Here is a 56,892-nt window from a genome sequence, read left to right on the forward strand (position 1 = left end):
AACCGCTGACCTGAGGAGGCAGCATGACTGCCAGGCTGGTTTCCGTGAACGTCGGTATGCCGAAAGACGTGTCGTGGAACGGTAAGACGGTCCGCACCGGAATCTGGAAGGCCCCGGTCGACGGACCCGTGATGGTGCGCAGGCTCAACGTCGACGGAGACGGCCAGGGCGATCTCGCCGGTCACGGCGGCGAGCAACGGGCGGTGATGGTCTACCAGACCGAGTCGTACGACTACTGGCGCGACTACCTTGGCCGCGACGACCTGGTGCCCGGCAACTTCGGAGAGAACTTCACCGTCACCGGCATGGCCGATCATGACGTCTGCATCGGCGACCGATACCGGATCGGCGATGCCGAGTTCGAGGTCACCCAACCCCGCGTGACCTGCTTCCGTGTGGGCATGCGTCTCGGCGTGCCGGAGATGCCGAATCTTCTTGTCTCTCAACATCGACCAGGGTTCTACTTCAGGGTCATCGCCGAGGGCACCGTGCAATCGGGCGACGATATCGTGCTGACACGCCGGGGCCCACATGAGCTCAGCGTCGCCGACGTCGACGCACTTTTGTACTTGTCGGGCCGCGACACGGCCCTGCTAAGCAAGGCCGTCGACGTGCCCGCCCTCAGCCCGGGCTGGCGGCAATCTTTTCACGACATGCTCGCCGAGGATGAGAAGTCCAGCGCCCCAACACAAGCCGGATGGCCGGGATTTCGGCCGCTGCGGGTGGCCGCCACACATCACGAGAGCCCGGCGGTGCTGTCCATCCGACTGGAACCTGACGACGGCGGCGCGCTGCCCGCTGCACTTCCCGGGCAGTACCTCACGGTGAAGCTTCCCGACGCGGGCGATCCGGCACCGATGCGCAGTTATTCGTTGTCCGGGCCGCCAGGCGCGCAGTACTACCGCATAAGCGTCAAACGCGAAGAGCACGGACAGGTCAGCCGGTGGCTGCATACCCATGCCACGGCGGGCCTGGTCTTCCAGTGCGCGGCGCCGAGGGGCGACTTCTACCTCGTCGAGGGCAGTGGCCCCGTCGTGTTGGTGTCCGCAGGCGTCGGCATCACACCGGTGATGGCGATGGCTCATGCGTTGGCGGCCGCGAAGAGCACCCGACAGATCTGGTGGCTGCATACGACACAGAGCGAAGCGACGTACGCATTCGCTGACGAGGTCGCGGCGCTGCTCGATGCGCTGCCTGACGCGCACCCGTACGTGTTCTACACCCGGGGCGGTGACGCGCCCGGGCGGCTGGATCGGCGATCGATCGCGGCGCTGGGATTGCCCACCGATGCGACCGCGTACCTGTGCGGTCCCGCGGCCTTCATGGCCGACATCCGCGCCGCCCTGGTGGCCGCGGGATTGGGTTCGCAGCACATCCACAGCGAATTGTTCGGCGCGCTGCCGCCGATCAATCCCGGTGTCGTCGGCGACCCTCCCCCGATTCGCCCGCATCCACCCGGCGGCCCACCCGGGGCAGGTCCGCGAATCACCTTCGCCCGCAGCGGACTCACCGTGCAGTGGTCACCGCGTTTCCACACGCTGCTGGAACTGGCTGAGGCATGCGACGTGCCGACGCGGTACTCCTGTCGCAGCGGCGTCTGCCACACCTGCGTGACCGCGGTGATCGAGGGCACCGCCGACTATCGCGAGCCCCCGCTGGACGAACCGGCCGAAGGCTCGGTGCTGGTGTGCACCACAACGCCGCGCACAGACCTCGTCTTGGATCTGTGACGCTACGGTTGACGATGTGCAGTCTCGACGCCTCGATCCTCCCGCAGGACCGCTGCTGGCATCAGACGACGGCACCCTGCTGCATGCCCGCGGCGTTCGCTACGCACGAGCGGCCCGTTTCGCGGCGCCGCAGCCCATCGCTTCGTGGTCCGATGTCCTCGACGCGAGGAGCCGAGGTCCGGCCTGCCCGCAGATGTCCTCGCGGTTGGAGTGGGTGACCGGACCTGTCGTCAACGGCCTGGCCCAGAGCGAAGACTGCCAGGTTCTCTCGGTCACCGCGCCAAGCGATGCGGACCGGTTACCCGTCATGGTCTGGTTCCACGGCGGCGCGTACGTGTCCGGCAGTGGTGAAGCGCCGAAATACGACGCCGACGCGCTCGCACGGGATGGTCGCGTCGTCGTGGTCAGGGTCAGCTACCGACTGGGTGTGCTCGGCTATCTGAGTCCCAGCGGACCCGACAATCTCGGCCTGCGCGACCAGATCCTGGCGCTGCAATGGCTGCGCGAGAACATCGCGGCCTTCGGCGGTGATCCCGATCGAGTGACGGTCTTCGGTCAGTCCGCAGGCGCGGACTCGGTGTACTCGCTGATGCTGTGTGACCAGACGCCGGGATTGTTTCACCGCGCGATCATGCAGAGCGCGCCACTGGGGGTGCTCGCCGGCCGCGACGCGATGACAGCGGCGATGCGCGCGGCGGCGGCAGCGGTCAGCACGGGGGAAGTGCTGGACGCCCAGACCGCGGCCGCGGCGGCCGCCGCGCGATTCGGTCTGGTCAGCGGCATGCCGTTCGGTCCGATCATGGGACTGGATCCGCTGCCACCTGAGTCGCAGGCCGGAGCGCGACTGGCGGACGCGGCCCAGCGCATCGACTTGCTCATCGGCTACACCCGCCGCGACGGCGCGCCATTCGTCGCCATGGACCGGCGCATTGCGCGACTGAAACGGTATGGCCCCCTTGGCCGTATCGCAGAACGCGCCGCCTCGGTCGCGATGACACGGCGCGCTTTCGGCAGGCCCGCGCGTCGGCTGGCGCGACTGTGGCGCAAGCACGGCGGCCGCAGTGCGACGTTCCGCGTGGACTGGGCGCCGTCACGGATGGGGGCGTGTCACTGCATCGAGTTGCCGTTGCTGTTCGACGTAGCGGCATGGGCTGACGCTCCGATGCTCGGTGGCAGGCCCGTCGACGCCCGACTCGCCGAGACGATGCGCCGCAATTGGACCGGCTTCGCACACCGCGGCGTCGACGGGCTCGATTCGGCCGCATTGCGGTTCGGATAATCAGGGTGTGATCGCGGCAATCGCCCGGTAGATCCGCTGCTCGCTGACCGGCCGCGCGGTGCCGAGCTGCTGCGCCCACAGGCTGACCCGCAGCTCCTCGATCATCCAGCCGATGTCACATACGTCGTCGCCCGCTGACCGCGACGGTGAAAGCGCTTGCCGCAGTTCGTCATAGGCATCCTCGACGGCATGCACGCGCTGCATCCGATCGCGGTCGCCCGCGGTGTCGCGGGGCAACCGCTCCAGCCGACGACCGATGGCGGTCAGGTACCGGGCGAGGTCGCCGAGTCGCGCTGCGCCGGTGGCCGTGACGAAGCCGTTGCTCAACAGGCGGTCGAGTTGCGCGCGGATGTCGGCGACCGCGTCGGCCTGCGCAGGCGACGGCTGGCCGGGTATCGCCACCTCAACGTCGTTGGCCACGGTGAGCACCTTTTCGACACGCCCGACGATGTCCAGCGTCCTCGACGCCAGCGAGCCTGCCACCCGCCCAGCCAGCGTGTCGAACTCCGCACGACTCCACACGACGGTAGGGGCCAACACCGCGGCGGCCGCGTCCGCGCAGTCGTCGAGCAACGCGGTCAATGACCCGTCCGGATTCGAGCCGAGCAGTAGGCGCGCACGCGGGTTCAGTTGCCGTTCACATGATTTCACCAGTGAGGCCACCGTCAGCCGTAGCAGCCGTCGCATGCCGGGCCCCATCGCGGCATCCCGTTCAGATTCGGTCGCGAACACGCGCACGTCCACCGCGGCCCCAGCGTCGACGAATGCGGGGTAACCACGCACGGTGTGGCCCCCGCTCCTGCGTTCGATGACACGGGGCAACTCGTCGAGGTCGTCCGGCCAGCCGCGCAACCCGGTCCGTTCCAGCCCTGCGGCCACCGTCGCCGCCACCGCCTGCCGCGTCGGCGCGGCCAACTGGTCTTGCAGGACCGCGAGATCTTTGCCACGCGCGACCTCGGTGCCGTCGGACTCGACGGCGAAGGTCACCCGCAGGTGTGACGGCAACTTGTCCAAGTCGAAGGCATCGATCGGGACCAGCACGCCCGACAACCGCTGCAACGCGCGCTGCAGCGATTGCAGCAGCGGTTCGGTGCCGGGCTCGAGCGTGCCCAACACCGCGCGTGCGGTGTCGGGCGCGGGAACGAAGTTGCGCCGCAGGTCTTTCGGTAGCGAACGGATCAGTGCGGTGACGAGTTCCTCGCGCAACGCGGGGACGTGCCAGGCGAACTCGTCGCCGCCGAGTCGGGCGAGCACCTCAACCGGCACGTGCACGGTGATGCCGTCGTCCTCGGCCCCCGGTTCGAACTTGTAGCTCACCGGAAGGGACAGATCACCCGCCTGCCATGCGTCCGGCCGATCGGCCGCTGGGTCGTCGGCGCGCAGCAGATCGTCGCGGGTGAACGTCAGCAGATCCGGTGTGCGGTGACGTTGCTTCTTCCACCACGCGTCGAAGTGCCGCGCCGAGACCACGTCGGCAGGGACGCGGGCATCGTAGAACGCGTAGATCTCGTCGTCACCGACGATCAGATCGCGTCGACGGGCCCGCTCCTCGATGTCCTCCAATTCCTCACGCAGCCGGGCGTTGTCGCGAAAGAAGTGGTGCCGGGTTTGCCAGTCGCCCTCCACGAGGGCGTGCCGGATGAACAACTCGCGGGCAACGTCGGGTTCGATCTGCGCGTAGTTGACGCGGCGCCGCGGCACCAGCGGCAGGCCGTAAAGCGTCACCCGTTCGAAGGCCATCACGGCGCCGCGTTCGGCCTCCCAATGCGGTTCGCTGTAGCTGCGCTGCACCAGGTGCTCGCCGATCTTCTCGATGCCTTCGGGCTCGATGCGCGCCGCGATTCTGCCGTAAAGCCTGCTGGTTTCCACCAGTTCAGCGACGACGACCCAGCGCGGTGGCCGCTTGCTCAGAACCGATCCTGGCGCCAGCATGAACCTGGTGTTGCGGGCACCTGTGTAGTCGCGCGATTCCCCTTCCCGCAACCCGATGTGCGAGAGCAGACCTGCGGCCAATGCGGCGTGGATACGCGCGGGATCGGCATCCTCGTCCCCTTCGCGGATGCCGATGTCCCTGGCGATGCTGCGCAATTGCCCGGCCAGGTCCTGCCACTCGCGGATCCGCAGATAGTGCAGGAACTCCTCGCGACACATCCGCCGGAATGCGTTGCCGGACCGTTCTTTTCGTTGCTCGCGCAGGTAGCGCCACAGGTTCAGGTAGGAGATGAAGTCCGAGCGCTCGTCGGCGAACCGGGCGTGCTTCTGCCGCGCGGCCTCCTCGCGGTCGGCGGGTCGCTCCCGCGGGTCGGGGATGGACAGCGCCGCGGCCAGCACCAACACCTCCCGCACACACCCCTCGGCGTCGGCCTGCACGATCATCCTGCCGATTCGCGGGTCGACCGGTAGCCGCGCGAGGCGCCTGCCGACGTCGGTGATCGCGTCGTGGCGGTCGAACGCGCCGAGTTCCTGAAGCAGCAGCACCCCGTCGCGGATGCTGCGCTTATCGGGCGGATCCAGGAATCCGAACTGCTCGATCTGCCCGAGTTGCAGTGCGGCCATCTGCAGAATCACCGCGGCGAGATTGGTGCGCAGAATCTCGGGATCGGTGAACCGCGGCCGTGATCGGAAATCCTCTTCGGAGTACAGGCGTATGCACACACCCGGCGCGACACGGCCCGACCGGCCTGCGCGCTGCGCGGCCGACGCTTGCGAAATCGGCTCGATCGGCAACCGCTGCACCTTGGTCCTGCGGCTGTAGCGCGAGATCCGTGCGGTACCGGGGTCGACGACGTAGCGGATACCCGGCACGGTGAGTGACGTCTCGGCGACGTTGGTGGCAAGCACCACCCGGCGGCCGGTGTGCGGGGCGAAGACCCTCTGCTGTTCGGCGGTGGGCAGCCGGGCGTACAGCGGCAGCACCTCGGTGTGTTCATCGACAGCGCCACGCAATACATCACTGGTATCCCGGATTTCGCGTTCACCGGACAAGAACACCAGCACATCGCCTGGCGGCTCTTGCTCCAGTTCGTGGATCGCGTCGACGATGGCCTCGGTCTGGTCGCGCATCTCGGTGCGGACGATCTCGTGGTCGGGGTCGTCGGGGTCGTCATCACCGTCGTCGGCCGCAACCACGACTTCCAAGGGGCGGTAACGGATTTCGACGGGATAGGTGCGGCCGGACACCTCGACGATCGGCGCGCCGCCGAAGTGGGCCGCGAACCGTTCCGGTTCGATGGTCGCCGACGTGACGATCACCTTCAGGTCGGGTCGCCGCGGCAACAGTTCCCGTAGATACCCGAGCAGGAAGTCGATGTTCAAGCTGCGTTCATGCGCTTCGTCGAGGATCAGCGTGTCGTAGCGCAGCAGCCTGCGGTCGCGCTGGATCTCGGCGAGCAGGATGCCGTCTGTCATCAGCTTCACCAGCGTGCGGTCGCTGGCCTGGTCGGTGAAGCGCACGGTGTAGCCGACGGCGTCGCCGAGCGTGGTGCCGAGTTCGTCGGCGATCCGCTGCCCGACGGTGCGGGCGGCAAGCCGGCGCGGCTGGGTGTGCCCGATGGTGCCGCGGATGCCGCGGCCCATCTCCAGGCAGATCTTCGGCAGCTGGGTGGTTTTGCCCGAACCGGTCTCACCGGCGACGACCACCACCTGGTGTTCGGTGATGGCCCTGGCGATCTCGTCACGCCGGTCGCTGACCGGCAGATCCGGGTAGGCGATCGTCGGCACGGCGGCCTGACGGGTGGCGACCAGCGCCTCGGCGGCGGTGAACTGCTCGGCGATCTGCGCCAGCTTCTCCGGCGTGACCCCACCGCGCAGATTCTTCAGCCGGCGGCCGAGCCGGGCGGCGTCGCGGATTGTCAGTCCGTCGAGGCGCTTTCGAAGCTCGGAGGCGGACGGCTCGGACACTCGGGCAAGGATAGCCCGGCCGTGCGCGCGACGAGATCGACGAAATGGCGCCATCTACTCGCCCGAACTCACGTTTAGCTGGGATCGCAGGTCAGGGGCCAAGCCAGCTAATTTGTGCATTCTATGCCGACTGGGCCTCCGCGACTAAGTCGGGTCGGCGGCAAACGCCCCGCTATCCATGGCCCACTCCTTCGACCGCAACGTTCGAGCAACATCCGCTAGGACAGTGTCGCTGGCAATTAGCTGTGAGCTGGGCTTTTGTCCTGTCGATGTTTCTTGTAGAGCCGGTCGGGGTAACGGCCGTAGGGTGTGGTGCGAAGTCGCTTAGAGGTGATGACCATGGCAAGAGAATCGATCCTGGCACGTGAAGCAGCCCGAATTGCTCCTAGATATCTCAGCGAGATCACCGGACGTGAACCGGCACAAATGACTGCGGTTGAGCCTTCAGACGAGGGCGGCTAAATTGTCGAGGTCGAAATCGTGGAAGAACGGCGAATCCCCTCGTCGGCAGACATGCTCGCGTTATACGAAATCGAACTCGACGCCGATGGGGAATTTCTCGCCTACTCGAGAACTCGTCGCTACATGCGCAGCGAACACCTGGCAGACGAGGACGGGAACGGCGGACGGCCGGAGTAGCGCTACAGCAGACGAACGAATTATCCATTCGACCGCTGGCCGTCCGGCGACGGGCGGCGGGGTGTTGCGGCGCCGTCAGGGGAAAGGGCCTCAGGCGCTGCGGACGTATCCACGAGCCGCCGCTGGGCGGAGCAGAATCAGCGACGGGTTGGACAGGTTCTCTTGCAGTTCGGCAACGCCGTCGATAGGGCCGTCGAGGTTGTCCGAAACATAGGCAATATCAACGACATTCGCGACGTTGAGCAATCCGGTGGGCGGGCGATTTTCAGCCCGTGGCAGGTGACCAGTAGTCGAGCATCTCCGCGAACGTCTGGAAGGCGGGCGCCGACGCGCCGTAGGCCGCTTCGAGATGGATGCTGAGCGGGAACCCCAGATCGGCGACGCCGTCGACGACCCGCTTGTACAGCTCGATCATCATCTTGCGCTTCTGCGCGGGGTCCGTCTCCGCCAGTTGCGCAACGAACGCCTGCTCGTCGGCGACCGCCGCGTTGCCGGGGTCCTGGATGAGCCAGCTGATCAGGCCGACCCGCGTTTCGACTTTGGGCACGAACCCGAACGACAGCAGTATCTCGGGGCGGTGGTCGGTGGTCTTCGCGAACTCGGTGAGGAAGCCGACGATCGCATCGGAGTACAGCAACTGAGTCATGCCGTACGTGGCGCCCTGATCGCACTTGAAGTTGAACCGGCCGTGCTCGCCATCGCGGGTGGGTATCAGGATCGCGCCGCGATTGGGCACCAGTTCGTTGTAGATCGACAGCGCGTCGGTAGGTGCGACGCCCGAGCCTTCACCGTCGTTCATCGTGCGTGGCACGCCGACGAACGCGATGCCGTCGAAGCCCGCGTCGCGCAGATCGGTCAGCCGATGCCGCAGCGCCGATTCGTCCATGAAGGCCGTGACCTGTGTGCAGAGCCCGTTCACCCCTGGCAACTCGGGCTTGATGACGTTCCAGAAGTCCAACACGTCCATCCGGGGCTTCATCTCGATGGGCCGGTCGTCGTCCTCCTCGATCATCCCGGGGATCATCACGTGTCCGATCCGGTCGTCGATGCCGGTCTCCTTGGCGAAGCGCACCACCTTGCGCGCTTCCTCCACGGCCCGCTCGGGCCCGAGGTCGGCATTCGGGGGTACCAGCTCGAACGCGACGGTGTTGAGGGTCAAGAGGTTGCTCCTCATTGCACGATTGTCTGTCCGTCCGGAAGGCGACGATGACCGCCGGGGAGGAGCAGAGCTCATCTACTGCTTTCCGAGATTAGCGGCTCTATTCATCTGCGTACCCATCGCCCGGAATTCGCGTGGCAGTCATTGATTGCCCGCCGCATTTCTGCCAGCGCCGGTACAGATCCTGCCACCGGGATGGCGACGCTCTACCTGGGTGTTTTCCCCAATAGATGGAACCGTCCGGCATCACGGCCGGCCGGGAAGACCGCCGAGGAGGAGCTTCACATGAAGAAGATCACCTATGCCACCGCGGTTGCCGGGGCGCTGGCGGCGGTTGCCGGGGCGCTGGCGGCGCTGGCCGTCGGACTGGCAAGCCAGGCGGCGGCGGATGGGGGCAGCGGATCGAACGTCGTGGCGCCCGCGCCGGTGTACCCGCAATCGGCCTACGGCGGAGCCAACCCCTACACGCCCTACGGTGTCGACCCCTACGTGCCATACGGCGTGTGGGCTCAGCGTTGAACCGCCACAGGCGGGTCTCTGGGTTCAATTGAGCGGTAAGCACTTCGGGGGCCCTGCCGGCCTTCGTGCCGATGCTGCGGGTCGAACGTTCTTGCTGCGCTGGTCGTCGCCCAGCGGCATGCGGCACCAGTCGCCGCCTTGATTCGCATGGCGTGAGGCACAATTGGCAGCGTCCGATGAGGCTCGTCAAGGATTCGTGGCGTTTTCCGGCCGGGTGCGTTGCCCTGCTGGCACTGGCGTGTGCCTGCGGCACGGACAATTCGACCACGCTGTCGACGACGTCGGCGAGGACGACCGTGGCCGCTGCCATCACGTCTGCCCCGGAACCGTCCGCGCAGCCGAGCCAGCGCACCGCGAAGTGGATCGACCTCGATGTCGGAGACTGTCTGGCCGACCCGCCGCCCAGCGATCCGGGCGTGGTCACGGTGTCGGTCATCGACTGCGCACTGCCGCACGCCGCCGAGGTGTATCTGCGCACCGACGTCGAGGTCAATGCCGCCATCGCCGACGTCGCCGACCAACGGTGCCGGGCGGGGCTGATGCAGTACACCGGTCAGCAACCGGGTCCGCTGGCCATGACGTATCTGATCGACTCCAATCAGGACCGCACGTCGGACGACCCGATGCCGAGCACGGTCATCTGCCTCCTCCAGGCGGCCGCCGGCGGGCCGCTGACGGGTTCAGCACGGCGTTGAATCATTGCCTCACAACGGTATTCGGCGGCGGCGGTGGTGGGTCCGGCAAGCAGAGGCCCGTGTTGGCGTAGTCGAAGTACCGGCCAGGCAGACAGAATGGCGCGCAGTGGTCGGTGGTGCCGGTCTCGCCGTCGGCGCATGCGGAATTGACCGCGCGCGGTGCGGCCAGGGCCGACGCCATCGCTGCCGTCAACGCCAACGCGGACAGCGCCGCGATCACAAGCCGTCGCATCGGCTCAGTCTAGGTGCGACAACATCCGTAGTCTGGGTGAAGTGAGCATTGCATCGGATGCCGTCGTCGTCCTCGACGACCGGTTCGCCCGCGAACTGCCCGAGATGGCGGTGCCCTGGAAGGCCCAGCAGCCGCCCGAACCGCGCCTGCTGGTGCTCAACGATGGGGTGGCGGCGACGTTGGGCTTGGACGCCGACTGGCTGCAAACTCCCGATGGCGTGCGGTTCCTCGCCGGCGTCGCGGTGCCCGAAGGGGCGACCCCCGTCGCGCAGGCATACGCCGGACACCAGTTCGGCGGGTACGCCCCTCGGTTGGGGGACGGGCGCGCGCTACTGCTCGGCGAGATCATGGGCGCCGACGGTGTTCTTCGCGACCTGCACCTTAAAGGCTCGGGAGCCACCCCGTTCGCCCGCGCGGGCGACGGTCTTGCCGCCGTCGGCCCGATGATGCGCGAATACGTCATCAGTGAGGCGATGCACGCCCTCGGGATTCCGACGACGCGGGCACTGGCCGTCATCGCGACGGGCCGCACCGTGATCCGCAAAACTCCGTTGCCCGGTGCGGTTTTGGTCCGGGTGGCGAGTAGTCATCTGCGGGTCGGGAGTTTTCAGTACGCGGCCAATGCCGGCGACGTCGGCTTGGTGCGCAGGCTCGCCGACCACGCCATCGCCCGCCACCACCCGGCCGCGGCGGACGCGGACAATCCGTATCGTGCGCTGTTCGAGGCGGTGGTCGCGGCGCAGGCCTCGTTGGTTGCGCAGTGGATGGCCGTCGGCTTCGTGCACGGCGTGATGAACACCGACAACATGACCATCTCCGGGGAGACCATCGACTACGGGCCGTGCGCGTTCATGGAGGCCTACGATCCCGCGACGGTGTTCAGCTCGATCGACAGTTGGGGCCGCTACGCGTACGGGCAGCAGCCCGCCGTCGCGGCATGGAATCTCGCCCGGTTCGCCGAGACGCTGCTGCCGCTGTTCGCCGACGACGCCGACCAGGCGCTGACGCTCGCGCAGGAGTCGCTCGACGGGTTCCGCAGCCGGTACACGGTGGCAGTGACGGCGGGGACGGCGGGCATGCTGGCGAAGCTGGGCCTGCGCGACGGCGACAGTGATGTCACCGGGCCGCTGTTCACCGATCTGCTCGACCAACTCGAGCACAGCCACGTCGATCACACGTCGTTCTACCGGCACCTCGGCAGGGCGGCCCGCGGCGACGCCGAGCCCGTGCGTGGCCTGTTCGTCGACCTCGCCCGATTCGACGGATGGCTGGCGCGGTGGCGTGCGCTGGCTCCGGACGCCGACGCCATGGACCGCGTCAACCCGGTGTACATCCCGCGCAATCACTTGGTCGAGGAGGCGCTGGCCGCGGCCACCGGCGGCGACCTCGATCCCATTTCGCGGCTCCTCACCGCTGTCACCGCGCCGTTTGACGAACGGCCGGGTTTCGAACGCTACGCCGAACCTGCGCCCGACGATTTCGGCTCGTACCGGACGTTCTGCGGCACCTAGTAGTGGTAGGTGTCCGACGGCGCAGGCATGTGCACCGGCTCGTCGTCGAAGTGCGACACCTCGATGCCGTACGACCGGGCCAACTCGAGGATCTTGGTGGCCCTGGCGATGCGCGGCAGATCCGACCCATTGCGGATCTCGCCGCCGTCGCGCTCGTATTCAGCGAAAAACTCCTTCGCCCAAGCGATTTCGTCCTGCGACGGGGACAGTCCCTCATTGACGACGGCGCACTGGTCGGGGTTGAGGCAGATCTTGCCGGTCATCCCGAACTCCACCGACACCGCGGTGGCCTCGATCAGTTTGAGTGGGTTGGACCCGATGGTCGGCCCGTCGATCGCGCTTGGCAGATGCGCGGCCTTGGCGGCGATGGTGAACCGGGAGCGCGTGTAGGCCAACGTAGCGGGGTCGTCCCCGAAACCTGTATCGCGGCGGAAGTCGCCGATCCCGAACGCGAGCCGGAAGGTGCCCTTGGCCGACGCGATCTCGGTGATGCGCTCCAGCCCGCGCGCCGTCTCCACGAGCGCCACGATCGGCACGCCCGCCAGCCGTTTGGCGGTCTCGGTGACGTGGTCGACTGATTCCACCATCGCCAGCATCACGCCCCCGACGGAGGTGCCGGCCAGCGCCTTCAGATCGTCGGACCACCACGGGGTGCCGAAGCCGTTGATACGTACCCAGTCGGAATTTCCCGCGGCCAGCCAACCCACCACGTTGTCGCGTGCGGCGACCTTGTCCTTCGGCGCGACGGCATCCTCGATGTCGAGCACGACGATGTCGGCGCGCGAGTGCGCAGCGGCCTGGAAACGGTCCGCCTGCGCGCCGTTGACCAGCAGCCAGCTCCTGGCGAGAACCGGGTCGAGACGCGAACCGATGTCGGCCGGATCGGGCGCGTCGGTGGTGACCTGTTCGGACATGGGTCAATGCTGGCCTAACCGGTGGCGGATAGGCAAAGCGGGGTGGTAAACCTCCGGCATGGCCGAGCGCGTCACGTTCACCAGCTCAACGGGGCCCGAGCTGGCCGGCATCATCAACCGCCCCAACGGGGAATCGCGCGGCTGGGGCGTCTTCTCGCACGGATTCACCCTCGGCAAGGACTGCCCCGCCGCTGCCCGCATCTGCAAACAGCTCGCCGAGGACGGCATCGGCATGCTGCGCTTCGATGCGTTGGGCCTCGGCGACTCGGAGGGCGACTGGGGTGACGGTTCGTTCACCGTGAAGGTCAACGACGTGATCCGGGCGTGCGAGTTCATGGCCGAGCGCGGCACGCCTGCCGACATTCTGGTAGGTCATTCGTTCGGCGGCGCGGCCGTGATCGCCGGGGCGAGGCAGTCGCAAGGGGTGACGGCCGTGGCCACCATCGGTGCCCCGGTCGACCCGTCGCACGCCGAACAGCAATATGACGCGGTGGTCGACCGGGTGCTGTCCGAGGGCAGCGCCGAGTGGATGGTCGGCGGGCGCTGCCTCACCCTCAAACGGGCGTTCGTGGAGGACGTCCGCGCGGCGGCGCTGCACGACAAGATCCGCGCGCTGAAGATGCCGCTGCTGATCCTGCACTCGCCGACCGACAACACCGTCGGCATCGCCAACGCCAGCGAGATCTTCCGCACCGCGCGTCATCCCCGCAGTTTCGTTTCACTCGAGGGGTCCGACCATCTCCTGACCGGGCCGGGGCAGGCCCGGCGCGCCGCCAGGATCATCGGCGCGTGGGCCGATGCGTATCTCGGATAACGTGTTTGGTCGCCTGAACCGGTGGGTACCCACCCGCGTCATTTGTGCAGCGACCATTGCCGGGGAGTCAAGGATGGGTGTTATCGGTCGTATCGTCGGTGCCGCGGTCATCGCGGTTTCAGCGTTGTCGGGCAATGCCGTCAGCGGTGCGGGTGCCAGCGCTGCGCCGTGCCCTGACGTCGAAGTGGTATTTGCCAGAGGCACTTTCGAGCCCGCGGGTGTCGGCGGGATCGGGCAGGCGTTCGTCGACGCGTTGACAAGTCGGCTCGCCGGTAAGTCAGTGGACGTGTATCCGGTCAACTACCCTGCATCGCTGGACTTCGCCACCGCCTCCGACGGCGTGATCGACGCGAGCAACAAGATCCGCGACGTCGCCAACAGCTGCCCGAACACCAAAATCGTGCTCGGCGGATACTCCCAGGGTGCCGCCGTTGTGGCGTACACGACCGTCGACTCGGTACCAAGCGGATTCGCGCTTCCGGCGGGCATCACCGGGCCGATGGCACCAGAAGTGGCCAAGCACGTCGCGGCCGTTGCATTGTTCGGCAAGCCGTCGAGCGGTTTCCTGCAGATGATCTACACCGGGGCCCCGCCGATCACGGTGGGAGCGCTGTACTCGGGCAAGATGATCGACCTCTGCATCCCTGAGGACAACATCTGCTCACCAACCGGCACCGACAGCGGCGCCCACACCCTCTATGCGGCGAACGGGATGACGGACCAGGCCGCCGACTTCGCCGCCCAGCGCATCACGTCGAGCGGGTCGAGAACGTAGCGCCGACCGAATATCTCCATGCCTCACGGCGTTTAGTTATGCGTGGATACCTGGGATGCGATCCGAGCCCGTCGAAATGTCAGAGACTACCGGCCCGATCCGGTGTCCGACGCCGATCTGGCGCGGATCGTGGAGGCGGGTTGGCGTGCGCCGTCGGCGAAGAACCGCCAACCGTGGGATTTCGTGATCGTCACCGACCGCGGGCAACTGGAGCAGTTGTCCACGGTCTGGCAGGGTGCCCGCCACATCGCGTCGGCACCTGCGGCCATCGCGCTGGTCGCGCCGGTGCCGCCCGACGAGCGACGCACTCTGCTCGACCAGTACGACCTCGGCCAGGCGACGATGGCGATGACGATCGCCGCGACCGACCTCGGCATCGGCACCGGCCATTCCTCGGTCGGTGATCAGCAGAAGGCACGCGCGATCCTCGATGTGCCCGATGACCGCATCGTCGCCTACCTTCTCGGCGTCGGCTATCCGGCCGACCGCCCGCTGAAGCCGATCAACAAACCCGATCGCAGGCCCTTCGACGAAGTGGTGCACCGGGGGCGGTGGTGACTCAGGCCGTTCGCTTGGCCGGAATGTCGGGGCGAAGGTAGCCGACCAGACACAGACAGATCAGCGCCATTGCGACCACAGGCCACCACAACGCGAGCACGGCAGCCGCCACGAACACCCCGACCGTCACGAACGACCGCATCTGCAACAGCCGGCGCATCCGCTGCGAGATGTCGTCGTGCGAGGGTCGATCGACCGCCTCCCAGCACAACGCCAGGTACGTGATGTTCACCAGGACGAAGACGCCCGCGTACAACGCCACCGGGGCGGAGGCCAACCGGGTGTCGGCGATCCATTCGGTGGTGAACGGGATCAGCGATACCGAGAATAGGTGCGCGAAGTTGAACCACACCAGGCGCGACGTGGCCGTCTCGGCGTAGCCGAACAGGTGGTGATGGTTGACCCACACGATCGCGATGAAAAAATAACTGACCGCGTAGCTCAACGCCGTCGGCCACAGCGGCAGCAGGTCGCTGAATCCCTCGGCGTGCGGGGGTTTCAGTTCGAGTACCAGGATTGTGATGAGTACGGCGAAGACGCCGTCGGAGAACAGTCGCACCCGGTCCGCATTGAGTTGTCGTGTCGCCACGCCTGCCTCCTGACCTTCGCGGATCTATCGGTCGAGCTCACCAAGGATTCCACGTTCGATGGCGGCCCTCGACCGCTCCGGCAGCACGATCAGACCGTCCAGTTCGCGTGCGGCGACGGCGTAGGCCCGCTCCCGCTCCCCTTGTGTCGCGCCCTGGTCCACCGCGACCCGCAGCGCGCTACGCGCCCGGGTCAGCCGCTGCTGCTCCGATTTCGTGAAGTCGTTGCGCCGCTTGCGTATCGCCTCGCTTTCCGCGACGTCGAATGCAGTCGCGTAATTCTCCACAGCGTCCAGATACTCACGGGCGGCATCGCTGTCATCGAGCAGATCCTCGGCCTTGGCCGGGCGGAGCAGGTCGGCCCGCAACTTGGCCCGGTGGAAGCGCTCCGTGAGCGGGTTGCGCATGTCGGTTATCAGCGGATAGTCGAGGAGTTTGCCAATGTCGAGTTCGTAGTCCAACCAGCGGGTGTCGGTTCGGTCGTGCTCCTTGATCGTCCTGGTAATGGCCCGCCATTGGGCCGCCCGGCTGGTGGGCGTCGCCGGCGCACCGCCGGCATCGGGTTCACTGTTCTGCGGCTTCTGGCCGCGCGCCGCGGAGATGGCCTTGAATCCGGCGAACCCGAGCCCGATGACCGGCACGAGGACGATCAACAACTCGACGAGACGGACCAGTAGCAGCCCCATCAAGCCAGGATGCCATTCCACGCGACGTGGGCGTAATCTGGGTCATCTAACCCACTCTGGCTCCGAAGGCCGGCGGCCATTCGTTCGTCGTAGCTGACCAGCTACACCGCCAGCGACAGGTTCACCGCAGGCTCGAGCCAGGTAGCGATGTTGCGGACGTAGTCCCTGAAAACGTCGAGCCGCGACGGGTCGGTCTTGATCTGCGTCCCGGGCACTTCGGTGACGAAAGTGGGTGCGCCACAAGCAAGATCCCAGTTGTAGTCGGCGAAGTGGTGAAACGTCGATTCCGCGACCGCCCGGCCCATCGGCCTGCCGTCCGGTGAGCGTTCACCGTCCAGCACCACGGCGAGATTGAAGTGCCGACCGGTTGCAGTGCTGCGACCGCGCGCGATTGCGGTGGCGAACGGCCCCCTGGAGGACACCAGACCCTCGTGCGGATGCGCAGGGAACCATTCGATCCGTCCACTGGCCGTCCTGTCGGTGCGCAACAACTCGTGCACGGGCCCGTCGACGAGCACCGGTTGGTAGTCGCCGTTGGCACCGGAGTGGTAGTTGGGCCATGAGATGGCCGGGGTGTCCTGGTCGTCGCACATCGTGGCCGGATCGATGTTCTTGTCGTGGAATTCGTTGACCACTCCCAACGAACCGAGTCTGCTTATGCAACAGCCCAAGTCCTGGTGGTCACGCGCCGTTAGCACACCACCGCCGTTCTCACGGAAGCGTCGGATGGCGTACGCGTCGGCCGCGGACAACCCGTCACCGACGTCGACGGCCATCAGCCAGAGTTGGTCGTAGTCGAGGTCGTCGAGGTGGCTGAGTACCGGATCGTCTCCGTGGCGGTGGGACCGGTTGCGAGCGACCACCTCGTGGCCCCCGGCGCGCAGTTCATCGGCGAGCAGCGAGAACCGGCTGACGTCCCAGTCGTCGGGACTTTCCGGAATCGTGGTCTGCAACAAGATTCGTGACATCGGGATCAACTCCGTTTCAGTGGACTTCGGTCGGGACCGAGTCGGCCGCGACCCGCATCTCGGGCATCGGTTCGCTCCTTGAACGTGGTCGTCAGACGGCGGTGCCGCCGCCGTCGACGTGCAGCGTTGACCCGGTGATGAAGGTCGAGCGCGGGGAGGCGAGGAAAAGCACCGCGTCCGCGATCTCCTCGGGTTTGGCGGTGCGGCCGAGTGGCAGCGAACGGCCGAGTTCTTCGTTGGTTTCGCCCCATTCCGCCTCAACCCCTTCGGTTTTGGTGGGGCCGGGTGCGACGCTGTTGACGCGCACCCCGTGCGGACCGAACTCCGCGGCCCACGTCCGGGTCAATGACTCCAGCGCCGCCTTGGACGCGCTGTATACGCCCGCGCCGGGAACTCCCCGCGACGCGACCATCGTCGTGACGTTGACGATGCTGCCGTGCCCTCGCTCGACCATGCCCGGCACCAGTCCGGCGGCAAGGAAATAGCTGGCGCGCACGTTGGTGTCGAACGTCTTCTCGAACGATGTCACGTCCTGGTCGACGGTGAGCGATGCCGGGAAGCTGGCGGCGTTGTTGACCAGAACGTCAACACCTCCCGCCTGGGCGACAAGAGATTTCACGGACTCGAAGTCGGAGAGGTCGGCTTGCACAAAGCGCACGCTGCCGTCGATCGCGGCGGCGGCCGCCTTGCCGCGTTCAGCGTCCCGTCCCGAGATGATGACCGTGGCACCTTCGTGTGCCAGTAGCCGCGCGCTTGCCAGCCCGATACCCGCGGTACCTCCGGTGACCAGCGCCGTCTTGTAGGCCAATTCCATTGCTGACTCCTTCTTTACGCGACTTGGGCTTCGATGTCGGCGAGCGCGATACGCAGCCGCTGCCTGCCCCGCGATGCCCGTGACATCACGGTCCCGTGCGGGATGCCCAGGATCGCTGCGGTCTCCGCGTACGTGTAGCCCTGGACGTCGGCGTAGTAGACCACCGATCGGAAGCCATCGGGCAGGGTGTCCATCGCGGCTTTGATCTCGTTGTCGGGCAGCCCATCGAGCACCTCGGCTTCGGCGGACCGGTGCGCCGCCGGAAGTCGCGCTGCGCTGTCGACCAGATCGCGTTCGGTGATCGCGTCGAGGAGAACCTCACTGGGGCGGCACTGGCGGGCACGGTAGGCGCTGATCCAGCGGTTGTGCAGAATCCGGAACAGCCACGCCCTGAGGTTGCTGCCGTCGTGGAACGTGTGGAACCCGGCGTACGCGTGCATGAGCGCGTCCTGCAACAGGTCCTCGGCGTCCGCCTCGTTGCGGGTGAGTCGACGGGCACCGCGCAGCAGCACATCGAACAGTGGCTGGGTGTCGCGGGCGAAGCGGGCGGCGAGGTCGGGACCGGGCTCAGGTGTGCTGCGGGTGGACGTCAGGTTCATGATCGATCTCCTCGCTGCCGTGGCCTGAACTGGTCAGCGCCCATGTCGGGGCGTCCAGATCAGACTTGCGGCTCCGGAGGTGAAGCGAACCCTTGGTTGTCCGTAGTCCGTTGGCCGTAGTCCGTGGTTCGTCAACTGGCCCAGGAAACGCTGCGCAGTTGCCTGCGCGACTTGATGCCGAGCTTGGCGAAGACCTTGCGGAGATGCCATTCGACGGTGTGGGTGCTGATGAACAGCTGCGCACCGATCTCCTGGTTGGTCAGGCCGTCGCCGGCCAGCCGCGCGATCTGCGCCTCCTGCGCGGTCAGCTCAGTTCCCGAGGTGCGGGGTTTGTTGTGCACCTTCTCCCCGGTGGCGGCGAGTTCGCGACGGGCGCGTTCGGCGAACGCCGCGGCGCCCATCCTGGTGAACAACGCGTGCGCGTCGGTGAGTTGGTGCCGAGCGTCCATCCTTCGGTTCACCCGGCGCAACCATTCGCCGTAGTGCAAGTGAGCCCGCGCGAGATGCACCACGACCCGGGTGCGGCCGAGGCGTTCGATCGCTTCGGAGTACAACTCGTCGGCGTGATCGTCGTCGGCCACCAGGGCTCGCGCATTGGCAACGGCGCCAAGGTGCCAGTCCGTTCCGCTCACGCCTGAGTACTCCTCGAACCGAGCGACGGCCGATACGGCGGTTTTGCTGTCACCGCTGTGACTCGCTGCCTCGATGAGTTCGAACAGCCCCCAGCCGGAGAAGCCGAGATCCTCGTATCGGCTGGCCTCCTCGGCCGCCGCAGCCGCCTCTTCGTATCGACCGAGACCGTTGTACAGCACGGCGGTGGCGTACCCCGTGAGACCGAGCAGCCTGCCTTCACCCCTCGCGGTCCCGTCTGCGGCGGCCGACTCGATCACCTTGACCGCCTCGGCGGGGTCGCCGCGCCAAGCGGAGAGCAGAAGGGAGTGATACCTCACGGGTGAAAGGTGGTCCGTGGCTGCCGAGATCGAGTTCGCCTCTTCGATAAGCGTTGCGGCCGTAGCGAATTCCCCGGCCAGCAGGTGAGCTCCCGCTCGATACACCAACGCCCGCGGGAGCACGTCGAGCGCACCCGCGTCCCGTGCCTGGCGCACCACCGCGGCAGACAACTCATCGATGATCGCTGCATCCCACAGATCGTGAGCGGCGGACTCCTGCAGAATCGGAAACGCGGGCACCATCCACCGCCGGACTTGCAGATCGTTCGATTGCGCCAGCTCACACATCGCGTCCAAAGCGACGCGCAGTTGTTCCGCGCCCGCGCTCACCCCGCCAGTGATTCGCAGCGCCACGGCGTTCAACATCAAGTCGATGGCTCGCGGCGCCTCGGCCGCCCGGCCGACGGCGGCACGCGCGGCCTCTGCGGCATCCGACAGCGCGCCGGGCTCACCGAGGCGTCCGGCGTACAGGATCGCCGCGATCGACTCCGCGTACGCCTCGCTGGCCGCGTAATCGTCGAGGTTCTCCAGTTGCTTTGCGGCATCGAGCAGTTGGCGTGCGGTGTCGGAGACCGGGGGCGCCCCGGGGTCGCCTCCTCGGCTGCGGGCGAACTGCATCTGCGCACGCAGCCGCGCCACCTGTGCTTTCTGCAGATCCGTCAACTGTCCGAGTTCGGCGATGGCGAGGAGTTCGTACGCCGCCTCCGGCGCCGCCGCGTCCCTCTTGGCGTGGGCCGCCGCAAGCGCCCTGGCACTGCGCAGCACGGGGTCGGACGTCAACGCGGTGGCACGTTCGAGAAACGCCGCCGCTGCGGCGACACCGCCTCGGCTCTGCGCGCGGCTCGCCGACGTCTCCAGTTCTGCGGCGACGGAATCGTCGGGCCCCGCCGCGGCGTTGGCGGCGTGCCATGCGCGACGGTCGGGATCCGACTGTGGATCGGTGGCGTCGGCCAGCGCCCGGTGAATAGCCCTGCGGTCGGTGAGATCTGCCGCGCGGTAGGCGGCCGAGCGCATCAGCGGGTGATGAAAGCGCATCCGAGGGCCGAACTCGATCATGCCCGCGGCTTCCGCCGGGGCCAGCGCGTCGACCGGGATATCGAGCTGTGCGGCGGCGCGCAGGAACAGCGCGGCATCGCCCACCGGTTCGGCGGCGGCGAGCAGCAGCAGCCGCTGAGTGGCTTCGGGTAGTGATTGGATCCGGCTGACGAAGCCGTTTTCCAGGGCCGCCGTCGACGACCGCTTGCCCGCGATCCAGAAGCCGCCCGCCAGTTCGGTGGCGGATACACTTCGGGGCACCTCGACGAGGGCAAGCGGGACGCCCCTTGTCTCGGCCACAATGCGGTCACGCACGCGTGGATCGATGCTTCCCACCATCACCGAGTCCAGCAATTCCCGGGCGTCACCATCGGAAAGGCCAGCGACCGGAAGTTCCGGCAGCCCCGCCAACGCCGCGGCGCCGCGGTCACGCGCCGCGAACACCAACGCGACCGGTTCGGCCAGCAGGCGACGGGCGACGAAGGCCAGGGTCTGCACCGACACTTCATCGAGCCACTGCGCGTCATCGACGATGCAGAGCAGGGGCTGGACATCGGCGGCGGCGGCCATCAGGGAGAGCACGGCCAGCCCAACGAGGAAGCGGTCCGGCGGTGCGCCCACCCCCCGGCCGAACGCTACGTTGAGCGCCTCACGTTGCGGCTCCGGCAGTTCGTCGAGGTGGTTCAGCAGGGGCGCGCACAGCTGCTGCAGCCCGGCGAAGGCGAGCTCCATGTCCGACTGAACACCCGCCACCTGCACGCAGCGGCATCCCGGTGAGATGTCGATCAGGTAGTCGAGAAGCGCGGTTTTGCCGACCCCTGCCTCGCCGCGGAGCACCAGCACCTGGCTGGTGCCGGCTTGTGCGGTCGACAACAGGCCCCGCAGCGTTTCGCATTCGCCAGCGCGACCGCGAAGACGCTGCCCCCCACCTGGACTCGACATAGGCACCACCGCGATTGTTTGCAGTGGCGACCTTACCGGTTCGCCCCTCAGGTCCTGCTATCGCCCCGATCTTGATCAACCTGAGTAGACCGGTGCGCTACGCCTTCGCGGCCGATTGCAGAAGCCAGTCCTCGAACCGGGTGTCGAACATCCTCGCGCCTTCGGCGGGGCACAGGGTGCGCTCGCCGATGTCGATGCCCCAGTACTGCGCCTTCGGGTCGGCGACGACCTCGCGGGCATCGCCGCGGGCCTTCAGCGCGGTCCTGATCAGATCCGACAACAGAAACGCTTCCGGCCCCCCGATCTCGGTGATCCCGTTGACCGGCGCGTTGACTGCGGCGAGGGCCAGTCCTTCGGCGACGTCGGCGGCGGCCATCGGCTGGAAGTAGGCCGGTGGCATCCTCACCACACCGTCGACGGTCGCGGTATCGGCGAGCGTGTTGACGAACTCGAAGAACTGCGTCGCGTGCACGAGCGTGTACGGGATCGGCCCCTCGGCGATGAGGTCTTCCTGCAACTGCTTGCCTTGGAAGTAGCCGCTGTGCGGCGCCAACTCGGCCGTTCCCACCACCGACAGCGCGACGTGGTGCCCGACACCCGCATCCTTCTCGGCGGTGAGCAGGTTGGTGGTGGCGGTGCGGAAGAACTCGATGGCCGCATCGTCGAGCGTCGGGGAGTTCGACACGTCGACCACCACCGAGGTCCCCGCAAGAGCCTCGTTCAGCCCCTCGCCCGTGAGCGTGTTGACCCCGGTCGACGGCGCAGCGGCGAGCGCTTCATGACCACGTTCGGTCAACGCGTGCACCAATTTCGAGCCGATCAGGCCCGTGCCTCCGATGACGACGATTTTCATGGCGATCCTTCCTTGTCCGACCTTCCTGACGGCCAGAACGGATGCACGATCGTGTAGTCATCCCGCGGGGTTGAACTATTTGATTCCGACCACCAATCCCTGATTAGCGATGGCTTGTGCGACCTGTTGTTGGGATCGGTAGCGGACCGGAAGACTTGTGCTTGCCGTGACGGCACGCTGCCCGTCGTGCAACCCGAACCAGAGAAGGTCCCATGCTCACCAACCGCCTCAGCAAGTCGATCGTCCGCACCGTGGTCACAGCGGGCGCATTCGGAATCGCCGCGTTCGTCGGCGCCGGTGCGGCCGGTGCGGAGCCCGTTGACGACGCGTTCGTGGCCAGCCTCGCCCAAGCCGGCATCCCACAGATCGCGCCCGAAAAGGAAATCGCGGCGGGCCACGCGGTCTGTCAGAACCTCAGCCAAGGGACCACGCCGGGCCAATTGGTGGTGGCGTTCGATGCGAAGGAGGTGTTCGCGACCAGTCAGCAGAACGAGGCGATGATCAACGCCTCGATCACGGCCTACTGCCCGCAGTTCATGGCTCGCTGATGATCTGCCTGACCCCTACGCATCGTCGCGGCCTTGAGCCTGCTGGCGAAGAGTGGCTGCCCGAAGCGTGAGGTGGTTGCGCTCGGCGAGGTTGTCGGCCTGTTCGGCTGCCTGCACATAAAGCCGCGCGGCCGTTGCGAGTTCACCCGCGCGCTCGTTGAGGTAGGCCGATGCCGCGGTGTGCCTGGGAAGCGAGGGGTCGATCTTGGCCAGCGCAGCCAGCCCCGCGTGCGGCCCGTCGGCGTGGCCCACGGCCACTGCGCGGTTGAGCCTGGCGATGGGGCTGTCGGTGAGCCGGACGAGCTCGTCGTACCACTCGACGATCTGTACCCAGTCGGTCTCATCGGCGGTCTGCGCGTCCGCGTGCAAAGCCGCAATCGCGGCCTGTGCCTGGTACTCCCCCAGCCGGTCGCGGGCCAGCGCGGCGCGTAGCACCCCGATGCCCTCGACGATCAGGTCGCGCCGCCAGAGTCCACGGTCCTGCTCGGCCAGCGGCACGAGGCTGCCGTCGGCGCGTGTGCGCGCCGGCCGACGGGCGTGGTGAAGGAGAAACAGTGCGAGAAGCCCGGCGACTTCCGGGTCATCTGTGGTTGCGGCCAGTTGCCGGGTCAACCGGATCGCCTCGGCGGCGAGATCGATGTCGCCGCCGTAGCCCTCGTTGAAGACGAGGTACAACACCTTCAGAACCGTCCGCAGATCGCCGGGGCGATCAAGCGGGACGTCGGCGACCGTACGTTTGGCTCGGCTGATCCGCTGCGCCATCGTCGCTTCCGGCACGAGGTACGCCTGCGCGATCTGGCGGGTGGTGAGTCCACCGACCGCCCGCAGCGTCAGCGCGACCGCCGATGCCGCGCTCAGGCTCGGGTGTGCGCACAGGAAGTACAGCTGCAGTGTGTCGTCCACAGACTCCGTCGGCCCCTGCGGCGGCTCGCCGACGACGCGGCGCTCACGCCGCCGCCGAGCAGCATCCGATCGGGTGATATCGATGAACCGCCGCCACGCCGCGGTGATCAACCAGCCCTTCAGGTCATCGGGGCGTTGATCCGGCGCCAGCTCGATGGCTCTGAGCAGCGCCTCCTGCACGGCGTCCTCGGCCGTCGCGAAGTCGGCCCCGCGACGGACCAGGGCGGCCAGCACGCTCGGGATCAGCTCCCGAAGGTCCATCACTCGGTGACAGTTGGCGGTGCGGTGAGAAACGGCCGCAGCTCGAGCCACTCGTGGATCGGTTTGCCGCCCGCGCCCGGTGCTGCGGACAACTCACCGGCCAGCTCGATCGCGCGCTCATACGAGTCGACGTCGATGATCATCCAGCCCGCGATCAGGTCCTTGGTCTCCGCGAACGGACCATCGGTGACGGGCGGCTTGCCCTCACCGTCATGGCGGACCCACGCACCTTCCGGCGCCAGTGCCTGGCTGTCGACGTACTCGCCGGTGCCTTCCAGCTTCGCCGCGAAGTCGTTCATGTAGGCGAGGTGCGCCTCGACCTCTTCGGGTGCCCACTGGTCCATCGGCACGTTGTTGACGGCCGCGGGCGCACCTCGGTAGTGCTTGAGCAACAGGTACTTGGCCATGGTGTTCTCCCTTCAGGTCGGCGACCCTGGTTGGTCGCTCATCTGTGGGACGTAGCCGGTGCGCGGTTCTCGACACGGACCCGGATCAGCCGCGGTACCGGGCCACCTGGTCGGTGTACTGGTCGAGCAGCCGAAGTGATTCGTCGAGCGGCTTTGTCGGCAACATGAGCCCCACCTGGCCGAACCCGAGTTCCTCCGCGGCGCGCCAGTAGTCGGGATCGGCCGGCGTCCCGAACATCGCGAGCGGGACCTCGTGCTCCGCGCCGTCGCGCATCTGGTCGATGCGTCGCTTCAGTTGGTCGGCAGGCAGCGGATTGGAGATCCATCCCGCGCTGTGGCGGATCACCCGCTTGACGGTCGCATCGGAATCACCGCCGATCAGAATCGGCGGGTGCGGCTTCTGAACCGGTTTGGGCCGCATGTAGGACGCGTCGAAGTCGACATACTTGCCGTGGTACTCGGCGGGTTCGGACGTCCACAGCGTCTTGATGGCCTCGATGCGTTCGTCGAGCAGCGCGCCACGGGTCTTCGGGTCGGCGCCGTGGTTACGCACCTCTTCGAGATTCCAGCCTGCGCCGACACCGAACACGAACCTGCCGTTGGAGATCAGGTCGATGCTCGCGGCCTCCTTCGCGGTGATGATCGGGTCGCGTTGGATGAGCAACGCGATACCGGTGATCAACTCGATGGTGGTGGTCACCGCGGCCGCGGCGGCCAGGGTCACGAACGGGTCGAGCGTCCGGTAGTAGATCGACGGCAGATCACCGCCGAGTGGATACGCGGACTCCCGGCTGGCCGGGATGTGTGTGTGTTCCGCGATCGCCAGCGAATGAAAGCCACGCTCCTCGATCGCACGGGCCAGCGACACCGTGTCGATGGTGTGGTCGTTGACGAATGTGGAAATACCGAACTTCATCTGCACCCTTATCTGCCGAATACCTGCCGAATCCCCGTTGGCCAACGCCCGCAGGCACCACGGTAATCCCCGCATGCGTCATCGTCGCCAGAACAGGTGATGGGTCACGCCGCTCGGACTCGGCACGACGTCGTGATGAAATCGGTCGTCCAACTCGTCCGGTGACTTCCAGAGCCGCGACCCTGCTCCGATCTCAACCGGTGAGACAGCCACGTGCAGGGTGTCGACAAGGTCCGCGTTCAGGAACTCCCGGATCGTGCTGGCGCCGCCGCCCAGCCGGACGTCTTTGCCCTCGGCGGCCTCGCGCGCCTCGGTCAGGACAGTCGCCGGGTCGGCGTTGATGAAGTGAAACGTGGTGTCGGACAACGTAAAGACGGACGAGCGTGGTGGGTCATGACGAACACCGGGGTGTGGAATGGCGGATTGTCGCCCCACCAGCCCTGCCAATCGTGGTCGCGCCATGGGCCGCGGTAGGGGCTGAACTTGTTGCGGCCCATGATTTCTGCGCCGATGTTGTTGGCGAAATCGCGGGTGAGGTAGTCATCGAGACCGCGGCTTCCTCCAGGTTCGGTGCGATTCGGCCAACTCGCGGTCGCGCCTGCCCACGCGAACATGGCACCGGGGTCGGCGTCGCCGAAGGGACGATCCCGGCTTTGATTCTCACCCGCCCCGAATCCGTCCGTGGAAACGTTGAAGTTCTGCACTTTGAGTAGTTGAACCATGTGCTGCTCCTTCCTAGCCGTGCACATGATGAGACCAGCGGTCGCCGCGGATGTCATCGCTGTAGAGTCTTCGCGTGGCCACAAGCTCAACGGTGAAGTCGATAAATGCCCGTCTCGCTGCGGAATTGGCTGTCGGTGAAGGTCAGGTCGGCGCTGCTGTGCGGTTGCTCGACGAAGGCGCAACCGTCCCGTTCATCGCCAGGTACCGTAAGGAGGCCACCGGCAGCCTGGACGACGGTCAACTGCGCGTTCTCGAAGAACGCCTGCAATATCTGCGGGAATTGGACGACCGCAGGGCCGCGGTGCTGGCCTCGATCGAGGACCAGGGCAAACTCACCGACGAGTTGAAGGCCGCTCTGATCGCCGCCGACACCAAATCGCGCGTCGAGGACATCTACCTGCCCTACAAGCCGAAGCGGCGCACCAAAGCGCAGATCGCCCGCGAGGCCGGCCTCGAACCCCTCGCTGACCGGCTTCTCTCGGATCCGAGTTCGGTCCCCGAGAAGGCCGCCGAGCAGTTCCTCGGCGCCGACGTGCCCGACGCCGCCGCCGCACTCGACGGAGCCCGGCATATCCTCGCCGAGCGAGCGGCAGAAGATGCTGAACTCGTCGGCGCGGTTCGGGAGAAATTCTGGGCCTCCGGCTCACTGCGGACGGCGCCCTGGTCAGCTGATACAGCGAAAAATGAAGCGGCGCAAAAGTTCCGCGACTACTTCGACTACGCCGAGGCGCTGCAGAGCATGCCGTCGCATCGCGTGCTCGCGGTGATGCGCGGTGAGAAGGAAGAGGCCCTCGCGCTGGCCTTCGACGGCGGTGACGACGCCGTGTATCACGCCATGATCGCCGACACGCTGGGCATCGACATGACAACCGAGGCGGCCGCGACACCGTGGCTGGCCGCCACCGTCCAGTGGGCTTGGCGCACCAAGCTGATGATCTCGGCGAGGGTTGACGCGCGCATCCGACTGCGGCAACGCGCCGAGGAAGACGCCGTCGCGGTGTTCGCCAAGAACCTCAAGGACCTTCTGCTCGCTGCGCCCGCGGGTAACCGCACCACGCTCGGCCTGGATCCCGGCTACCGCACCGGGGTGAAGGTAGCGGTGGTCGACGGCACCGGCAGGGTCGTGGACACCTGCGCGATCTTCCCGCATCAGCCTCAGCGGCAATGGGATACGGCCAAGGCCGCCCTGGCGGCACTCGTCGCGCGGCACGGCGTCGAGTTGATCGCGGTCGGCAACGGCACGGCGTCTCGTGAAACCGACGCGTTGGCCGCCGAATTGATCGCCGACATCGCGGCCGCCGGTGGTAAGGCGCCGGCGAAGGCGCTGGTGAGTGAGGCGGGCGCGTCGGTGTATTCGGCATCCGCGTATGCGGCGCACGAGTTGCCGACGCTCGACGTCACCCTGCGCGGTGCGGTGTCGATCGCGCGGCGATTGCAAGACCCGCTGGCCGAGTTGGTGAAGATCGATCCGAAGTCGATCGGTGTCGGGCAGTACCAGCACGACGTGGCTCCTGGCACGCTGGCCCGCAGCCTGGACGCCGTCGTCGAGGACGCGGTGAACTCGGTTGGCGTCGACCTGAACACGGCGTCGGTGCCCCTGCTGGCGCGGGTATCCGGGGTGTCGGAATCGCTGGCCGAGTCCATCGTCGCGCACCGCGACCAGTCGGGACCGTTCCGCAACCGCAAGGCCTTGCTGAACGTGCCTCGGCTCGGGCCAAAGGCTTTCGAGCAGTGCGCGGGCTTCCTGCGCATCCGCGGCGGCGACGATCCCATCGACGCGTCCGGTGTGCACCCTGAGTCGTATCCGGTCGTCAGGCGCATCCTCGACCGCTCAGGCGTCACCCTTGCCGAACTGATCGGCAACGAGCGGTCGTTGCGGTCCCTTCGGCCCGCGGACTTCGCCGACGACCGGTTCGGCATCCCCACCGTCACCGACATTCTCGCCGAACTCGAGAAGCCTGGGCGCGATCCGCGGCCCGCGTTCACCACCGCCACCTTCGCCGTGGGCGTGGAGAAGGTCGCGGACCTCAAGGTCGGCATGGTGCTTGAGGGCGTGGTCACCAACGTCGCGGCGTTCGGCGCCTTCGTCGACGTCGGCGTCCATCAGGACGGCCTCGTGCATGTCTCCGCGATGGCCGACCGGTTCGTATCGGACCCACACGAGGTGGTGCGGTCCGGACAGGTGGTGCGCGTCAAGGTGCTCGACGTCGACGTCGAGCGCCAGCGGATCGGGCTGACGCTTCGACTCAACGACACATCTCGGCAAGAGGGCGGAAACCGCCCCGATGCCAAGCGTGGCAAGCAGCCAAATCCCAATCGTGCCAAACACTCCGGGCGTCGTGAATCGAGCCAGGCCTCTGGTTCGATGGCCGACGCGCTGCGTAAGGCGGGCTTCGGGGCCTGATTCAGGTCAGCCGCAGATTCCAAGTGGTCGAGCCCTCGTCGGAGTCGGTGCTCATCGGCACGTCGCGAGTCCAGCTGGCGACGTAGGTCCAGTCGGAATCCTCCCGCCACGCCAAGGTATCGAAGCTGGTTGCCCTTTCGCGAATCGCTCGGACATACAAGTCGACGTTGTCCTTGATCCACATGTCATCGCCACGAATTCTCAGTTGCAGCACCAGGTGGCCGTGCAGGCCATTCGAGAATTCGAAGCCGTATCCCGGATACGGCATGGGATTCTGCCCAACGCCTGGCGGCAGTTCTGGTGTCTTGTCGTTTCGGCGCGGCAGTTTCGTCGGCCCCTTGTAGTCGTAGTTCCGGATGGCGCCACGCTCGAGATCGTCCTCTGTCGGATAGTCCAGGTTCAGCACGCGAAGCGCACTGCCGTCCCGCAGCACGCTGGCTTGAACCAGGCTGTCCGTTCCCGCGTCAAGCGAATCCTTGGTTTCCACAACCAGTCTGATCGACCCAATCCACATCGCTGATCCCCCCTCGAATAGATCTGTTTCAGCGTGCGGCCAGCTTCTCAGGTCCTCTGATGGTTGGTCTTGCGTAGTCAACTACCTGTTTTGCGTCGCCTGTTTCGGCGTCGAAGAAGTAGGTTCGCTCCCGAGGTAACGCGAGCCTGATCTCCGCACCGCTGGCCAACTCGGTTCCTGCCGGCGCAGCCACGACCACGGGCACATGATCTGCCGTCGACCGCACGCCTTCCCCGCGCACCTCGACCTGCGCCGTCACCAAGACGTGGCTGCCGAGGGGCTCGACGAAGTCGACACGGGCGGGCACCGTGGCTTCGGCATCACTGTTGCGCAACGCCAGGTGCTCGGGCCGCACCCCGACGGTCACCGGACCGTCAGGCGTCGCAACGGCGGTCAGCTCCACTCCGCCGATGTTCAACATCCCGGACCGGATGACACCCGGAATCAGGTTCATCGGCGGACTCCCCATGAACGCGGCGACGAACGTGTTGGCGGGGTGGTTGTAGATGTCGTCGGTGGTGCCGATCTGCTGCACCTCGCCACCTGCCATCACGCACAGCCGATCGCCGAGCGTCATCGCCTCGACCTGATCGTGCGTGACATAGATCGACGTCACCGGGACTTCCCTGTGCAGTCGTTTCAGATCGCCGCGAACTTGATTGCGCAGCTTGGCATCCAGATTCGACAGCGGCTCGTCGAGCAGGAAGGCCTGGGGTTGCCGGACAAGCGCTCGGCCCATCGCGACGCGTTGCCGCTGGCCGCCGGACAATTGGCCGGGCTTGCGGTCGAGCAGTTCGGTGATCTGCAGTAGTTCCGCGGTGTCGCGTACCCGACGCTCCACCTCGGCGCGCGGTGTCCGGCGCTGCCGCAAGCCGTAGGAGAGATTGCGGTACACCGACATGTGGGGGTAGAGCGCATAGTTCTGGAACACCATCGCGATATCGCGCTCACCGGGCGCCAGGTTGTTGACGACCTCTCCGCCGATTCTGATTTCACCCGAGGTCGGTTTGTCCAGACCGGCCAGCAGGCGCAGGGCCGTGCTCTTGCCGCACCCGGACGGGCCGACGAGAATCAAGAATTCTCCGTCGGCCACTTTCAGGTTCAGGCCGTTGATCGCCGTCACTCCCCCGGCGTACTGCCGGGTGACGTCGCGAAACTCCACCTCTGCCATGGATCAACCCTTCAGGCCGGTATTGGCCACCGACTGGACGAAATAGCGCTGCGCGCCGATGAAGACCAGCAGCATCGGCAACAGGCTCATCACGTTGGCGGCCATCAGCAACGGCCACTTCACCCGGTGTGCACCCTGGAAGTAGCTGAGCCCCAACGGAACTGTCATCTGGTCATGCGACGTGATCACGATCAACGGCCAGAGGAAGTCGTTCCAGGAGGTCAGCACCGTCAGCGCGGCCAGCGTCGACAATGCGGGCAGCGACAATGGCAGCACGATCTTGAACAGCACACCCAGTCGCGACGTGCCGTCCACCCGGGCGGCTTCTTCGAGTTCGACGGGCACCGTCTGGAAGAACTGGCGCAGGAAGAAGATGCCGAACGCGGTCGCCAGGTTGGGCAGCATCAACGCGCCGATGTGGTCGATCCCAAGACCCTCGGCCACGTTGTCGCCGAACCACTTGACGATCAGGAACACCGGGATCATCGTCACCTGGAAGGGCACCATCAAAGTCGCCATCAGCGTGACGAAAAGTGCGCTGCGACCGAGGAATCGGATCCTGGCGAAGGCGTAGCCTGCCAGACTGCAGACGAGCAGATTGCTGACCAGCACCACAAGAGTGACCGTCAGGCTGTTGAGGAAGAAGTGGCCGAACGGTGCCGCCGCCCACGCTTCGGAGTAATTCTCGAAGCGGGGATGCTGCGGTATCAGCACCGGAGGGAACCGGTTCGCCTCGCCTTCGGTTTCCAGCGACGTGACCAGCATCCACAGCAGTGGGACGACCAGCAGGAAGCTCAGCGGGATCAACACCAAGTGCCATGGGCTGAACGGCAGTCGCAGGCGAGACCGGCTTGGAGGTGGGTCCGCCGGGGCCGGCAGCGCCCGTGTTTCGGGTGCTGCTGTGGGAGTGGACAATCGAGGCGTTGTCATGAGGTGTGCACGTGCTTGCGGGCGATGCGGAACTGGACGGCGGTGATCAAGAGGATGACCACGAACAGTGCGTAGGCCATGGCGGCGGCATAGCCGGCATCGAACTGGACGAAGGCACGGTCCCAGAGGTAGTAGACGATCACGGTGGTGGCGCGCAGCGGTCCGCCACGCGTGGTCGCATAGACCTCGTCGAACAACTGCAGCGCATTGATCGTCAGCCAGACGACGAGGAACAGATTCGCCGGGCCGAGCAGGGGCACCGTGATGGTCCGGAACCGGGTGGCGGCGGATGCACCGTCAATCGCCGCCGCCTCATGCAGCTCGGCTGGAACTCCCTGCAGGGCCGCGAGATACACGATGACCGAGAAGCCGGTCCAGCCCCAGATCGTCATGGCCACGATCACGTAGAGCGCCTGCGACGGCGACGCCAGGAACGGCTGCGAGGGCACCCCGACGACGTTGAGCGCCGCGTTGACGAGGCCGTAGTCACGGTCTGTCAGCCACAGGAAGATGATGCCCTGCGAGATGGTGGACACCGCCATCGTGATGTACGCGGTCGTTCGGTACACCGCGATGAACCGCACCGAGCGGTTCATCGCCGCGGCGACGAACAGACCCACCAGCATCGTCCCAGGAACGAACAGGGCGGTGTAGATGATGGTGTGCTTGATCGCCTCGAGAAAGACCGGGTCGTCGGCCAGCTTCCGGTAATTGTCGAGACCCACCCACGGTGTCTGCGGGGTCAGCAGGTCCGAATGCTGAAACGACAACATCAGCGACATGACGACCGGCAGCAGGCCGAATATGCCGATCAGCACCGCCGCCGGGCTCACCAACGTCCACCCCGACAGGCTTTCCGAGTGACCGATGCGGCTCAGCAATGCGGGCATATGCCTGCTACTTGCCGGCCAGTGCGGTGTCGGCGGACTGCGCCGCGCCGTTCAGCGCCGCCGCCGGCTGGTCCTTGCCCAGCATGACGGCAACGATCGCCTGACCCAGCGCCTCCGAAACCGCGGGATACTGCTCGACCTGCGGCCTGACCTTCTTCACGTTGTTCAAGTTCTCCACGAATGTGGTACTGCCGGGCAACTTTTCATTCATCTTGGCCAGGAGCTCCTGATCTTTGCCGACGGAGACGCGGGTGGGCAGATCCCCGGTCTGCAGCGAGAACGCCTTGACCTGGTCCGGCGCGGTCAGCCACTTGACGAAGTCGAGCGCCGCCTTCTTCTTCTTGTCTCCGTTGTTGAACACCACCCAGTTGTCCGGGCCCGAGATCGTCTGGTGGGCGCCGCCGGAGCCCGCGAACGTCGGCATCACCTGCACGCCGTACTCGATGTCGCTGAGCGAGCTGAGATCCCACGGTCCGGTGACCAGCATGCCGACCTTGCCGCTGTTCATCAGCTTCGGGCCGTTCTCGTTGGTGGTGTCCAGGTACAGCGACTTGTCGGTGACCGCCATCTGCTGCAGCGTGGTCAGCGCCTTGACACCCGCCTCGGAGTTGAACACGGCGTGCTGATTGTCGGGTGACAGGATGTCGCCGCCCGCCTCCCACAGCATCGGGATGTAGTGCCAGACCGTGTCCTCGCTTCCGTCGGCGGGAATGAGCCAGCCATACTGCCCCTTGGCCGGATCGGTCAGCTTCGCCGCGGCGGCGCGGAAGTCGTCCCACGTCCAGGCCGGCGTCGGCGGCGCCACCCCGGCGTCGGCGAAGAGCTTCTTGTTGTACACGATCGCCAGGTTGTCGACGAGGGCCGGGACACCGACGACTTTGTCCCCCACCGTCGCTGCCTCGCGCTCGGCCGGGTAGAAGTCGTCCCAGTTCCAGTCGGACCCGGAGACGACGTCCTTCATGTTCACCAGTTGCGGGATCTTGGCGATGTTCGGCGACCACGACCCGAACATGTAGGCGACGTCGGGTGCGCTGTTTCCACGCACGGCGGTCAGAACCTTCTGCAGCACAAGGTCGTTGCTCGAATACAGCTCCGTGACCTTGACGTCCGGATGCGCCTTGTTGTACTGGTCGATCAAGCCCTTGAAGGCGTCGCCTTCGGTGTCCTGGTAACCGTGCCACACGGCGATCTCCGTCGGACCCGAGGACGAGGTGCCACCTCCGCCGCAAGCGGCGAGCACCAACGTCGCGACAGCCACCAGTACGAGGCACAACCGGCGTCGAATCACGGTAATCACTCCTTCGTTGATGAGCGCAGCGGCTCGGGTAGCAGGTCACCGTGCGCGATCGTCAGTTCGTCACACAGCCGCCAGATCTGGTCGACAGTCAGCGTTGCCGCGGTGTTCGGGTCCACCATGGCCGCGGCGCGCACCAGGCGGGGATCCCCGTCGACCGCGGCGCGCACCGCCAGATCGACGGGGCCGAGGAAGCTGCGATTCAGCGCCGCGCACTGCGGCGGCAGGTCGCCCACTCTCATCGGATGTGCGCCCAGCGCGTCGAGCAGCGTCGGCACTTCGACGGCCAGCCCGTCGGGCAGATTGGTGATCAGACCCGCGTTGACGACGTTGGCGGAGATCACCCTTGAGGTGCCTGTCTCCAAGGAGTGGATCACCTGCGGCGCGTACTCGGTGGACGTGGTATCGATCGGGAGCGTGTCCGCGTCGGCCAATTCGGCTCGTACCCGGTCATATTCGGCAAGGTTGCGCTCGCTGATGGCGACGTACTCGCCGATGTTGATCCTCAGCCGGTCCACCTCGGCGGGGTGGCGCAGATACCAGGGAACGTATTCGCTGGAATGCTCGCTGGTCTCGGTGGGGTAATAGCCGAGCCGCCGGTACATGTCCACCCGGACGCGGCGGCGCAATTCCTGGTCCTCGTCGATCCGTTGATCCAGCAGCGGATACAGATCCTGCCCGGCGCGCTCCCACCGCAACACCCACGCCTGGTGGTTGACTCCCGCCGACCAGTAGGCCACCTCGTCGTACGGAACGCCGACGAGATCGCACAACCCGACCATCGTCCAGTACACGGAGTGACACAACCCGAGTACCTTCAGTTTCGGCGCGACGTGGTGCAGGAAGGTGACGTTCATGGCCATCGGATTGGTGTAGTTCAGCAGCCACGCGTCTGGGCACACCTGTTGCATATCGCGGGCGATGTCAGCCAGGACGGGAAATGTCCGCAGCCCACGGAAGATTCCGCCGATGCCGACGGTGTCGCCGATCGTCTGGTTCAGCCCGTACCTGGCCGGGATCTCGAAATCCCGCACCGTCGCTTCATGCATGCCGACTTGTATGACGTTGATGACATAGTCGGCACCGTCGAGCGCTGGGCGACGGTCGAGGGTGGCGACCACCTCTGGTTGCGCGCCCGCCGCCCGCGCGGTCGCGCGGGCGATCGCCTCGGCGGTTGCCAGCCGTTCGGTGTCGATATCGTGCAGCACAACGCGAATCGACGAGAGTTCGGGAAACGACAGGATGTCCCCGAGAAGCTCGCGGGTGAACTCGACGCTGCCCGCCCCGATGATGACGACTGTCGGCTTCACCGCGCCGCCCGGTGTTCGGTGGTGTTCGGCGCGTCGGCCACGACCGCTTCGGTGAGTGCCTCACCGCGTTTCTCGTCGGCGTAGACCATCAACGTCGAGCCCGCGAGCGCCAGCACGATGCCGATTGCGCCATAGGGGGTGGGCAGGGTCTGGTAGGCGATCAGCGAGATGATGACGGTCAGCGCGGGGGCGAGGGCGTTCGTCGTCGGCGCGACGATCGAGGCCTTGCCGCGGGCGAGGGCCATCACAAGAAAGAGCGCGCCGACCGCATTGAGCACCTGGGTCGCGGCCGTCAAAGCCGGTGCCTGCCAAGGGAAGTCGGTGGGGATGCCGCCGAGGGAGTACAGGGCTACTGGGACCAGGATCAGTCCGCTGATGGTCATCCAGCCGAACGTGGTGGCCTCGTTGACCCCTATCGTCGCGGCCTTTCGCATGAAGTAGGCCTGCACGCCCCACGCGATGCAGATCAAAATCGCCAGCAGCAGCCACGGTCCGGACGACCCTCCGGAATCGCCGCCGGTGATGGTGAACAGCACGATGGCCGCGAGCGCCATGACGAGGCCGACGGCCGCAAGAATCGAAAGCCGTTCGCGAAGAAGCACCATCGCCATCAGCACGGTGATCGCGGGGGAGATCGAGATGATCGGGAAAATGAGATAGGCCGGACCCATGGTGAGCGCTTGGAAGAGCACAAGCTGGCCACCGGCGCCGGTGAGCCCGATCAGCAGCCCGTAGATGGTGGCGGCTGGGCGGCGGTCCCAGCGTTGGCCGCGCAGGATGAACGCGGCCGGGATGATCATCGTCAGCGCCCAGATGCTGTAGATCATCTCGTCGGGATAGTCGTATTTGGATGACGGCAGCGCGGAGAATGCGCCCCAGACGCCCCAGAACAGGACGAGTAGGGCGGCGTAGAAGATCCAGCTGCGCGTAGTCAGGGTGTTAGTCATGGTGTCTTGACCTCTAATCAGGCTCGGCTGGTCGTCAGTTGATGCAGTGCGGTCGGGCTCAGCGGGTGGCCGCTGTGCTTGGCGGCGTACAGCGCCGCGCCCAACGCCGGGTCCAGCAGTGGGCGCTGCAGGTCGTATTTGGCGGGCTGTCGTTGCAGCGCGGCGAGAAATCGCGCCAGGAAGCCCTCGTCTGAGAACATGCCGCCTGAATAGGACACCGGCACCGTCTCCTGGTCGGTGAAACCGACCAGCTTCCTGGTGGTCTCGATGAGCATCACGAGTTCGTCTGCCGCTTGCGACAGAATCCTCATCGCCACCGCGTCGTCGGCACGAGCCGCTTCGCACACCGTGCTCGACAGGGCAGCGATGGAACTGCGGTTACCGGACCATTTTTCGATCACCAGGCTGACGACGTCGAGATCGCCCGCCAGCTGGAGGCGCTCCTTGAGCAGCCCGTACAGCGGGCCGCGTTCGAGTCGGCCGTCGCTCATCCGGCTGAACGCGTTCAGACCCTGCGCGGCGACCCAATAGGCCGATCCCTCATCGCCGAATAGTTCGCCCCAGCCGCCGACCCTGTGCCCGATGCCCTGCCTCTCGCCATAGGTCATCGATCCGGTGCCGCTGATCACGTTGATACCGTCTTCACAGGCAAGTGAGCCAGCCCATCCGCACACCATGTCGTTGTTGCAGGTGTAGCGGTGATGGCCCAACACGTGCTCGGGAACCGCGTCGAGTCGCTCGATGTCCTCACTGGCCTCGCCGTATCCGGGGATGCCGAAGAACGCCGCGTCAATGTCCTCCGAGGAGATGCCTGCCTGTCGGCAGACCTCGGAAACACCCTGCGCCAGCACGCGTTCGACGACGTCGAAGCCGTCGTTGAAGTAGTACGACGTCGGCGCGGTCGCCCTGGCGAGTACATGTCCGGCGTCGTCGATGAGCGCAAACGCGGTCTTCGACCCACCACCGTCGACACCTAGATAGCGCGTCATGATCTCCTCACCGGCCAATCGGGGTTTCAGCGGACGACATCGGATAGATGGTGACGCCGCGCACGACACGGCTCACTTCACCGGACGGGAACGGATTGTCGGGTGTCTTTCCGTATTCCAGTGAGGTGAACAACGCGAGGTACTGCGCGAAGACCAGGTAACTGAGCGCGACCTGCGAGTCGTCCAGACCATCCAGACCCGGTATCACGATCGCGGACCCGTGCGATGCCGGAATCTGTTGGGTGCTGACCACCGTCACAGCGTCGCGGCCGAGTTGCGCACGGATCTCGGCGATGATGTCGAGGTCGTAGCGGCGGGTGTACGGGTCTGTCGATACATAGACCACGACGTGGGTGTCGGAATCCAGAACCGACTTCGGCCCATGCCGAAAGCCCAAGGGAGAGTCGAAGTATGTGACCACCTCGCCAGCGGTCAACTCCAGCAGTTTGAGCGCCGATTCGCGGGCGAGGCCCTCCAGCGCGCCACTCCCCAGATAGACGATCCGCTGCTTCTTCTCCCGTGCAAGCCCGCGGATCTCGGGCTGCAGGCCCGCGACGAACTCGGCCGCACCGGCCAATGCTTCGGCATCCGGGCGATCGGCCGGCCCCAGCATCATCAAGCACGACAACAACATCGAAGTCAGACTCGACGTCATCGCGAAACCCGTGTCGTTGGTGCGTTCGGGCATGTACGCCACCCGCGAGTTGACACGACCGGTGTGCGCGCGGCCCAACTCACCGCGCCTGTCGCAGGTATAGACGAGATGCCATACGTCGGTGACCAGCTCGTCGGCAAGCGCGGTGGTGGCCAGACTTTCCGGGCTGTTGCCCGAGCGCCCGAAAGAGACCACCAGCGTGGGTGTTTCACGCTCCAGGTAGTCAGTGGGGTTGGCGACGATGCTGGTGGTCGGGATGGCCTCGACCCGCAGGCGCAGATGCCGTCGCAGCGCGGGCGCCGCGATGTCACCGGCGAACGCCGAGCTTCCCGCACCGGTCAGGATCACCCGCAGATTCGGCCGGTTGAGCACCTCGCGGAGAAAGCCGGCGATGTCGTCGTCCGAGAGGCCGCCGACCTCACGCCACGCGTCGGGTTGCTGCCCGATCTCCACAATCGTCGCGCCACCCTCGTTGTGAGCAGAATCAGTCATCGGCACCTCCGGTCGCCTGTGCATAGGGCCGCAACGCGTCCCGTATTCGATCGATCACCAGCGATTGCGCGGTCGGCTGCAGCTCACCAGCCCGCACACGTTCATACTGGCGCGGTAGGAATTGACTGAGCAGCGGCAACGGCATACCAGTGCGGTCGAGGTTCGCCAGCAGCGTGCGCCGCGCGGCATCGACACGCTCATCGGCCCAGTAGTAGCGCAGCCGGTCGCTGTAGCTGTACCGGCGCGCGGTGCGCTGCGTCACCGGATCGCCCTCGTAATAGCCGCGCCAATAGCGCGGTTCGTCGAGCATGCGGCGCTCGATGACCTCGACCAGATTCGACCGCGACGGTCGCGGCAGCAGTTCGGCTTCGATGAGGTTGAGCGCGAAAAGCGCCTCGCGCATCGCGAATGTCAGCGCAGGCCCGACCTTGAGCACTGCCCAGTGATCCTCTACCAGCTCGCGTAGCGGTCCTGGGCGCTGGTAGTCGGTGGAGTGCGCTTCGAACACCAGGCTGGCTTCGCCGTCGAGCACACGGCGTAACTCGGTGGTGGCATCACGGTCGTAGTCGATGACGTTCAGGTGATCGAACTCCACGCCTGGCTGTACCACGAGGGCCATCACACGTGGCCAAACCTCGGCGAGGCCCACAGCGGCGAACGCGCTGCGGTGTGCGGCGATGGTGCGTCGCGCCCCGTCGGCCGGTGTCGGGGTGAGGCCGCTCAGCGTTTCATGTGCACCGCCCGGTACGGGGACTTCGGTGCCGATCACGTAGACCGGACCGTCCTGCCCGGTGCGCCGTGCCGCGTCTTCGGCCACGTGGAGCAGCCGCGCGGATCGGCTCGCGACGACCTCGTCGGAGAGCACCTCTGGATCGTCCGCACAGGCCATGCTGCAGTCGAGGTGAATCTTCCGGTACCCGGCCTCGACGTAGGTACGGATCAAAACCTCAGCTTTTTCCATTGCCGCACTGGCGGTTTCGCGCTGCCATCGATTGGGGCCCAGGTGATCGCCGCCAAGAACCACACGGTCACGGGCGAAGCCACGCCTGTCGGCGATGCCGAGAACCATGTCACGGAACTCCGCAGGGCGAAGGCCGGTGTAGCCGCCGAACTGATCGACCTGGTTGGACGTCGCCTCGATCAGCACGTACCGACCGTCGCAGGCGGCTTGGGCGATGGCGGCCTCGACCACCGTCGGATGCGCCGAGCACACCGAGTAGACCCCCACCGGTGCGCCGGCCTTGTGCCGTCGGACGGTGTCGGCCAGCCAATCGACCACCATCGTGTTCGATTCGACGTTGGTCATCGCACATCACCCGGCCCGGCACTGGCCGCCTGGCGTGACGCGACGGCCTGGCACAGGTCTGCCACCGTGTCGGCGATCGCCCGACGTCCCGCCGCGAGGTACGGGCGGGGATCTGGCTTGACCGGGTCGGCGGACAGCGTGGTACGGACGGCAGCCGTGTAGGCGGCATTGAGCGCGGTGCCGACATTGACCTTCCGTATTCCCGCGTCGACCGCCTGCCGCAGCTGGTCGTCGGGGATACCCGAAGAGCCGTGTAGCACAAGGGGAATGGCTAGGTGCTCGGCCAGTTCACGGATCAAAGCGATGTCGAGATCGGCTTCGCGGGTGGTCATCGCATGCGTGCTTCCCACCGCCACGGCCAGCCCGTCCACACCGGTCTGTTCGACGAAGCGGACCGCCTCGGCAGGATCGGTTCGGGCGTTCGGCGCGTGCGCCTCGTGCCCCTTCCCGCCGATCTCGCCCAATTCGGCTTCCACCCACAATCCGGCGGTGCGGGCCTGCTGCGCGAATGAGCGAGTCCGGTCGACGTTGTGCTGGTACGGCAGGTGGGCGGCGTCGATCATGATCGACGTGATTCCGAGTTGTTCAGCCGATGTGACCGCTTCGGCGATCAGCGCTTCGTCCTGGAAGTGATCGAGGTGCACGGCAAGCGGTGCTGCCGAGGACCGTGCGATCTGGGTGCAGGCCGACGCCAGGGGGGCGAACCGACCGCCGTGGAACTTCACGGTGTTCTCGCTGATCTGGATGACCGCGGCGACGCCGGCGCGTTCCGCGCCCTCGGCAATGCCTTCAGCGTGTTCGAGGGTCACCGCGTTGAAAGCGAGCACCGCGGCGTGTGCCTCTGCCGCCGATGCGACGAGGTGGGCGGTGGCTGCCAGAGTCACGCCGCCGACCGGGGTGGGGAGGTGTCGAACATTCGTTGATGATGGGAAGCTCGCTCAAAGCACGCAATACAAACCCGCGAAACGATCAGTAAAACTGAGCGTCTCCGCGATTTTCAGGGAGTTGGCCGCGATGTCGATCAAACGCACGGACCGCATGCGTCATGTGCTCTCGTTGCTGCGTGACCGTGGTGAGGTGACGTCACAGTTGCTGTGCGACGAGTTGGGGGTGTCACCGGCGACGCTGCGCCGCGACCTCAGCGAACTCGAGGAGCAGGGTCTGCTGGTCCGCACCCACGGCGGAGCGCAGGCGCTGGACCCGAGCGGCAGTGAGATTCCGGTCCGGTTGCGGGATCACCGGATGGTCGCGATCAAACGACGCATCGCCCAACACGCCGCCGCGCTGGTACCGCCTGGCGCGCAGGCGGTCGCGCTCACCGGCGGGATCACCACCGCAGAGGTCGCCCGGTCGTTGAAGGGCCGCTCGCAGATGACCATCGTGACGAATTCGCTGACCATCGCCGCTGATTGCGCGGTGGACGCCCATATGAAGGTGATCGCGACCGGTGGCCTGGTCAGGGCCAACACTCTCGAGGCTGTCGGTCCGATGTCCGAACATGCTTTTCAAGTGGTCACCGTCGGGACCGCGGTACTTGGGGCCGACGGTATGTCGGCCGAGGTCGGGGCGACCACCTTCGACGAGGCCGAGGCCCGCACCGCGATCGCGATGGCAACGAATGCGCAACGGGTGGTCGTGGCCGTCGACGGGTCGAAGATCGGCAAGGTGACGTTGGCAAAGATGGTGTCGCTGCCCCAGATTGACCATCTGGTCACCGATTCCACCGCCGACTCCGACCAATTGGAGAAGATCGCGTCGAGCGGCGTGCGCGTTCACGTCGTGGAGGTGCCCTAGATGCCGATTACCGTCTGCGGCGTTCGGGTACCAGGTCGCCATGACAGCGCCAGATGGAAATGTGACGCCGGAGCCCGCCGCGAACGACGACGAGGCATTGGCACCCGCGACCCCGGGCGCCGAGGCCCTGCCACTTCCCGACGACGAGGTGAACAAGCCGTCAGACGGATAACCGTTGAGCTGCTAGTGACCCGCGTTGTGCGCCAGTTCGACGGCGAACTGATTGACGAAATTGCCCGCGGGCGGGTCCCCGCGGTCACATGACCCGTCCGATTCACCGGGGCGTTTGATCCACAGATACGCATCCGCGTGCGCGCCTGCGGTGGCTGTGGTGGGCGCGGTACCCAGCGCCCGACCCCGTGGGTTGCACCAGTCGAGCGGGGAGTCAGGAGCAGGCCCTGCACCGTTGCGTGATGTGTCGATCACGTAGTGCGCACCGTTGGTGAGACCGGAAATCGCTTCGCCGTAACCGATTTCGTCTTCGGTGGTGAAGAAGTTGGCGGTGTTGAGGCTGAAGCCTCTAGCGTGGTCCACGCCGGCCTGGTTGAGCCTGGCCGCCATGTCGTCGGCGCTGTGCCAGCGCAGGTGACCCGCGTCGATGTACACGGCGGCGGCCGGGTTGCGGGTCAACGTGTCGACCGCGTAGCGGATCAGATCGAAGCGTTCCTGACGCTGATCTCCCGAAAGGCAGTCGGCCATGGCGAGGGCATCGGGTTCGACGACCACCGCCGCCGGTGATGAACCGATGTCAGCGGCAATACCATCGATCCACTGGCGGTACTCGGCGCCCGACCCGAAGCCGCCCGCGGCGAAGCTGCCGCAATCCCGATGCGGAATCCCATAGATGGCGAACACCGGCAACGCCCCGGCGGCCTGCGCGTCACCGACGTACTTGGCCACGGTGGAGGCCGAGGAACCCGGCACGAGCCAGTACGCCTGCGGGGTGTTGGCGATGGCGGTCAGCTCGGGGCTCGGTGGGTCGGCTTTCTGCGCTGCGCGCATCGCCGCCGACGTCGGATTGACGTAGAACGGCAGGCCGGCCAACGGGTTTCCGTCGTCAGCGGCCAAGCGCACCGCCGGGGCGGGACGGACCAGTGCCGAGTCGGCGAGAAGTCCCAAGCATGTCGTCACGGCCATCAGGGGAGCGATCCACCACGTGACTGCGCGCGCCGCTGAGGATGTCACCCCGGGGAAGTTAATGGTTCTAAGCGTCGAGCGCCAATCCCCGGGGCTCGCGTCAGGCCTTGCCCAGCGTCACCTGCGTCGTCCGGGTCGCGCCGGATTCGTCGACGTAGCTCAATGCCACCGTGTCTCCGGGTGCCTTCGAGCGAACCGCGGCCACGAGCGCCTCGGGACCGTCGATCACCTGATCGTCGAACTTGGTGATCACCGCGCCGCTTGGCAGGCCCGCGGCCGCCGCGGGACCGCCGTCGAGGACCTCGCCGATGGCCGCGCCGCCACCTTTGGCCCCGTCGCTGCTCAGCTGCACACCCAGCGAGCCGTGGCTGGCGGTGCCGGTGGAAATCAGCTCGTCGGCGATGCGCTTGGCCTGATCCGCGGGGATGGCAAAGCCGAGCCCGATCGATCCGCTCTGACCGGCGCCGGGGCCGTCCCCACCCATGCTCGCGATCGCCGAGTTCACGCCGATCAATTCGCCCTTCATGTTCACCAGCGCGCCGCCCGAATTGCCCGGGTTGATCGCCGCGTCGGTTTGAATGGCGTCGATCACAGATACGTTGCCGCCGTCGCCTTCACCCGCTGCGACCGGCCGATTGAGGGCGCTGACAATGCCATTGGTCACGGTGCCCTGCAGCCCGAGAGGCGAGCCGATGGCCACCACTTGCTCGCCGACCTTCACGTCTTTCGACGATCCGATGGCGATCGGCGTCAGTCCGGACACTCCCTGCGCACGCACGACCGCGAGATCCCCGCTGGGGTCGGTGCCGACGACGGTGAACGGTGCCGTCTGGCCGTTGGAGAAAGTCACGGTCTTCTTGATTCCGCCACCGTCGGTCGAGTCCGAGGAGGCGCGCTGCGCGGCCTGGTCCGCGCCGACCGCGGGGGCCACGACGTGGTTGTTGGTGAGGATGAGGCCATCGGGACTGAGCACGATGCCCGAGCCGGTGTCGCCTTGGCCGCCCATGTCGATCTGCAGCTTGACGACACTGGGCATCACTTTGGCAGCGACCTGTTCGACGCTGCCTGCAGGCGCCTTGGCGGGGGGCTGCGGCGACACCGGCAGCTGAGTGATGGGCGGCCGTGTCGCGGTGGGTTCGTTGGCCAATGTGAGCGCCCCGGTTGCGGCTGCGCCAAGCCCACCACCGACCACCGCGACGACCACGGCGCCCGCGATGATGGGCCCCCGGCGGGACCCCTTCGGCCGGATCTTCGGTATCGGCGCCGTAACCGGTTCGTGCGCAGCGTGATACGGGTGATACGGCGATGCGGTCGGCGGTTGGGTGTAGCGGTAGTCGTAGCGCAAGTGGGCGGGGATGTAGGTCTGGGTGTTCGGGTTGGGTTGCCCGGCAGGCTGGTTCGTCATAGTTTTCCGTTCTCCGTGAGTCGTGAATCAGCCCAGTGGCTTCAGCAACAAGGTGCCTGCGGTGGCTGAGACGGGACTGAGAGCCTGCTCAGGGAAGTCCGAGACTTTGCTCCCTGCCGTCGTACGCTCATGGGGATGCTCGACGAGTCCGAGATTCGGTTCCTCCACCTCGGTGGCCGTCGGTTGGCGTACGAGGTGCGCGGACACGGTCCACCGCTGGTCGCTCCCGCCTGGTGGGTCAGCCATCTCGAACTCGACTGGCAAAGCCCGAACGTACGGCGATTCTGGGAAGGCGTCGCCGCGGACTACACGCTGATCCGGTACGACCGATTCGGTGTCGGCATGTCGGACCGCACGGTGGCGGATGCCGACCTGACTCTCGACGGTGAAGTCGCGACACTGCGGGCGCTCGTCGACGAACTCGACCTCGATCGTGTGACGCTGGTCGGCGGATCATCGGGCGCCTGCACCGCGGTCGGATTCGCCGCGACGGACCCGCAGCGCGTCGAGCAGATCGTGCTGTACGGCGCGTACCCCAACGGTCAAGCGCTGACTCCGCCCGGCGTCGCGGATGCGATCGTGGCAGCGGTGGGCGCCCACTGGGGGCTGGGCTCCCGCTTGCTCAGCGACCTGTTCCTCGGCGGTGCCGACGCCGCAGAACACGAACGGTTCGCGCGGTTACAACGCGAATCGGCCAGCGCCGAAACTGCGGCCGCCCTTCTGCGTCTGGTCTACCGTCTCGACGTGCGCGCCCAGCTTCCACTGGTCGGCCAACCGACGACGGTCGTTCATCGCCGCCACGACCGTGCGGTGCCGTATCGGCTCGGCCGCGAGGTCGCTGCCACGATTCCGGGTGCGACATTTGCTCCGCTGCAAGGTGTTTCGCACTTTCCATGGCACGGTGACGTGAATGCCGTTGTCCGCGCATGCCGCCAGGCGCTGGCGCCGCAGCTCCTGGCTTCGGACCATGAGGCCGAGGCCGTGTTGCTCACGAGTCGCGAGCGCGAGATCCTCGCTCACGTTGCGCGCGGTCTCGGCGACCGCGAAATCGCCGAGCAGCTCATGCTGAGCCCGCACACGGTGCACCGCCACGTCGCCAACATCCGCCGCAAGCTCGGCCGGACGTCGCGGACGGCGGCGGTCGCCGAGGCCGCGCGGCTTGGTCTGGTGTGACATGGCCGCAATCGGCCATCGGCGAAAGATGGCCTGACTGAGCGATGCTCGGGGTGTCGGGGCGATCGTAGTGTCGCGGCATGAGTGAGGCCCTTTGTGATGACGCGAGCGTTGACGCCCCGGAACGGTCAGCGTATGCGGTGTGGTTGCGGATCATGGCAGTGCTGTATGACCCGTTTCTCTGGCTGGGCGAGATCGCGGGCATGCGGCGCCTGCGGCGCGGCTTGGTGGCCGGGGCAGGCGGGCTGGTCGTCGAGATCGGGGCGGGGACGGGGCTGAACGCCGCGCACTACACCGACGCGGTCAGCGAACTCATGCTCACCGAGCCCGAGCCCGGGATGCGACGCAAAATCGCCCGGCGTCTGCGGCGGCTGTCGCGTCCAGCGCACATCCTGAACGCGCCCGCGGACCGGCTGCCGCTGGCCGATGCCAGCGTGGACACCGTCGTTTCGACGCTCGTCCTCTGCACTGTCGACGACCCAGAAGCCGCGCTCCGCGAAATCGCACGGGTCTTGCGCCCGCACGGTCAGCTGCTGTTCATCGAGCACGTGCGCGCGGGCTCGCGGTTTCTCGCCGCCTGCCAGGACAAACTCATGCGCCCGTGGCGGGGATTCGCGGGCGGGTGCGAGTGCAACCGCGCGACCCTCGAGGTGATGCGCGCCTGCGGCTTCACCGTCGAGGCCGACGACGCCGTGTGGCGCGGGATGCCTGCGATCGTTCACCCGCTCGCAATCGGGCGCGCGACCAGGTAGTCGCGGTCACCGCCGCACCCTTCTCGCGTTACTGTCTTTCGGTCGGCCTGTCGCGAAACGCCGACGGAAGAGTTGAGCAAATCCATGACTGCACCAGCAGAAGCATCCGCACTCGAAGCGCGGGTCGGCCATTACTACCAGATGGACGGCACCTACCTGGTCGGGCGCGAGAAGTTGCGCGAGTACGCCCGTGCGGTACAGGACTACCACCCGGCACACTGGGACGTCGCCGCCGCCGCAGAACTGGGTTACCCGGACCTGGTGGCGCCGCTGACGTTCACCTCGACGCCCGGCATGACGTGCAATCGCCACATGTTCGAACAGGTGGTCGTCGGCTACGACACCTATATGCAGACCGAGGAGGTGTTCGAGCAGCACCGGCCGATCGTGGCGGGCGACGAGCTACGCGTCGACGTCGAATTGACGTCGGTGCGTCGGTTCGCGGGTCGAGACCTGATCACGGTGACCAACACGTTCACCGACGCCGCCGGCGAACGCGTGCACACGCTGCACACCACGGTCGTCGGAGTGACCGCCGAGGATCTCAATCCAGAGATCAAGACGGCCGTGCACAACGCGATGATGCACGACGTGGACATCTTCGGGATCGGCGAAGCCGAATACCAGAAGACGGTGCGCCCGCAGGGCGAGGTCCGCGTCGCCGATGACACGGCCCGCACGCCGGGCACGCCTGCCTTCGACGACGTCAAGGTCGGAGACGAGCTACCTGCGCGCCACTACCGGCTTTCCCGGGGCGACCTGGTGAACTACGCGGGCGTGGCAGGCGACGCCAATCCGATTCACTGGGATGAGGACATCGCCAAGCTGGCCGGGCTGCCCGATGTGATCGCGCACGGGATGTTGACCATGGGATTGGGCGCCGGCTTTGCGTCCGCGTGGTCGGGAGACCCGGGTGCGGTCACTCGATACGCGGTCCGACTGTCGGCGCCCGCGATCGTTTCGGCCGCCGAGGGCGCCGACATCGAGTTCAGCGGTCGGATCAAATCCCTGGACCCGGCGACCCGCACCGGCGTCGTCATCGTCGGCGCCAAATCCGACGACAAGAAGATCTTCGGCCTTGCGACGCTGAACGTCCGCTTCCGCTAGGCCTCCGTGTCGGTGCGCCCGGCCATCGTCGTGTAGTCCTCCTGCACCGTCTCGCCGTGCTGGTTGGTGATGCGGCTTCTGATCGTCAGGACATCCGCGCCGAAGGCCTGCCGCAGCGACTCGAGTCGAATGTGGCAGTACAGCTTGTCGCCTGCCTTGATCGGCCGCAGCATCGTCAGACCTTGTTCGGCCTGAACGAGCCTCTCGTTCGTGATCGGGATGTTGGCGTGTTCGAAGAACGCCAGTTGGGCTTGAAGACCGAAGATGGCGATGAAGGTCAGGGGCGCGAGGATCGCGTTGTGGCCGAGCGCTTCGGCGGCGTCGGCGTCGAAGTGCGCGGGGTCGTCGTTCTTCACCGCCGAGGCATACTCGCGGATCTTCTCCCGCCCGACTTCGTAATGATCGGGATGGGTGTAGGTCATGCCGACGATGTCGGGGGAAAGGGCCACGCCGTCGAACCTATCGACCGACGCCCGCGCTGTTTGCGTCATTGACCAACTTCGGCGCGGCGGGAGGAACACCCGGCCTGGTGCGGACCACGTCCGGCCTTCTCAGCGATCCCCACCGCGGGTGGTGACGGCGTTCGGGGCGCTGGACACCGATGGCAAACTACCCCGGATTCAGTGGAACCGACCCTGCTCCGAACCTGCACCCCGACAACGTGTTCCGCGCATGGCGCGCGCAGTTGCCTCTGATCGCGGATGCCGTACCCAGTTCGAAACCGGCCGTATGACACTGGCTTTGAGGCCGATGGCCGTGTCGGCGGAGTTCGTCGCTGTCGTCAGGTGCCGACCGACGCGGCGTATCGGCGGCGGTTGGTAGATTCGGTGCAGTGAACTCCGCAGACGCAGAAAAAGCCGACGCAAGCATGCTGACCGGAGTCTCCGAGACGGCATTGCTGACGCTCAACGGCAGGGCGCACCAGGCAGGCCTGCGTGATGCGATCATCGATGACCCGATGGCGATCCGGCTTGTCGATTCGATCGACTTCGACTTCGACAAGTTCGGCCGCAAGGGCCAGGAGATGGCGTTGCGCTCGCTGGCCTTCGACCGTGCCGCAATGCAGTACCTTGCGCAGCACCCGTCCGCGACCGTCGTTGCCCTTGCCGAGGGGTTCCAGACCAGTTTCTGGCGTCTCAGCGGCGCTCTTCCTGACAGCCAATTCCGGTGGCTCACAGTCGATCTCGAACCAGTCATCGAGCTACGGAAACGGCTGCTGCCCCACTCGCCGCGGATAAGGAATCTGGCCCAATCCGCTCTGGATTACAGCTGGATGGATGCCGTCGACACCGACGGCGGAGTGTTCATCACCGCCGAAGGACTGCTGATGTACTTGCAGCCCGAAGAATCGATGGGTTTGATCGCCGCGTGCGCCAAACGGTTTCCCGGCGGCCAGATGATCTTCGATCTGCCCCCGGTGCTGGTGAAGAAGTTCGCACCGAACGGCATCCGATCGACGCGCCACTACCGCGTACCCCCGATGCCCTTCAGCCTGTCGCCGGCCGAACTGGCGGACCTGGCCAACACCGTGCCGGGTATCCGCGCCGTGCATGATCTGCCCATGCCACGGGGTCGGGGATTCCTGTTCAGCACCGTGTTCCCCGCTTTCTGGCAACTGAAGCTGACCAAGCAGCACCGCGGCGCCTACACGCTGCTCGAGTTCGGCTGAGTGGCAGGCCTCGGGCCGACGGCGAGTCGCCAGTTGCGAACGGTCAGCCACACCACCGACTGGATGCAACCCCGCCGTTTCGTTGTGCGTCAAGGAGATCAGTGACCGCGGCCCATGCCGGGTAGATCAGGAGCGGCGCGACGACCGCGGGCGCCTCTGCATGGCTTGTAAGAACTCCTGTGCTACTTCGTCGTTCATTGCCAAGCCGGTCGATCGCCGTACGCTCGCGCGAGGCCACGGCGCCGGGCACTGTCGCGATCAGCGCTTCGGCCTGGCGGCAGTGGCCACAGCCACCCTTCTAGTAGATAGGTGGCCATCCAACCGTTCCGGGGCGCGATAATCGACGAATGTCCGCCCGCAGCGTCGCGCTCCTCGTGTACGACGGTGTGACGCTGTTGGACGTCGCGGGTCCGGCGGAGGTGTTCAAGGAAGCGAACCGGTTCGGCGCCGACTACCGCATCGTGCTGGTGTCGCCGACAGGTGAGACCGTCACGTCGAACCTCGGATTCGGGGTCGCGGTCGGCGGTGCCGTCTGCGACGAGACCGAACCGGACACCTACCTGGTGGCCGGCGCCGACCGCTACCCGCGGACTCGTGTGCCGGAGGCTCTCGCAGAGTCCGCGCGCGTGCCCGCGGCCGGGGCGCGTCGGGTGGGGTCGATCTGCACGGGGGCATTCATCCTTGCCGCCGCGGGACTGCTCGACGGCAAGCGCGCGACTACCCATTGGAAAGTCGCGCATGAGCTCGCCGCCCGGTGTCCGACCTGCCGCGTCGAACCCGACGCGATCTACGTTCGCGACGGCAACACGTACACGTCAGCGGGTGTGACCGCGGGAATCGACCTGGCTCTCGCGCTGGTCGAAGAGGACCACGGGCCCGACGTGACGCGCGACGTCGCCCGCGCGCTGGTCGTGTACATGCAACGCTCCGGCGGCCAGTCGCAGTTCTCCGCTCCACTGCAGGGGCCAGCGCCGCATTCCCCTGCGCTGCGCAGCGTCACCGACCTGGTCACCGCGGATCCGCACGGGGACCACTCGCTCGGTGCGCTGGCGAAACACCTCAATGTGAGCACTCGACACCTGACCCGGCTGTTCCGCGACGAATTGTCCACCACACCGGCGCGATTCGTGGAGGACATCCGTTTCGACATGGCACGGGCGCTGCTCGACCAACGGCACAGCGCGACACAGGCCGCCGAACTCGCTGGGTTCCCGAGCTACGAGAGCATGCGCCGGGTGTTCGCGAGGAAGTTGGGGATCACGCCAACGGCCTACCAACGCCGGTTCAGCACAGCTCGTCGGGCCTGATGCCGTGCGGCGGCTCAGCTGTGCGGATCGTCGATCTTCAGTTGGTCCCCCGTATTGGAGATGAAGACGACGAACAGTTTGGCCTCTTCGGTCTGGCTGGTGTTCTCGGTCGCCAGGTGGTGCGCGCCCGGCTGCTCGGACCAGTTCTCGCCTTGGTGGTACACCTGTGCGGGCTGGCCTTCGAGTTGGCTGCTCACCGTGCCTTCGAGCACGTACGCATAGACGAAGGCGTTGCCGTGGCGGTGTGGCACGGCATGCGCGCCAGCCGGAAAGGTGACGATCGCCGAGGTGAAGGTCTTGCCAGGGACGTTCGGAAGCTCCTGGGTCGACAGCAGTGAGAGCGTCTCGGACGGAGCTTCTGGCTGCGCCGCCGAAGCACCGCAGCCAACGACCGCGCCTGCGATCGAGATGGCCGTCAGGGCCGTCGTGACGTGTTTCCGGATCATGACCGTTCTCCTTGGTCGCTTGCCACCTTGATGATCGATTTGCCGCCACCGCGTCGGTGGTGGATGAACGCGTCGGGGGCCTCGTCGAGCGGGCGCACGTCGCCGACGATGAGCTTGAGCCGCCCGTCGCGCACTCGCTGTGCGAGGTCGGCGAGTTGCGCGCGGTCCGGTTCCACGACGAAGAACACGGCACGACCCTCTTTCGGCTGCACGGTGGGCGGCATGGCGACACTCACCACCGTGCCGCCCGCGCGGACCAGCGCAGTGGACCGCTCGAGGACTTCGCCGCCGATGACGTCGAAGACCACGTCGACGTCGTCGACGCCGTCCAGTGGGTCAGCGTCGAGGTCGACGAACGCGTGCGCGCCGAGCCCGAGAACGACGTCGCGGTCTTTGGACCGTCCGGCGCCGATCACCCGGGCTCCCACCTCACGTGCGAGTTGGACGGCGATGGACCCAACGCCCCCGGCAGCGCCGTGGACCAAAACGGTTTGTCCCACCGTGAGGTTGGCGTGGACGAACAGACCCTGCCATGCGGTCAGTCCCGAAATGGGCAGTGCGGCGGCGACGGTGTGGTCGATATCGGCGGGCAGCGCGGCGAGGTTGCGCGCTTCCACGGCGGTGAACTCCGCCAGCGAGCCGTCGCGACACCAGTCGGCGAAGCCGAACACCCGCTGACCGACAGTGAGACCTGTAGTGCCGTAACCCAATTCGGCGACGACACCGGACAGTTCGTGTCCGGGGACAGTGGGTGTGCGGTCGCGGCCTGCCCGGTCGGTCCACGTGGCGGGCCAGTCCAGTTCGCCCGGCGTGAACCCCGCGGCGTGCACGCGCACGATGACGTCGTTCTCGGCGGCATGGGGGTAGGGAATGTCGGCCAGCGTCAGGCCGGTGATACCAGCGTCACGGTCTCGCACCGTTACGGCTTTCATGTCGATTCCTTTCATATGGGTTGGCGAAGCGGTGGCGCGGAGGCGAGCGCGGTCGCCGGGGTGGGACGGCGCCGACCGGCGTGGAGGGTGGCCGCGACGGATACCGCTCCGACGAACGCGGCATAGAGGTAGCTCGTCGTTTCCAGACCCCACGCGGGGGCCAGCATTCCGGCGGCCAATGACGGAAGGCCCAGTGCCGCATAACTGACCATGAAGGCGGCGGAGAAGACCTCAGACCGCGATTTCACCGGGGCGGCCTGGCTGATGTCGCGAAACGTGCCGTTGAAAGTCGCTCCGACGCCCAGGCCCGAAATCACCGCTCCCCCTAAGAAACCGAGCGGAGATCCGAACGCCAGAGCCATCGCCAACACCGCAACACCCGCTGACAGCAGGGCCGCTCCGATGACGATCGCGCCGCGCACCGACCGCCGCGCCGCCCACAATCCACCTGCGGTGTTCGCGATGTACAGCACCGTGATACTGAGGCCGCCCGCGGCGCCGAACTTGACGTGCAGCACGTCTCGCATCACCGATGGCGCGAGCGCGAGGAAGAACCCGGTGAGTGACCACCCGGCCACGATGGCGGGAACGGCGGCCAGCAATCGGGGCCGAGCTTCGCACGGAACCCGCACTTTCGGGCGCATCGCAGCGCGTGCGCCCGGTCGTCGAACCGCGGTCTCAGGAATCGCGGCGACGAGGGCAGCCAGGACGACAAACGCCCCGGTGAGCGCCGGAAAGATCACCGCGTCGGGGTGTGCAACCGCCTGGACGAGCAGACCCGCAAGACCTCCGCCCACCGCCAGGCCGAGACTCGTGCCCACGGCGGTCATCGTTGGCCCGACATGCGGGCGGCCCTCCGGGGAGAGCTCGACCAGGCCGGCCGCCAGGGCGCCCGTGGCCGTTCCTGCGGCGATGCCCTGCACCACGCGGGCCAACACGAGGAATACCACCCCGTGGGCTGCCCAGAAGATTGCGGTTCCGCTCGCGGCTGCCAACAGGGAGGCAATCAGCACCGGACGGCGGCCGAAGTGGTCGCTCAGCGAACCGACCGTGAGCAGCGCGCCGACCAACCCTGCCACATACACGGCGAAGACCACGGTCAGCATCGTCACTGAAAAACCCCACCGCTCAAGATAAATGGGGTAGATCGGCGACGGCGCACTAGTCGATGCCATCAGCATCACGTTCGCGAAAACCAGCACAGCCAGTGAGGTGGTTCTGCCGAGGCGCCGCCCGCCGGTGAAGTGGTTTGCCGCGTTCATCGTGGTCCCCCGTACCCTGTGCTCAGCTGGGCCAGGCCGAGCCGAGCATGCGCTCGACGGTGGTGGTGCGACGGAAGTCGGGGAGGAAGTGTTCCACGACGTCGGCGTTCACGGTCCCGTTCGTGGTCTCCGGGCGGTTCTTGAACCCGTCGAAATATGCCTGCAGGAACTCGTTTTTGAAGTCACCCCTCGGGTGGGCGGCGACTATGTCGTTCACCTGGTCGGTGTTGAGATCGTCGAGGCCGTACCCGAGCACATCGGTCAGCACGCCGAGATAGGTCGCCGCGATCTCGGGGCCCATCCGGTCGGGGATCCCCGGCGTCGTGTGCAGTGCGATCGCCGTCCAGACGGTATCGGCCGCGGCAGTCGAGAAGCCGCGGTCGAGCAGGAACTTGCGCCCGCGGTCGGCCCCGTCGACTTCGAAACGCTGTTCGACATCGGAGAACGGCGTCACGAGACCGGTGTCGTGAAACATGGCTGCCACGTATTGCAATTCGGGATCGGGTTGCAGGCCGAGCCGGTGAGCGTGCAGCTGGCCGAAGAGGAAGACTCGGCGGGAATGGTGGTAAATGAGCGGGCTGACCATCTCCGAAGCCACGCGAGTCGATTCGGCAACCGCCGCCGTTTCGGGGAGCTCCACCCCCGCAATTACTTCTGACATGGCATCTGCTTTCTCGTTGGGTTTTGTCTGATATCCATGCTGACGCTGCGCGCGTCGGCGGCGCCGCCTCGTTTCAGCCAGGAATCCCTCAAATGCGGACGTGCCGGGCGCGGGTATCGCCCGCTCACGTCCACTGGAACGCGCGGCGTGTGCTCGTTGCTGCGGCCCTAAGCGGGTCGGCCCACTCCGGCAAGCTGCTGTATGACGCGGATCTCGTTGTCGTCGTGGGCCTGTCCGCTGGGGTGTATGAGGTCGCTGAACCACGTTTTCGGCACGGAGGTGTAGGGCCGCTTCCAGGAATCCCACGGCAGATATGTCTGCGTGCGGCCGGCGACGAACCCCCAGTTGTATGCGCCGACATTGCGCCGCTTGGCGACGGGCAGGATGCCTTCAACGGTGCTGCCGAGGCTCCGCGCCAGATACTCGGTGCACAGTATCGGGCGTCCGAGCGGAGTGAGCTCGTCGATGCGGGCCTCGAATTCGTCGGGATTTCCGTAGTTGTGGAAGCTGATCACGTCAGAGTTTTCGAGCTGGATGTTGCAGATCGCGCTTCGGCTTCCGGGATCTCGCCAATGTCCTTGCCACACACCACTTGTCAGAGGCTGGATCGGATTGACTGCGCGCGCCCACTGGAACACGTGCGGGAGGAAGGCGGCGACCAGTTGCTGCTTGTCCGGGCTTTCCACCTTGCGGTAATCCCGCGCCGGGTTGTCCGGCTCGTTCCACACGTCCCAGCCAAGGACGCGGGGATCGTTGCGAAAAAGGCCGACCACTCCGGTGACGTAGCTCTGCAGCACGGGCGTGTACGCCGGGTCCTGCAGGCGGTGGGTGCCGGGACTCTGCACCCAGCCGGAGTTGTGCACTCCCTTGATCGGCGGGCGTTGGCGCCCCGCCCTCGGCAGCGGATCCCAGCAGGAGTCGAACAGCACGAACAGCGGCTTGATGTTGTGACCCGCCGCGATGGCGACGAAATCGGTGAGCCTGCGGCTGAAGCCCGCCTGGTCGGCAGCCCACAACTGATCATGCAGAAACACCCGCATGGTGTTCATGCCGATCCGCTTGGCCACGCTCAGTTCGCCCGCGATACGGCGCGGATCGAAGGTGTCGGCCTGGAACATCTCCAGCTGGTTCACGGCGTTCGACGTGACGTAATTCGCGCCGAGCAGCCAGCCCTGGTTTGCATACCAGGCGTTGGCGCGGTCAGCCGACCAACGACCCGTCTCCGCTGAGGCCGGGGAAAGTCTGGTCAGTGCCGCGGCCGCCGCCAGATACAGCGGGAGCTTGAGAGCCGTTCGCCGTTGCACCAAGTGACAATAGTGTCACGGGCGCTGCTCACCGGGCTGACGTTTCAACCTGCAATACAACGGGTTTCGAATCGTTACGTACTACGGCGTGACCCGCGACTCGATGGCACCTGGCGTGCCGGTGACACTGAAGCCGCCGTTACGACGACTACTGCGGCGCCCGCCATTCTGGTCCGCCTGGATTTTCGTCGCGCCCGTCAAATGTGGGCTGCGCTGCGTCGAGATCACTTAGATGCGGTAATCTTCACCGGGTGAGTCTGGGTCCATGGGGTGATCTCACGATCTTCGCTGCGGTGATGGAAATCGTCTTCGCCACTTGTGTATTCGTCTACATCAGCCGGATGGAGAGGCGGACGTCGCACCCGTTGGGCGAGAAGGTCGGCGCCCACAAGGCGGTGCTCGCCAAAATTCGCAATCGCGAACCGATGTCGCAGGACGAAGTGGACTACGCGAGGGAATTGATTGCCGACGCCCGGTCACCGCTCGCGTATGCGATACCGGCAGCGCTGTTCAGCATGGGATTTTTCTATGTTGTCGGGTGCCTCTTCGTGCTCCATCTGGATGGCGGCCATCCGTCGTTCCGGACATTCGTCGGCGGTATCCCGATGCTGACTTCGATGAACATCGCCGCCCAATTGCGTCGGGTGGCGGGGTTGAAGGGCAAGTTGCGCGACGTTCCGGTTATTCAGCGCCGGGAATCGGCGTCGTCCCACAGCGCTAGCTGACCAGTTGTTGGTCGCGCCGGGAACGGCTGCGGTGCGGGACGTTGGCGCACAGTCAACGGCCACCAGAACCAGCGGCCCAGTAGCGCCGCGACGGCAGGCGTCATGAAGGACCGCACGATCAGTGTGTCGAACAGCAGACCGAGCGCGATGGTCGTGCCGATCTGGCCGAGGACCCGCAAGTCGGCGAAGATGAACGACGCCATGGTCGCGGCGAACACCAGACCGGCCGCCGTCACCACCGCGCCTGAGCCTGCCATCGCGCGGATGATGCCGGTGTTCAGTCCCGCGTCGATCTCCTCCTTGAAGCGAGCGATCAGCAGCAGATTGTAGTCCGACCCCACTGCCAACAGCAGAATCACGGCCAGCGCCAACACGATCCAGAACAGCTCAATGCCGAAGATGTCCTGCCAGATCAGCACGGAGAGCCCGAACGAGGCACCCAACGAGAGGGCAACGGTGCCGACAATGATGAATGCCGCCACGATACTTCGGGTGATGAACATCATCACGAGCAGGATCAGGCTCAGCGCCGCGATCCCGGCGATCATGAGGTCGTATTTGGCGCCGTCCTGGATGTCCTTGTAGGTAGCAGCGGTGCCGGCGATGAAGATCTTGGACCCGGCTAGCGGGGTGCCCTTGACGGCTTCCTGCGCGGCGTGTCTGATGCCCTCGATATGCGAAATGCCTTCGGGTGTAGCGGGATCGCCGTCATGGGTGATGATCATCCTTGCGGCCTTGCCGTCCGGCGAAAGGAACAGTTTGAGCCCACGCTGGAATTCCGGATTGGTGAACGCCTCCGGCGGCAGGTAGAACGAGTCGTCGGTCTTCGACGCGTCGTAGGCCTGACCCAGTGCGGTCGAGTTCTGCAGTGCCGCCGCGGTCTGGTCGTCGATGCCTGAGGTGGTAGCGTAGTTGGTCAGGGTCAGGTCGCGGTTGGTCTGCTGACTTTGGATCTGCGGCGGTATCAGGGCGAGCAGTTTCGGCTGCAGTTCATCGAGTTTGGTGATGCTCGCCGAGACGTTGCTCAGTTGGTCGGTCAGTGCGTCGATGCCGTCGAGTGCGTCGAACAACGACCTCAGCGCCCAGCACGCGGGGATGTCGAAACAGTGTGGCTCCCAATAGAAGTAGTTGCGCAACGGCCTGAAGAAGTCGTCGAAGTTGGCGATCTTGTCGCGCAGGTCCTGTGCGGTGGCGACGGTGTCTTTGAACGCTTGCGTCTGCTCGTCGGTGATTTCGCTGGACTGCTGCTGCAGCGCGAACTGTTGCCGCAGGATGTCGATGGAGCTGTTGATCACGTCGACCTGTTTGAGTAGGTCGGCGCCGCGGGCCTGTTGGAACGGCAGGTTGTTGATCTGCGAGGCGCTGCCGGCACTGATCTGGAACGGGATCGACGTGTGGTCGAGGGGTGTGCCGAGGGGCCGGGTGATCGACTGCACCTGGGCGATGCCGTCGGTGTGGAAGACCGCCTTAGCGACGCGTTCCAACAGGATCATGTCGGTGGGATTCCGTAGATCATGGTCGGCTTGGACCATCAACAGTTCCGGGTTCAGCCGGGCCTGCGAGAAATGGCGTTCCGCGGCCGCGTACCCGACGTTGGCCGGTGCGTCCGCGGGCATGTAACCGCGAGCGTCGTAGTTGGTGGTGTAGTTGGGCAGGGCCAGCAGGCCGATGAGTGCGACGGCGACCGTCGCCATCAGGATGGGCACGGGCCAGCGGACGATGGCCGTGCCGATGCGCCGCCAGCTTCTGGTCTGCAGTCGGCGACTGGGTTCGAACAACCCGAAGTGACGGCCGATCATCAGCAGGGCCGGCGCCAACGTCAGCGCCGCGATCACCGCCACCAGCACACCGATACCGGCAGGAACGCCAAGGCTGTTGAAGTAGGGGAGCCGGCTGAAGGTCAGACAGAGCACCGCGCCCGCGATGGTCAGCCCGGAGCCCAAGACGATGTGGGCGGTGCCGTGGTACATCGTGTTGAACGCCGAGATCCGATCCTGCCCGGCGTAGCGCGCTTCATGAAAGCGGCCGAGGATGAAGATCGCGTAATCGGTTCCCGCGGCGATGACCAACAGCGTGAGCAGGTTCGTCGAATACGTCGAAAGCTGGATGACGCCTGCGTTGGCCAGCACCGCCACGACGCCGCGGGAGGCGGTCAATTCGATCATCACCGTGAAGATCACGAAGAACACGGTGGTCAGGCGGCGGTAGAGCGAGAACAGCATGACCGCGATCACCCCGATGGTGATCAGCGTGGTCTTCAGCGTGCCGTGGCGGCCCACCTCGAACTGGTCGGTGACCAGGGGGGCGGCGCCCGTGACGTAAGCCTTGATGCCCGGCGGCGGCGGGGTGTGTTCGACGATGTTGCGCACCGAATCGACGGACTCGTTGGCCAACGACTC

53 protein-coding genes and 1 pseudogene (1 of these 54 only partly in view) are annotated in these 56,892 nt (G+C 66.3%); 19 read left to right on the forward strand and 35 right to left on the reverse strand.

The genetic code is table 11. From position 1 onward, the window contains the following. Positions 1-23: 23 nt before the first annotated feature. Positions 24-1,730: an MOSC domain-containing protein gene (locus tag ACGFK1_RS22410; protein WP_393434316.1), complete on the forward strand. Its 1,707-nt coding sequence runs from the start codon at positions 24-26 to the stop codon at positions 1,728-1,730. Positions 1,731-1,746: 16 nt separating this feature from the next. Next, the gene (locus ACGFK1_RS22415; protein WP_393434319.1) at positions 1,747-3,009 is read left to right on the forward strand and encodes a carboxylesterase family protein; all 1,263 of its coding nucleotides are present in this window, start codon (positions 1,747-1,749) and stop codon (positions 3,007-3,009) included. Here the strand turns inward: ACGFK1_RS22415 and hrpA are convergent, their stop codons facing one another. Then, entirely contained in the window at positions 3,010-6,909 is a 3,900-nt protein-coding gene (gene hrpA / locus ACGFK1_RS22420; RefSeq protein WP_393434322.1) for an ATP-dependent RNA helicase HrpA, read from the reverse strand. Between the two features lie 477 nt (positions 6,910-7,386). Here hrpA and gvpO point away from each other — a divergent pair, with 477 nt between their 5' ends. After that, positions 7,387-7,548 (forward strand): gas vesicle protein GvpO, encoded by a 162-nt coding sequence (gene gvpO / locus ACGFK1_RS22425; RefSeq protein ID WP_393434726.1) that lies wholly within the window; start codon positions 7,387-7,389, stop codon positions 7,546-7,548. 265 nt (positions 7,549-7,813) lie between these two features. On the opposite strand, the gene ACGFK1_RS22430 is transcribed toward gvpO, so the two are convergent. Beyond that, positions 7,814-8,707 (reverse strand): mycobacterial-type methylenetetrahydrofolate reductase, encoded by an 894-nt coding sequence (locus tag ACGFK1_RS22430; RefSeq protein ID WP_393434729.1) that lies wholly within the window; start codon positions 8,705-8,707, stop codon positions 7,814-7,816. 285 nt (positions 8,708-8,992) lie between these two features. Here ACGFK1_RS22430 and ACGFK1_RS22435 point away from each other — a divergent pair, with 285 nt between their 5' ends. Together ACGFK1_RS22435 and ACGFK1_RS22440 are read left to right on the forward strand one after the other, a co-directional pair. Then, the gene (locus ACGFK1_RS22435; protein ID WP_393434325.1) at positions 8,993-9,226 is read left to right on the forward strand and encodes a hypothetical protein; all 234 of its coding nucleotides are present in this window, start codon (positions 8,993-8,995) and stop codon (positions 9,224-9,226) included. Positions 9,227-9,402: 176 nt separating this feature from the next. Beyond that, positions 9,403-9,921 (forward strand): hypothetical protein, encoded by a 519-nt coding sequence (locus ACGFK1_RS22440; protein ID WP_393434328.1) that lies wholly within the window; start codon positions 9,403-9,405, stop codon positions 9,919-9,921. A 1-nt stretch (position 9,922) separates the two neighbouring features. Here the strand turns inward: ACGFK1_RS22440 and ACGFK1_RS22445 are convergent, their stop codons facing one another. Beyond that, the gene (locus tag ACGFK1_RS22445) at positions 9,923-10,153 is read right to left on the reverse strand and encodes a hypothetical protein (RefSeq protein ID WP_393434331.1); all 231 of its coding nucleotides are present in this window, start codon (positions 10,151-10,153) and stop codon (positions 9,923-9,925) included. Between the two features lie 104 nt (positions 10,154-10,257). Here ACGFK1_RS22445 and ACGFK1_RS22450 point away from each other — a divergent pair, with 104 nt between their 5' ends. Then, positions 10,258-11,664 (forward strand): YdiU family protein, encoded by a 1,407-nt coding sequence (locus ACGFK1_RS22450; protein ID WP_393434732.1) that lies wholly within the window; start codon positions 10,258-10,260, stop codon positions 11,662-11,664. Here the strand turns inward: ACGFK1_RS22450 and ACGFK1_RS22455 are convergent. Continuing rightward, positions 11,661-12,578: an HpcH/HpaI aldolase/citrate lyase family protein gene (locus ACGFK1_RS22455; protein WP_393434333.1), complete on the reverse strand. Its 918-nt coding sequence runs from the start codon at positions 12,576-12,578 to the stop codon at positions 11,661-11,663. The two genes, ACGFK1_RS22450 and ACGFK1_RS22455, sit on opposite strands and share 4 nt — an antisense overlap. Before the next feature lie 58 nt (positions 12,579-12,636). Between ACGFK1_RS22455 and ACGFK1_RS22460 the strand changes: the two genes are divergently transcribed. The 3 genes from ACGFK1_RS22460 to ACGFK1_RS22470 all read left to right on the forward strand — a co-directional run bounded on the left by ACGFK1_RS22460 (position 12,637) and on the right by ACGFK1_RS22470 (position 14,725). Further along, entirely contained in the window at positions 12,637-13,392 is a 756-nt protein-coding gene (locus tag ACGFK1_RS22460) for an alpha/beta hydrolase family protein (RefSeq protein ID WP_393434335.1), read from the forward strand. Between the two features lie 73 nt (positions 13,393-13,465). Beyond that, a complete protein-coding gene (locus ACGFK1_RS22465) occupies positions 13,466-14,167 on the forward strand; it encodes a cutinase family protein (RefSeq protein ID WP_393434338.1) in 702 nt (233 codons plus the stop codon). A 42-nt stretch (positions 14,168-14,209) separates the two neighbouring features. Beyond that, positions 14,210-14,725, forward strand: coding sequence for a nitroreductase family protein (locus ACGFK1_RS22470; protein WP_393434341.1), 516 nt, complete (start codon positions 14,210-14,212; stop codon positions 14,723-14,725). Between the two features lies 1 nt (position 14,726). Here ACGFK1_RS22470 and ACGFK1_RS22475 read toward each other — a convergent pair whose 3' ends face one another. The 7 genes from ACGFK1_RS22475 to ACGFK1_RS22505 form a co-directional block, all read right to left on the reverse strand. Further along, entirely contained in the window at positions 14,727-15,314 is a 588-nt protein-coding gene (locus ACGFK1_RS22475; RefSeq protein ID WP_393434344.1) for a TMEM175 family protein, read from the reverse strand. A gap of 24 nt (positions 15,315-15,338) precedes the next feature. After that, positions 15,339-15,998, reverse strand: a complete 660-nt coding sequence (locus tag ACGFK1_RS22480) for a hypothetical protein (protein ID WP_393434347.1) — start codon at positions 15,996-15,998, stop codon at positions 15,339-15,341. Positions 15,999-16,099: 101 nt separating this feature from the next. After that, positions 16,100-16,966 (reverse strand): hypothetical protein, encoded by an 867-nt coding sequence (locus tag ACGFK1_RS22485; protein WP_393434349.1) that lies wholly within the window; start codon positions 16,964-16,966, stop codon positions 16,100-16,102. 91 nt (positions 16,967-17,057) lie between these two features. Continuing rightward, positions 17,058-17,780 carry an SDR family NAD(P)-dependent oxidoreductase gene (locus ACGFK1_RS22490; protein ID WP_393434352.1) on the reverse strand — a complete coding sequence of 241 codons (723 nt, stop codon included), beginning with the start codon at positions 17,778-17,780 and terminating at the stop codon, positions 17,058-17,060. Positions 17,781-17,794: 14 nt separating this feature from the next. Beyond that, on the reverse strand, positions 17,795-18,379 hold the full coding sequence (locus tag ACGFK1_RS22495) for a sigma-70 family RNA polymerase sigma factor (RefSeq protein WP_393434355.1): 585 nt from the start codon (positions 18,377-18,379) through the stop codon (positions 17,795-17,797). Positions 18,380-18,510: 131 nt separating this feature from the next. Then, positions 18,511-21,306: an AAA family ATPase gene (locus ACGFK1_RS22500; RefSeq protein WP_393434358.1), complete on the reverse strand. Its 2,796-nt coding sequence runs from the start codon at positions 21,304-21,306 to the stop codon at positions 18,511-18,513. Between the two features lie 97 nt (positions 21,307-21,403). Beyond that, a complete protein-coding gene (locus tag ACGFK1_RS22505; RefSeq protein WP_393434361.1) occupies positions 21,404-22,159 on the reverse strand; it encodes an SDR family oxidoreductase in 756 nt (251 codons plus the stop codon). A gap of 212 nt (positions 22,160-22,371) precedes the next feature. Here ACGFK1_RS22505 and ACGFK1_RS22510 point away from each other — a divergent pair, with 212 nt between their 5' ends. After that, positions 22,372-22,707, forward strand: coding sequence for a DUF732 domain-containing protein (locus ACGFK1_RS22510; protein ID WP_393434364.1), 336 nt, complete (start codon positions 22,372-22,374; stop codon positions 22,705-22,707). 15 nt (positions 22,708-22,722) lie between these two features. Here the strand turns inward: ACGFK1_RS22510 and ACGFK1_RS22515 are convergent, their stop codons facing one another. The 4 genes and pseudogenes from ACGFK1_RS22515 to ACGFK1_RS22530 form a co-directional block, all read right to left on the reverse strand. Next, a complete protein-coding gene (locus ACGFK1_RS22515; protein WP_393434735.1) occupies positions 22,723-23,871 on the reverse strand; it encodes an RNA polymerase sigma factor in 1,149 nt (382 codons plus the stop codon). Continuing rightward, positions 23,871-24,278 carry a YciI family protein gene (locus ACGFK1_RS22520; protein WP_393434367.1) on the reverse strand — a complete coding sequence of 136 codons (408 nt, stop codon included), beginning with the start codon at positions 24,276-24,278 and terminating at the stop codon, positions 23,871-23,873. The genes ACGFK1_RS22515 and ACGFK1_RS22520 overlap by 1 nt, the downstream gene beginning before the upstream one ends. Before the next feature lie 85 nt (positions 24,279-24,363). After that, a complete protein-coding gene (locus ACGFK1_RS22525) occupies positions 24,364-25,194 on the reverse strand; it encodes an LLM class F420-dependent oxidoreductase (RefSeq protein WP_393434738.1) in 831 nt (276 codons plus the stop codon). 78 nt (positions 25,195-25,272) lie between these two features. After that, positions 25,273-25,916, reverse strand: a pseudogene (locus ACGFK1_RS22530) (dihydrofolate reductase family protein). 74 nt (positions 25,917-25,990) lie between these two features. On the opposite strand from ACGFK1_RS22530, the gene ACGFK1_RS22535 reads away from it, so the two are divergent. Then, on the forward strand, positions 25,991-28,321 hold the full coding sequence (locus ACGFK1_RS22535) for a Tex family protein (protein WP_393434370.1): 2,331 nt from the start codon (positions 25,991-25,993) through the stop codon (positions 28,319-28,321). A gap of 1 nt (position 28,322) precedes the next feature. On the opposite strand, the gene ACGFK1_RS22540 is transcribed toward ACGFK1_RS22535, so the two are convergent. The 11 genes from ACGFK1_RS22540 to ACGFK1_RS22590 all read right to left on the reverse strand — a co-directional run bounded on the left by ACGFK1_RS22540 (position 28,323) and on the right by ACGFK1_RS22590 (position 39,703). Then, positions 28,323-28,835: a hypothetical protein gene (locus ACGFK1_RS22540; protein WP_393434373.1), complete on the reverse strand. Its 513-nt coding sequence runs from the start codon at positions 28,833-28,835 to the stop codon at positions 28,323-28,325. 28 nt (positions 28,836-28,863) lie between these two features. Beyond that, on the reverse strand, positions 28,864-30,006 hold the full coding sequence (locus tag ACGFK1_RS22545; protein ID WP_393434376.1) for an ABC transporter ATP-binding protein: 1,143 nt from the start codon (positions 30,004-30,006) through the stop codon (positions 28,864-28,866). 3 nt (positions 30,007-30,009) lie between these two features. Further along, positions 30,010-30,816: a carbohydrate ABC transporter permease gene (locus tag ACGFK1_RS22550; protein WP_393434379.1), complete on the reverse strand. Its 807-nt coding sequence runs from the start codon at positions 30,814-30,816 to the stop codon at positions 30,010-30,012. Between the two features lie 116 nt (positions 30,817-30,932). Next, positions 30,933-31,826: a carbohydrate ABC transporter permease gene (locus ACGFK1_RS22555; RefSeq protein WP_393434382.1), complete on the reverse strand. Its 894-nt coding sequence runs from the start codon at positions 31,824-31,826 to the stop codon at positions 30,933-30,935. Between the two features lie 7 nt (positions 31,827-31,833). Further along, a complete protein-coding gene (locus ACGFK1_RS22560) occupies positions 31,834-33,114 on the reverse strand; it encodes an ABC transporter substrate-binding protein (RefSeq protein ID WP_393434385.1) in 1,281 nt (426 codons plus the stop codon). Positions 33,115-33,119: 5 nt separating this feature from the next. Continuing rightward, entirely contained in the window at positions 33,120-34,430 is a 1,311-nt protein-coding gene (locus ACGFK1_RS22565) for an alpha-glucosidase/alpha-galactosidase (RefSeq protein WP_393434388.1), read from the reverse strand. Beyond that, a complete protein-coding gene (locus ACGFK1_RS22570; protein WP_393434391.1) occupies positions 34,427-35,377 on the reverse strand; it encodes a DMT family transporter in 951 nt (316 codons plus the stop codon). Before ACGFK1_RS22570 ends, ACGFK1_RS22565 begins: the two co-directional genes overlap by 4 nt. A gap of 17 nt (positions 35,378-35,394) precedes the next feature. Beyond that, positions 35,395-36,366 (reverse strand): N-acetylglucosamine kinase, encoded by a 972-nt coding sequence (locus ACGFK1_RS22575; RefSeq protein WP_393434394.1) that lies wholly within the window; start codon positions 36,364-36,366, stop codon positions 35,395-35,397. A gap of 7 nt (positions 36,367-36,373) precedes the next feature. Beyond that, positions 36,374-37,513, reverse strand: a complete 1,140-nt coding sequence (locus ACGFK1_RS22580; RefSeq protein WP_393434397.1) for an SIS domain-containing protein — start codon at positions 37,511-37,513, stop codon at positions 36,374-36,376. Further along, positions 37,506-38,819 carry a D-tagatose-bisphosphate aldolase, class II, non-catalytic subunit gene (locus ACGFK1_RS22585; RefSeq protein ID WP_393434400.1) on the reverse strand — a complete coding sequence of 438 codons (1,314 nt, stop codon included), beginning with the start codon at positions 38,817-38,819 and terminating at the stop codon, positions 37,506-37,508. The genes ACGFK1_RS22580 and ACGFK1_RS22585 overlap by 8 nt, the downstream gene beginning before the upstream one ends. Beyond that, the gene (locus tag ACGFK1_RS22590; RefSeq protein ID WP_393434403.1) at positions 38,816-39,703 is read right to left on the reverse strand and encodes a class II fructose-bisphosphate aldolase; all 888 of its coding nucleotides are present in this window, start codon (positions 39,701-39,703) and stop codon (positions 38,816-38,818) included. Before ACGFK1_RS22590 ends, ACGFK1_RS22585 begins: the two co-directional genes overlap by 4 nt. 130 nt (positions 39,704-39,833) lie before the next feature. Here ACGFK1_RS22590 and ACGFK1_RS22595 point away from each other — a divergent pair, with 130 nt between their 5' ends. Next, positions 39,834-40,613, forward strand: coding sequence for a DeoR/GlpR family DNA-binding transcription regulator (locus ACGFK1_RS22595; protein WP_393434406.1), 780 nt, complete (start codon positions 39,834-39,836; stop codon positions 40,611-40,613). A 40-nt stretch (positions 40,614-40,653) separates the two neighbouring features. Next, the gene (locus ACGFK1_RS22600; RefSeq protein WP_393434409.1) at positions 40,654-40,785 is read left to right on the forward strand and encodes a hypothetical protein; all 132 of its coding nucleotides are present in this window, start codon (positions 40,654-40,656) and stop codon (positions 40,783-40,785) included. A gap of 11 nt (positions 40,786-40,796) precedes the next feature. Here ACGFK1_RS22600 and ACGFK1_RS22605 read toward each other — a convergent pair whose 3' ends face one another. Both ACGFK1_RS22605 and ACGFK1_RS22610 read right to left on the reverse strand, forming a co-directional pair. Then, complete coding sequence (locus ACGFK1_RS22605) at positions 40,797-41,798, reverse strand: glycoside hydrolase family 6 protein (RefSeq protein ID WP_393434412.1); 1,002 nt, start codon at positions 41,796-41,798, stop codon at positions 40,797-40,799. A 52-nt stretch (positions 41,799-41,850) separates the two neighbouring features. After that, positions 41,851-43,155 (reverse strand): S1C family serine protease, encoded by a 1,305-nt coding sequence (locus tag ACGFK1_RS22610; protein ID WP_393434415.1) that lies wholly within the window; start codon positions 43,153-43,155, stop codon positions 41,851-41,853. Between the two features lie 135 nt (positions 43,156-43,290). Here ACGFK1_RS22610 and ACGFK1_RS22615 point away from each other — a divergent pair, with 135 nt between their 5' ends. The 3 genes from ACGFK1_RS22615 (at position 43,291) to ACGFK1_RS22625 (ending at position 46,187) form a co-directional block, all read left to right on the forward strand. Beyond that, positions 43,291-44,328, forward strand: coding sequence for an alpha/beta fold hydrolase (locus ACGFK1_RS22615; protein ID WP_393434418.1), 1,038 nt, complete (start codon positions 43,291-43,293; stop codon positions 44,326-44,328). An 80-nt stretch (positions 44,329-44,408) separates the two neighbouring features. Next, positions 44,409-45,080 (forward strand): class I SAM-dependent methyltransferase, encoded by a 672-nt coding sequence (locus ACGFK1_RS22620; protein WP_393434421.1) that lies wholly within the window; start codon positions 44,409-44,411, stop codon positions 45,078-45,080. 84 nt (positions 45,081-45,164) lie between these two features. Further along, the gene (locus tag ACGFK1_RS22625; RefSeq protein ID WP_393434425.1) at positions 45,165-46,187 is read left to right on the forward strand and encodes a fused (3R)-hydroxyacyl-ACP dehydratase subunits HadA/HadB; all 1,023 of its coding nucleotides are present in this window, start codon (positions 45,165-45,167) and stop codon (positions 46,185-46,187) included. On the opposite strand, the gene hadA is transcribed toward ACGFK1_RS22625, so the two are convergent. Then, positions 46,184-46,636 carry a (3R)-hydroxyacyl-ACP dehydratase subunit HadA gene (hadA, locus tag ACGFK1_RS22630; RefSeq protein WP_393434741.1) on the reverse strand — a complete coding sequence of 151 codons (453 nt, stop codon included), beginning with the start codon at positions 46,634-46,636 and terminating at the stop codon, positions 46,184-46,186. The genes ACGFK1_RS22625 and hadA overlap by 4 nt on opposite strands. Before the next feature lie 419 nt (positions 46,637-47,055). Between hadA and ACGFK1_RS22635 the strand changes: the two genes are divergently transcribed. Both ACGFK1_RS22635 and ACGFK1_RS22640 read left to right on the forward strand, forming a co-directional pair. Continuing rightward, on the forward strand, positions 47,056-47,856 hold the full coding sequence (locus ACGFK1_RS22635) for a class I SAM-dependent methyltransferase (protein ID WP_393434744.1): 801 nt from the start codon (positions 47,056-47,058) through the stop codon (positions 47,854-47,856). 347 nt (positions 47,857-48,203) lie between these two features. After that, positions 48,204-49,163 (forward strand): GlxA family transcriptional regulator, encoded by a 960-nt coding sequence (locus tag ACGFK1_RS22640; RefSeq protein WP_393434428.1) that lies wholly within the window; start codon positions 48,204-48,206, stop codon positions 49,161-49,163. Positions 49,164-49,177: 14 nt separating this feature from the next. On the opposite strand, the gene ACGFK1_RS22645 is transcribed toward ACGFK1_RS22640, so the two are convergent. From ACGFK1_RS22645 to ACGFK1_RS22665, 5 genes are all read right to left on the reverse strand, one after another. Then, entirely contained in the window at positions 49,178-49,609 is a 432-nt protein-coding gene (locus ACGFK1_RS22645; RefSeq protein ID WP_393434431.1) for a cupin domain-containing protein, read from the reverse strand. After that, positions 49,606-50,541 carry an NADP-dependent oxidoreductase gene (locus ACGFK1_RS22650; RefSeq protein WP_393434434.1) on the reverse strand — a complete coding sequence of 312 codons (936 nt, stop codon included), beginning with the start codon at positions 50,539-50,541 and terminating at the stop codon, positions 49,606-49,608. The genes ACGFK1_RS22645 and ACGFK1_RS22650 overlap by 4 nt, the downstream gene beginning before the upstream one ends. 11 nt (positions 50,542-50,552) lie before the next feature. Then, on the reverse strand, positions 50,553-51,803 hold the full coding sequence (locus tag ACGFK1_RS22655) for an MFS transporter (RefSeq protein WP_393434437.1): 1,251 nt from the start codon (positions 51,801-51,803) through the stop codon (positions 50,553-50,555). A 22-nt stretch (positions 51,804-51,825) separates the two neighbouring features. Beyond that, positions 51,826-52,464 (reverse strand): HD domain-containing protein, encoded by a 639-nt coding sequence (locus tag ACGFK1_RS22660; RefSeq protein ID WP_393434439.1) that lies wholly within the window; start codon positions 52,462-52,464, stop codon positions 51,826-51,828. Between the two features lie 167 nt (positions 52,465-52,631). Next, entirely contained in the window at positions 52,632-53,768 is a 1,137-nt protein-coding gene (locus ACGFK1_RS22665) for a 1,4-beta-xylanase (protein WP_393434442.1), read from the reverse strand. A 251-nt stretch (positions 53,769-54,019) separates the two neighbouring features. Between ACGFK1_RS22665 and ACGFK1_RS22670 the strand changes: the two genes are divergently transcribed. Continuing rightward, entirely contained in the window at positions 54,020-54,493 is a 474-nt protein-coding gene (locus ACGFK1_RS22670; protein WP_393434445.1) for a hypothetical protein, read from the forward strand. Here the strand turns inward: ACGFK1_RS22670 and ACGFK1_RS22675 are convergent. Next, positions 54,454-56,892, reverse strand: partial view of an RND family transporter gene (locus tag ACGFK1_RS22675; RefSeq protein ID WP_393434448.1) — the 3' portion only. 420 nt of this gene lie beyond the right edge of the window; the window shows 2,439 of its 2,859 coding nt (coding positions 421-2,859); the start codon falls outside the window, past its right edge; it ends in the stop codon at positions 54,454-54,456. The genes ACGFK1_RS22670 and ACGFK1_RS22675 overlap by 40 nt on opposite strands.

It is taken from the genome of Mycobacterium sp. NPDC048908 (assembly GCF_043197955.1).
Taxonomy (GTDB): domain Bacteria; phylum Actinomycetota; class Actinomycetes; order Mycobacteriales; family Mycobacteriaceae; genus Mycobacterium.

Bases quoted from the DNA above. Each gene is read 5' to 3' on its own strand.
- ACGFK1_RS22410 (WP_393434316.1), top strand. From the start codon at position 24: ATGACTGCCAGGCTGGTTTCCGTGAACGTCGGTATGCCGAAAGACGTG.
- ACGFK1_RS22435 (WP_393434325.1), top strand. From the start codon at position 8,993: ATGAAGAAGATCACCTATGCCACCGCGGTTGCCGGGGCGCTGGCGGCG.
- ACGFK1_RS22440 (WP_393434328.1), top strand. From the start codon at position 9,403: ATGAGGCTCGTCAAGGATTCGTGGCGTTTTCCGGCCGGGTGCGTTGCC.
- ACGFK1_RS22445 (WP_393434331.1), bottom strand. From the start codon at position 10,153: ATGCGACGGCTTGTGATCGCGGCGCTGTCCGCGTTGGCGTTGACGGCA.
- ACGFK1_RS22450 (WP_393434732.1), top strand. From the start codon at position 10,258: ATGGCGGTGCCCTGGAAGGCCCAGCAGCCGCCCGAACCGCGCCTGCTG.
- ACGFK1_RS22455 (WP_393434333.1), bottom strand. From the start codon at position 12,578: ATGTCCGAACAGGTCACCACCGACGCGCCCGATCCGGCCGACATCGGT.
- ACGFK1_RS22460 (WP_393434335.1), top strand. From the start codon at position 12,637: ATGGCCGAGCGCGTCACGTTCACCAGCTCAACGGGGCCCGAGCTGGCC.
- ACGFK1_RS22465 (WP_393434338.1), top strand. From the start codon at position 13,466: ATGGGTGTTATCGGTCGTATCGTCGGTGCCGCGGTCATCGCGGTTTCA.
- ACGFK1_RS22480 (WP_393434347.1), bottom strand. From the start codon at position 15,998: ATGGGGCTGCTACTGGTCCGTCTCGTCGAGTTGTTGATCGTCCTCGTG.
- ACGFK1_RS22485 (WP_393434349.1), bottom strand. From the start codon at position 16,966: ATGTCACGAATCTTGTTGCAGACCACGATTCCGGAAAGTCCCGACGAC.
- ACGFK1_RS22490 (WP_393434352.1), bottom strand. From the start codon at position 17,780: ATGGAATTGGCCTACAAGACGGCGCTGGTCACCGGAGGTACCGCGGGT.
- ACGFK1_RS22495 (WP_393434355.1), bottom strand. From the start codon at position 18,379: ATGAACCTGACGTCCACCCGCAGCACACCTGAGCCCGGTCCCGACCTC.
- ACGFK1_RS22500 (WP_393434358.1), bottom strand. From the start codon at position 21,306: ATGTCGAGTCCAGGTGGGGGGCAGCGTCTTCGCGGTCGCGCTGGCGAA.
- ACGFK1_RS22505 (WP_393434361.1), bottom strand. From the start codon at position 22,159: ATGAAAATCGTCGTCATCGGAGGCACGGGCCTGATCGGCTCGAAATTG.
- ACGFK1_RS22510 (WP_393434364.1), top strand. From the start codon at position 22,372: ATGCTCACCAACCGCCTCAGCAAGTCGATCGTCCGCACCGTGGTCACA.
- ACGFK1_RS22515 (WP_393434735.1), bottom strand. From the start codon at position 23,871: ATGGACCTTCGGGAGCTGATCCCGAGCGTGCTGGCCGCCCTGGTCCGT.
- ACGFK1_RS22520 (WP_393434367.1), bottom strand. From the start codon at position 24,278: ATGGCCAAGTACCTGTTGCTCAAGCACTACCGAGGTGCGCCCGCGGCC.
- ACGFK1_RS22525 (WP_393434738.1), bottom strand. From the start codon at position 25,194: ATGAAGTTCGGTATTTCCACATTCGTCAACGACCACACCATCGACACG.
- ACGFK1_RS22540 (WP_393434373.1), bottom strand. From the start codon at position 28,835: ATGTGGATTGGGTCGATCAGACTGGTTGTGGAAACCAAGGATTCGCTT.
- ACGFK1_RS22545 (WP_393434376.1), bottom strand. From the start codon at position 30,006: ATGGCAGAGGTGGAGTTTCGCGACGTCACCCGGCAGTACGCCGGGGGA.
- ACGFK1_RS22555 (WP_393434382.1), bottom strand. From the start codon at position 31,826: ATGCCCGCATTGCTGAGCCGCATCGGTCACTCGGAAAGCCTGTCGGGG.
- ACGFK1_RS22570 (WP_393434391.1), bottom strand. From the start codon at position 35,377: ATGACTAACACCCTGACTACGCGCAGCTGGATCTTCTACGCCGCCCTA.
- ACGFK1_RS22575 (WP_393434394.1), bottom strand. From the start codon at position 36,366: ATGACGCGCTATCTAGGTGTCGACGGTGGTGGGTCGAAGACCGCGTTT.
- ACGFK1_RS22580 (WP_393434397.1), bottom strand. From the start codon at position 37,513: ATGACTGATTCTGCTCACAACGAGGGTGGCGCGACGATTGTGGAGATC.
- ACGFK1_RS22585 (WP_393434400.1), bottom strand. From the start codon at position 38,819: ATGACCAACGTCGAATCGAACACGATGGTGGTCGATTGGCTGGCCGAC.
- ACGFK1_RS22595 (WP_393434406.1), top strand. From the start codon at position 39,834: ATGTCGATCAAACGCACGGACCGCATGCGTCATGTGCTCTCGTTGCTG.
- ACGFK1_RS22600 (WP_393434409.1), top strand. From the start codon at position 40,654: ATGACAGCGCCAGATGGAAATGTGACGCCGGAGCCCGCCGCGAACGAC.
- ACGFK1_RS22610 (WP_393434415.1), bottom strand. From the start codon at position 43,155: ATGACGAACCAGCCTGCCGGGCAACCCAACCCGAACACCCAGACCTAC.
- ACGFK1_RS22615 (WP_393434418.1), top strand. From the start codon at position 43,291: ATGCTCGACGAGTCCGAGATTCGGTTCCTCCACCTCGGTGGCCGTCGG.
- ACGFK1_RS22620 (WP_393434421.1), top strand. From the start codon at position 44,409: ATGAGTGAGGCCCTTTGTGATGACGCGAGCGTTGACGCCCCGGAACGG.
- ACGFK1_RS22625 (WP_393434425.1), top strand. From the start codon at position 45,165: ATGACTGCACCAGCAGAAGCATCCGCACTCGAAGCGCGGGTCGGCCAT.
- ACGFK1_RS22635 (WP_393434744.1), top strand. From the start codon at position 47,056: ATGCTGACCGGAGTCTCCGAGACGGCATTGCTGACGCTCAACGGCAGG.
- ACGFK1_RS22640 (WP_393434428.1), top strand. From the start codon at position 48,204: ATGTCCGCCCGCAGCGTCGCGCTCCTCGTGTACGACGGTGTGACGCTG.
- ACGFK1_RS22645 (WP_393434431.1), bottom strand. From the start codon at position 49,609: ATGATCCGGAAACACGTCACGACGGCCCTGACGGCCATCTCGATCGCA.
- ACGFK1_RS22650 (WP_393434434.1), bottom strand. From the start codon at position 50,541: ATGAAAGCCGTAACGGTGCGAGACCGTGACGCTGGTATCACCGGCCTG.
- ACGFK1_RS22655 (WP_393434437.1), bottom strand. From the start codon at position 51,803: ATGAACGCGGCAAACCACTTCACCGGCGGGCGGCGCCTCGGCAGAACC.
- ACGFK1_RS22660 (WP_393434439.1), bottom strand. From the start codon at position 52,464: ATGTCAGAAGTAATTGCGGGGGTGGAGCTCCCCGAAACGGCGGCGGTT.